The organism is Brachybacterium phenoliresistens, assembly GCF_039530785.1.
GTDB classification, from domain to species: domain Bacteria; phylum Actinomycetota; class Actinomycetes; order Actinomycetales; family Dermabacteraceae; genus Brachybacterium; species Brachybacterium phenoliresistens.
Genome location: NZ_BAAAOW010000008.1, coordinates 1 through 55733, shown reverse-complemented (window position 1 = coordinate 55733; position 55733 = coordinate 1). Strand labels below are relative to the sequence as shown.

Sequence of the window (55733 nt, the reverse complement as noted above, 5' to 3'; positions counted from 1 at the left end):
ACGGGCGCGAGCACGTCCACCGCCCCGCGCAGGTACGGCAGGGCGGTGAGCAGGCTGGCGCGCGAGGTGGGCGTCGCCGAGTCGACCGCGATCAGCAGCCGCGGCCCCTCTCCCCCGCGCGAGCGCAGCACATACCGCGGGCCGGAGGCCGCGCCGTCGTCCCCGCGCTGCCGGCGCAGCGCCCCCGTCAGCGTGTGCTTGAGCAGACGCCCCCGATGCCGCGTGCGCTCCCATTCCTCCCAGCGCTCGAGACTCGTCGCGTGGATCAGCCCCATAGTGAATCCGCCTCCGTGATGCGGTGGTCGAAGGTGTGCTCTGCCAGGGTGCGCCGCCTGCCGGCCTCGCGCATCCCGTTCCCCCAGGCGGGATCGGCGATCGCCCGGCGGGCCAGGTCCTCGAGCTCCTCGGGGCTGTGCCACACCGCGACCTCCGTCCCCACGTCGTAGAACTGGTCGACGTCGTCGCGGTCGACCAGCTGGACCCCGCCCATGCCGGGGATCTCGAAGGTCCGCATGGCATGGCCGTTCTGCAGGCCGTGGATGGCCACCGCGGCGGCCCCCTCGGCGTGGATCTGGTACGCCCGCTCCAGCGGCACGTCCCGCGAGGCGCGCACCGCCGGGCGGCGCCAGCTGAAGGTGCGCAGGCGGTCCACCGGGTGGCGGGAGAAGTCCCGGCCCCACGCGTGGACGGGCAGCCCGGACGCGGCCAGGCCCGCCAGCAGGCGCCGCCGGTTCTCGTACCCGGAGCCGATGAAGACGATCTCCCCGGTGCGCGCGCCGGTCGGCTCGACGCGGTGGGGGTCGAAGGCGTTGGGGATGAAGTGCGCGTCCACCCCCCGCCCGCGCAGCATCTCCGCCTCGGAGCGGGCGTAGGAGACCACCGGCCCGACCTGTGCGAGGAAGTCGTCCTCGTAGTCGTGGCGGTGCAGGTCGTCGTACAGCCAGAGGATCCGCGGCAGGTCGCCGAGCGCCTCCCAGAACCGTTCGTCCAGGCCGTCGCCCTTGATCACGACGACGCGGTCGGGGCGGAACTCGCGCATCCGGGCGATCACGCGCTCGGTGAGGCGTCGGTTCTCGGCCCGGCGCACGTCCCCGGGCAGGTGCAGGCGCTCGGGCAGCTCGACGGTCGTCTTCAGGCGCAGCTTCTCCGCCGTGGTGTCGTAGGCGTCGTAGCGCACCGTGCGCACGGTGCACCCGCGGCGGGCGAAGGCGTCGGCGATGCTCGACCAGTAGCCGTGGAAGGTCGGCGAGACCAGCAGCAGCCGCGGGGAGGTGGCCGGGCTCATCGCGGCAGCTCCCGTCCGGCGCGGTGGATCAGGTCCAGCTCCTCGCGGGCCACGGCCAGCGGGGCCACGTCCCGCCCGGCGGCGCGGCGCCCCGCGTTCCACAGGAGGTTCGCGCCGGTCGCGGCGGTCATCCCGGCGCGCAGCAGGTGCACGTGGCCGTGCTTGCGGGCGTAGCGCATGCGGGCGCCCACCAGCCAGCGGCGCCGCCGCTGCTCGCCGCCGGAGGATCCGCCGCCGACGTGCCGCACCTGCAGGTCCGCGTCCAGCAGGGACGGGATGCCCTCGCGGCGCAGGCGCAGCTGCAGGTCGACCTCCTCGGTGTACATGAAGTAGCCCTCGTCGAAGCCGCCGATGCGGCGCACCGCGTCCAGGGGCAGCAGCAGCACGGCGCCGGAGACCCAGTCCACCGCCGTCATGCCGTGCCCGCGCTCGGCGGCGAGGTCGTGGCCGACGGCGCGGTGCAGCAGGTCGCGGTGCCGCTGGGAGGCCAGCGGCACCAGCCACTCCACGACCTGGTGGCCGATGGTGGGGAAGCGCCGCGCGGCGTAGCCCGAGCGGCCCTCCTCGTCGACGCTGCGCACCCCGACCACGGCGGGCTGCCAGGGGGCGGCGTGGGCCAGCAGGTCGCGGGCGAAGCCCTCCGGCAGGCGCAGGTCGGAGTTCAGCACGAGCGCGAGATCGAGGCCGTCCTCGGCGGCGAGGGCCTCCAGTCCCGTGTTCACGGCGGCGCCGAAGCCGCCGTTGCGCGCGCGGCGCCGCAGGGCGACGCCTGCAGGCAGGCGCGATGCGTCGATCGGCTGCGGGGAGGCGTCGTCGACCAGGAGCACGCGCGCGAGCCGATGGGCCGCGGGCACGTGCTCCCCGACGAGGTCGTCCAGCAGCGGGAGCACCGGGTCGAGGGGCCCGTGGACGGGGACGACGACCCCGAGCCTCTCGAGGGTCATCCCCGGCCCTGGTCGTGTGCGGCGCGACGGCCGCGGGACCGCGTGTGGTGGACGCCGGAGGGCTTGGTGGACTGCACGGGACGCACGGTCTGCGCCGGGTCCTGCGCCCAGGCGGAGGGCTCGTCCTCGGCATCGGCCCCGGGAGCCGAGGCCGCGGGGGCCGACGTCGCGGGAGCCGAGGTCGCGGGGGCCGTGGTCGCGGAGGTCGCTGCGGCCGGGACGGCCCCGGAGCCGGCAGCGCCCGGGCGCGGCGCGAGGGGCTCGGGACCGCCGGCGGCCTCGACATCGACCGGCTCCGCATCGACGGGGGCGTCGCCGTAGCCGCCCTTGCCGGCGTAGCCGTAGCGCTCGTAGCCGCCGCCCCCGTAGCCGTACTCCGCATCGCCGTAGGCGAGGCGCGTGAAGCGGCTGGAGCTGATGCGGTTCAGGACGACGCCGTAGACCTTGCCGCCGATCGCGCGGATCGCCTCGACCGAGCGGTCCAGCCCGGCGGAGCGGGTGCGGCCGGAGACGGTCACCACGATGGCGCCGTCCACGTGCCGCGACAGCAGCTGGGCGTCGGTCACGGCGAGCACCGGCGGAGCGTCGACGATCACGAAGTACCGGCGGGAGAGCTCGTCGATCAGCTCGTGCATGCGGCGCGAGCCCAGCAGCTCCGAGGGGTTCGGGGGGACGTGCCCGGCCGGCAGCAGGGCGAGGCCGCGGGTGCCGGAGGCCTGCAGCGCGTCGTCCAGGGCCACCGCCCCGGCCAGGACCTGCGAGAGGCCCACCGCGCCGTCGATGCCGAACTCGTCGGCGACCATCGGCCGGCGCAGGTCCGCGTCGATCAGCAGGGTGGGCTGGCCGGCGCGCGCCATCACGCGGGCGAGGTTCGCCGAGACCGTCGACTTGCCCTCGCCCGGTGCGCTGGAGGTGACGACGATCGAGTGCGGCGGCGCGTCCACGTCGACGTAGCGCAGGTTGGTGCGCAGCTTGCGGATCGCCTCGCGCGAGGCGAAGCCGGAGGGATCGTGCAGGCGCCCGTCCTTCCCGCGGCCCAGGTCCTTGTCGTCCGGGAGGGTTCCCAGCAGCGGGGCGTCGGTCACCGCGGCGAGGTCGTCGGCCGTGCGGATGCGGGTGTCGTTGCGGTCGCGCAGCCAGGCGATGGCCAGGGCGATGAGCAGCCCTGCGGCCGCGACCGCGGCGATGTACAGCTTGCGGTCCGGGGACAGCGGGGCGCCGGGGACCAGGGCGTTCTGGTAGGGCACCAGGGTGACCGAGACGTTCGCGGAGGAGTTGCCACCGGACTCGAGCTCGAGGGCCTCCGCGGCGGTCGCGGTGACGGCGGAGTTCGCGATGTCGGAGGCCTGCTGCGGGGTGGAGGCGAAGGCGGTGACCGTGATGATGGGGGCGTTGGGGTCCAGGGTCGTCTGCAGGGAGCCGGCGACCTGGTCGGCGCTCTGGGGCAGCCCCAGCTCCTCGACCACGCGCTCGCCCACCGCGCGGGTGGTGAACAGCGGCAGGTAGGACTGCGCCTTGGCGTACTGGAAGTCCATGTTCCCGCTCGCCTGCGAGATCGGGTTGCCGTCCTCATCCATCTGCGAGCTCGCCGAGACGTAGCCGAGGGCGCTCGCCGAGTACACCGGGGTCCGCGTGAAGGAGATGCCCAGACCGGCGGCGGCGCCCAGCACCGTGACGAGGATCAGCAGCAGCGCGTTGCGCAGGAGCAGTCGGAGGAAATCTTCAATCGTCACTGCGACACCGATCTGGAGAGGGAGAGAGCGCGGACCCTCCCATCCTACGGTCGCCCCGCTCGTTACCTGCGGGTACGCGCCAGCGGGCGACCCGGCACCGGAAGTTCATCGCCGCAGGTCAGAGGGGGTAGACACTCACAGGGGCAGCGGGACTGCGCATCCGTGACCGGATCGCAACCTCCCGTAGCCGCCCCGCACCGCCCCCGATGCGCGCACACCCCCGGAACCGGGGATCACCGGTTCCGGGGGTGTGCATCGGCGGCGGCGGCGGAGGCCGCAGGCGCCGCCCGCGATCAGCGGGCGTTGAGGAACTGCTGGAGGGAGCGCACGGTCCCGGAGTCGTAGCGGAAGTCGCGCGAGCCGTCCTGGCTGGCGCCGATGGCGGCCTGCAGCTTGCGGGTGGTCTCCGGGCCGATCTTCCCGTCGACCTCCGCGCCGATCTTCTTCTGGAGGACCTTCACGTCCGCGGTGGACAGCGAGCCGTCCTGGCTCACGCCGATCCAGCCCTGCAGGGCGCCGGTGGTCTTCGGGCCGAACTTCCCGTCCACGACGAGATCCGCGGAGGAGCTCGAGCCGCCGGCGCTCGTCCCGCCGCCGACGATCCCGGTCGCCCCGGTGTTGAGGTAGGTCTGCAGGGACTTCACGGTGCCGGAGTCGTAGCGGAAGTCGCGCGAGCCGTCCTGGCTGGCGCCGATGGCGATCTGCAGCTTGCGGGTGGTCTCCGGGCCGATGTACCCGTCGACCTTCGCGCCGATCTTGCTCTGGAGGGCCTTCACGTCCGCGCGGGAGAGGGAGCCGTCCTGGCTCACGCCCACCCAGCCCTGCAGGGCGCGGGTGGTGGCCGGCCCGAACTTGCCGTCGACCACGAGCGCCGAGGAGCTCGAGCCGCCGGAGCCGGAGCCGGCGTCCGAGCCGCCCCCGGAGCCGGCGGGCTGCGCGTTCGGGTCCGCGCCGCCGTTGGCCTTGGTCAGGCCCGCGCGCTGGCCGCAGGTGGGCCAGGCGCCGGGGCCCTGGGTGTACAGGGTGCGCTGGGCGACGGCGATCTGCTCCGCCTTGGAGGCCTTGTCGGCGGTGGTCGCGTACTCGGTGCCGCCGAAGGCCTGCCAGGTCGAGCGGGAGAACTGCAGGCCGCCGTAGTAGCCGTTGCCGGTGTTGATGGACCAGTTGCCGCTGGACTCGCACTGGGCGACCTCGTCCCAGACGGTGCCCTCGGCGCTCGCGGAGGTCGTGCCGGCCACGCCGATGCCGGCGGCGACGACGGCGCCGCCGGTCATGGCGACGATCTTGGAGAAGAGGCGGGCGCCGCGGAACAGCACGGCTCCCCCTTCGGCGCGGTGGGAGTTGCGGGGCGCGGAGGCGCGACGGGTGGCGGTGGCCATGGGGACTCCTGGGTCGGGCGGGCGGGGAAGTGCGGGGAAGGACGGCGCGCGAGCGCACGTGCACCTGCCACGATGCCAAGGCCCGCGGCGCAGGTCACGCCGGGCGAGGAAGTCCGGGCACCCGCTTTGCCGAATCTTTACGAAATCCTGCGGCGTGTCGCGTTCTCATGGCGCGATCATGGCGCGTCGCCCGGTCCGGGGTCCGGGGCAGGTCATGCCACCTTGAAGCGGATCTCATGCCATCCGCTCGCGCCGTCCGGCACGGGATCGGCCCGCTCGGCCGTCTGCTCCTGCCCGTCGCCGTCCACGGCCCGGACGGTCACCGCATGCCTCCCGGCATCGGCCCCGTCCCAGCGCAGGGACCACTGCGTCCAGCAGTCCTCGCTCACGGAGGCGGCGAGCTCGGCATCGCGCCACGGCCCCTCGTCGATGCGCACCTGCACCGCCGAGATCCCCCGCTGCTGCGCCCAGGCGGTGCCGCCGAGCATCACCGCCCCCTGCGCGTCGCGCTCGAGCACCGCGAAGGCGCGCGGGACGTCGATCCGGGAGGCGATCTTGATCGGCCCCCGCTCGGACCACCCGCGATCGGTCCAGTAGGCGCGGTCGTCGGCGAAGCGCGTCACCGTCAGCTCCGTGAGCCACTTCGTGGCCGAGACGTAGCCGTACAGCCCCGGGACCACCATCCGCACCGGGAACCCGTGCTCCGGCGGCAGCGGGGCGCCGTTCATGCCCACGGCGATGAGGGCGTCGCGGCCGTCCCGCAGCGCCTCCAGCGGCGTGGAGGCGGTGAAGCCGTCGACCGAGCGGGAGAGGACCATGTCCGCGCCCTCGCGCACCCCGGCCATCTCCAGGATCGTGCTCACCGGCACGCCCAGCCAGGTGGCGTTGCCGGCGAGGTCCCCGCCCACCGGGTTGGAGACGCAGGTCAGCGTGATGTGCCGCTCGAGCATCGGCAGCGCGAGGAGCTGGGCGAGATCGAGCACCACCTCCCGGCGCACCAGCCCGCCCACGCGCAGGCGCCAGGTCTGCGGATCGACCCGCGGCACGGCCAGCGCGGTGTCGATCCGGTAGAACTCCGCGGTCGGCGTGAGGAACGGGGGCATCCCCGCGACCTGCGACTGCGCCTGCTCCGGGATGGCCGGCGCACTGCTGCGGGGAGAGGGCAGGGCGAAGGCGCGCGCCGCACGCCCGGCCGCATCGCGCGAGGCGTGCAGCGCCCGCGCCCCGACGCCGAGCGCCCCGAAGACCAGGCCCGCCCCCGCCGTCACCAGCAGCGGACGGCGGCGCACACCCGCCGCCTCGGGCCCGGCCCCGGGCGCGGCCGGCGCGGGACGCATCATCCGGCCGAGCGCCCGCAGCACCACGATCCCCGCGGCGGTGCCCAGCAGGACCGGCAGCGCATCGGCCGGTCCTGTGCCCGCCCGGGTGAGCACGATCCCCGCCGCCGCGACGCCCAGGCCGCCCACCCCGAGCATCGCGGCCCGCGGCCGATGCGCCCCGAGGATCCCGAGCAGAGCCATCACGGCCCCGTAGACGGCGAGCATCGACGCGAACAGCGCGGCCTTGTCGTAGGTGCCGAACAGGGCGATCGCCGCGTCCTTCACCCACGGCGGGATGACGTCGATGAACGCGCCGCCGATCGCCACCAGGGGCGCCGAGGCGGCGCTCAGCGGCAGCGAGGCGAGCTCCGCCACGGCGAGCAGCGCGGCCCCCGCGACGAGGCCGATCAGCGCCGACCCCCAGGGCAGCCGCCGCAGCCTCGCGCCGGACGGCGAGCGCCGCAGGCCCCGGCCCGACGGCGCCCGCCGCGCGGCCGGGCCGGACGGCGAGCGCCCCGGGGTCGGGCCCGCCGGCGAGCGCCGCGGGCCTTCGCCGTCGGAGCTCACAGCTGCCCCTGGGCGACGATCGCGTCCGGCGTCGGCGAGACCGAGCCGCCGGCGGGCTCCACGGAGATGGCGAGCGTGGTCACGCCCTCCATACCCCGGGTGAGCACCAGCGTCGAGTCGTCGGCGGACATGGTCGCCACGCTCTCGGGGCGCTGCGGATCCTCGATCAGCCACATCTGGTACTCCTTGCCCTCCGGGAGCGCCGGCAGGCCGGAGGTGGTGACCACCATGGCGCCGTCCTCGACGGAGTAGAGCAGGTCGAGGGCGCCGCCGCCGTCGACCGGCACGGAGGTGCTCGCCGTGTCATCGGCCGCGAGGATCGTCGAGACGACCGCCTGCTGGCGCGCCGTCTCCGCCTGCGTGGATTCCAGCGCCTCGATCCGCATCTCGGCATCGCGCTGCTGGGACCTCTCGGCCGTCCACAGCGCCGCGCCGCCGATGCTCGTGGCCAGCAGCCCGACCGCTGCCACCGCGAGCCAGCGCGAGCGCCGCACGCTCGCCCGGTAGCGGTCCAGCGGCACGACCTGCCCGGGCCGCTCCTCCCGGTGCGGGGTGCTCTCCGGCATCGGGCCTGCCCGGTGCCGACCGCCGTCGCTGCGGACGCTGTCGCCTCGGGTGCCGTCGCCGCGGACGCTGTCGCCCGTCGCGGGGCCGCGGCCGGTGCCGTCCCGGCCGTCCGGGGTGCCGGCGTCGTCCGGCGCCGTGCCTGCGGCCGGAGCCTGCGGCGCATCGGCCGCATCCTCGGGGGGCAGCTGGCGGGTCCGGGCGATCCGCGAGAGCACATCGTCCTTGAGTCCGGGAGGCGGGGCGATGGGATCCAGGGAGAGGGCCAGGGCCGCGGCGGTCTCCCGGAAGGAGCGCGCCTCCGCCGCCGCCTCGGGGTCGCTCTCGAGGTACTCCTCGATGTCGGCCCGCTCCGTGTCGTCGACGGCGTCCAGCGCCCAGGCGCCCGTGAGCTGATGCCTGTTCTCGGTCACGAGGTCACCCCCAATCTGTCCCGCAGGACGATCATGCCGTCCCGGATGCGTGTCTTGGCCGTTCCCACCGGGATCCCCAGCAGGTTCGCCACCTCCCGATGGCTGTAGCCGCCGAAGTAGGCCAGGCCGATGGCGTCACGCTGCAGCTGCGTCAGCGACCGCATGGCCTGCTCGACGCGCCGCACCTCGACGCGGCGGACCCCTTCCTCCTGCACGTCGACCACCGTCTCCTCGACCCGGTGCAGCCCCTCGGCGGAGTCCCGCCGGCGGGACGCCTCCTGCGAGCGCACCGCGTCGACGGCCCGCCGATGGGCGATCGTGGACAGCCACCCGCTGGCCGAGCCGCGCGCCGCATCGAAGCGGGTCGCCTGGCGCCACACCTCCACGAAGACCTCCTGGAGGACCTCCTCGCTCATCGGCACGTCCCGCACCACCCGTCGCACCAGGGCGAACAGGCGCGGGCTCACCGCGTCGTAGAGCGCGGAGAACGCGGCCTCGTCCCCGAGCGCGGTGCGGCGCACCAGCTCGACGAGACGGGCCTCGGGATCCTCCTCCGCGCGCGGCAGCGGCCGCGGGCGGTCGGTGGGACCCCGCTCGGACGAGTTCACGGACATGCCCCCTCCTTCATCGGACCGAGGGCGGACGGGCCCGCAGGCTCCGTCCGTCCCCGGCGGTCGGCCATCGGTCCGTCAGCTCGCGTCCGCCATCGACGGCGGCATCAGCACCGTGTCGACGAGGTAGACGGTAGCGTTCTGCGTCTTCACGCCGCCGCAGATCACCGCGGCGCCGCCGACCATGAGCTCGTCGCCGCCGCCGGTCACCTCGACGTCCTCGCCCTGGACCGTGGTGTGCGTGCCGACGATCTCGTCAGGGGAGATCTGCCCGGGGACCACGTGGTACGTGAGCACCGTGGTGAGGGCGTCGGAGTCCCCGGCGAGCGCCGTGAGGTCCGCCTCGGGGACGGCCTCGAAGGCGGTGTCCACCGGGGCGAAGACGGTGAACTCGTCGCTGTCCAGGGTGCTGGCCAGGTTCACGTCGGGGTTCAGCTCGCCGGAGACGGCCGCGGTCAGCGTCGTCAGCAGCGGGTTGTTGGACGCGGCGACGCTCACCGGGTCCAGCGCCATCCCGGCCACCGACCCGGCTCCGTCGGGGACCTGCGCGGCGTAGTCCGCACAGCCCGGGCCGACGAGATCCGCCGCCGGGTCCGCCATGTCGGAGCCGCCGTCGGAGGCGGCCATGCCCTCGCCCGACTCCTCCTGCGTCGTCTCCTCCTGCGCCGCGGGGGTCGCCTCCCCGTTCCCGGACTCCTCCATCGCACCGCCCGAGCAGGCGGTGAAGACCACCATCGAGGCGGCGAGCATGCCGATCGCCGGCAGCAGCTTTCGCGTGTTCATCCCAGGCTCCTTCGTGACTCTTCCTCGGATCACGCCCGGGGACCGAGCGCGATGCCGCCCGTGCGGGCGGTGTCTCGCACGGAGTTCGGAGCCGAGGGCCGGATCGGATGGGTCGAATTCCGCCCGATCCGGCCCCGCCGGCGATGCCGCAGGTCAGCGCGGGATGTTGCGCAGGTTCGAGGCGGCCATGTCGAGCATCCGGCCCACTCCCCCGGCGAGCACGACCTTCGTGGAGGCCGTGGCGAAGCCGCGGATCTGCTGGGCGGTGATCTTCGGCGGCATCGACAGGGCGTCGGGGTCGGTGACCACGTCGATCAGCATCGGCCCCGAGGACTCCAGTGCCGCCTGCAGCTGCGCACGCAGGCGCTTGGGGTCGGTGATGCGCACCGAGGGGATGCCGGCGCCCTGGGCGATCGCGGCGTAGTCGACCGGGGCATGATCGGTCTCGTGGTCGGGGATTCCCTCGACCAGCATCTCCAGCTTCACCATGCCGAGGCTCGAGTTGTTGAACACGACGATCTTCGTGTTCAGGTCGTGCAGGCGCACCGTGAGCAGCTCGCCCATCAGCATGCCCAGCCCGCCGTCCCCGGACAGGGAGATCACCTGGCGGCCCGGGTGCGAGGCCGAGGCCCCGATCGCCTGCGGCAGGGCGTTGGCCATCGTGCCGTGGTGCCAGGAGCCGAACACGCGGCGCTTCCCGTTGGGCGTGATGTAGCGGGCCGCCCACACGTTGCACATGCCGGTGTCCACGGTGAAGACGGCGTCCTCGGCGGCGAGGTCGTCGAGCGTCGCGGCGACGAACTCCGGGTGGATCGGCTTCATGCGCTCCACCTTCTTCGTGTACGCGGAGACCACGCCGCTCAGCGCCTTGTGGTGGGCCTTCAGCATGCGGGTCAGGAAGCGGTTGTCCTTCTTCGCCGAGATCTGCGGCAGCAGGGCGCGCAGCGTGAGCGCGGTGTCGCCGTGCACGGCGAGGTCCAGCGGCACGCGCCGTCCCAGGCGCGAGGCGTCGGCATCGATCTGGACGACCTTCGCGTCCCGGCCGCTGGGCAGGAACTCGCTGTAGGGGAAGTCGGTGCCCAGCAGGATCACCAGATCCGCCTCGTGCATCGCCTCGTAGCAGGCGCCGTAGCCCAGCAGCCCGCTCATCCCCACGTCGAAGGGGTTGTCGTACTGGATCCACTCCTTGCCGCCGAAGGCATGGCCGATGGGGGCCTTGATCTTCTCCGCGAGCGCGAGCGTCTCCTCCCGGGCGCCGGCCACCCCGGCGCCCGCGAACAGCGTCACCGTGCGGGCGGCGTCGATGAGCCCGGCGAGCTCGCGCACGGGCCCGTCGGCCGGCTGGACCGCGCCCAGCTCCGTGGCGAGGGCCTTGGTCAGCGGCCCGTCGACCTCCTCGTCGGCGATGTCGCCGGGCAGCACCATCACCGAGACGCCCCGCTTCGCGATCGCCGTCTGGATCGCGATGTGCAGCAGCGTCGCCCCGTGCTCGCCGGAGGTCACCAGCTCGCAGAAGTGGGAGCACTCCTGGAACAGCGCCTCGGGATGGGTCTCCTGGAAGAACCCGGTGCCGATCTTCCCGCTGGGGATGTGGCTGGCGATCGCCAGCACCGGGGCGCCGTCCCGATGCGCGTCGTACAGCCCCTGGATCAGGTGCGTGTTCCCCGGCCCGCAGGAGCCCGCGCACACGGCGAGCTTCCCGGTCAGGCGGGCCTCGGCGCCGGCGGCGAACGCCGCGGCCTCCTCGTTGCGCACGTGCACCCACTCGATGCCCTCGGTGGTCCGCACCGCATCGACCACGGGGTTCAGCGAATCGCCGACCAGGCCGTAGATGCGCTCCACCCCCATGTCCCGCAGCTGGGTGACGAGCAGTCTCGCGAAGGTGTTCTGGGCCATGGATCTCTCCTCGAACGCAGATGTCGACGCGCACCCCTCGGGCGCAGCGCCCGTGCATGCCTCCACGCTATGCCTGCTCGCAGCGCTCCGGGGAGTCCCCGCCCCACCTGCGATGCACCAGACACCGGCGGGGCGGCGGGGGCGGGAGGATGCCCCGGGGCGGCGGGGCGCGGGACCACGAGGGGCTGGGGCGCATCGGCGGCGAGCACGAACGGCGGTCTCAGGGCCGCGAGCCTGTCAATCGCCTGGCTCGCGGCCCTCAGACCGCCGTTCATGTCCGGCCGGCGCCCCGACTCCGCGCCCTGGCGGGGTCAGAGCTGGGGGACGACGTGGCGCCACAGGGCGCGGAGGATCTCCTGGCTGGGGCTGCCCTCGTGGCGGGAGGTGACGGTGATGACGGCCTCCTGCTGCGGGAGGACGACGATGAACTGGCCGTAGGCGCCGTCCGCGCGCCAGGCGCCCCCGGGGGTGCAGCGCCAGACCCCGAAGCCGTACCGGACGTTCTCGGGGTCCGCGTCGCCGGTCTCGACCCAGGCATGGTCGCTGTGGAGGGCATCGATCCAGGCCTCGGGCACGAGCTGCGGGAAGTCCGCGGAGGCGGCATCGGCCGAGGCCACGGCGGAGGCGTCCGAGTCGGAGGAGGCCGGCTCGGCGTCGACGCGACGGATGTCGGCGGCGCCGGTCCATCGGCCGCGGTCCAGGAGGAGGCGGCCGATGCGGGCGACCTCGCCGCTGCGCAGGTTCAGGCCGGTCGCCGCCCAGGTGCTGCCGCCGCGGTCGGTGAACCACTGCGGGTTGAGGATGCCCAGCGGCTCGAACAGGCGCGGCATGAGGTAGTCGCGCAGGCTGATGCCGGCGCGGGCGGCGACGACGCGGCCCAGCATGTAGACGCCGCCGTTGGAGTACTCGAACTGCGCGCCGGGCTCGCGGACGAGATCGGTGCCGAGGTAGAGGGCCGCGGGGTCGGGGTCCATCCGCTCGGCCTCCTCGAACATGAGCACGGGGCTGCCGGAGGTCATGGTGATCAGGTGGCGCAGGCGGATCCGCTCGACGCCCTCGCCGAGCGCCTCGCGCGGCAGGTCGCTGATCCCCTCGAGGTGGTCGACCAGCAGGTCGTCGAGGTCCAGCAGCCCCTCGGCGCGGGCGATGCCGACGGCGAGCGCGGTGACGGTCTTGGAGATCGAGTAGACCTGCTCGATGGTGTCCTCGACGCGGCGGTGGACGACGTCCTCGGCCTCGCGGGTGCCGGCACGGTGCACGTGGACGGCCCGCACCCCCAGGCGCTCCTCCTCGATGGCGCTGAGCAGGGGCGCGAGGTCGATGTCGGGGGTCCGGGCGGTCGTCGACGATCCGTTCATGTCCATCAGACTATGGGCGGATGCCGCGCCGCACATCCCCCGGATAGGGTCTGATCGGCCCGTGGGGGGATTCTCGGGCTTCGCAAGCCGCCGCGCCCGTCCCTCCTGCGGGCGCCGATGAAGGGGTCCCATGGAATCCGTCCGACGCTACGTCTTCCCCCTGGTGTGGATGGTGATCTTCGCGATCATCGCCCTCGCGCTGGCCAAGCTGGCCTTCTTCCCCGCCGGCGCGGGCACGGGCGAGGACCCGGGGGCCGATGTCATCCCGGGCGTCTCGTACGACGAGTACGCCGTCGTCCCCGCCCAGCTGGGCGACATCTCCTCGGTGCTGGAGCTGAGCGCGACCGTGGAGGCCGATGCCTCCGAGCCCGTCACCGCCGATCGCGCCGGGGAGATCACCGCGATCTGGGTGAAGGACGGCGATCGAATCGAGAAGGGCGCCCGGATCCTCGAGGTCCGCGTCGAGCAGCAGCCCGAGCCGGCCGCCCCGGCGGTCCCCGCCGTCGACGAGAACGGCCAGCCGGTCGAGGCGCCCGCCCCGCAGGAGCGGGACGAGGAGCCCACCTACCGCTACTACACCCTCGAGGCCGAGCACACCGGCTACGTGCGCAACCTCGCCGTCGAGAAGTGGGACGACATCGCCGAGGACGCGCAGATCCTGGACCTGTCCCCGGGGACGTACTCCGTGGTCGCGCCGCTCACCCCGGAGCAGCAGCTGGACCTGATGGACGCGCCGGTCGCGGCCACCATGACCCTGCCCACCAGCCCCGATCCGATCACCTGCGAGGACTCCGCGATCGAGGAGTCCGATCCCTCCGAGGGCGGCTCCGGAGGGTCCGGCGGCGGCGAGGTCGGCGGCGGGGCCGTCGACCCGATGACCGGCGAGCCGCTGGAGATCCCCGGCTCCGGCGGGGGCTCCGGCACCTCGCAGGCGGAGCTGCGCTGCGCGGTCCCGGCCGATGCGAAGGTCGTCCCCGGCCTGGCCGTGGACGTGCACGTGGACCTCGGCTCGGCCACCGGCGTGGTCACCGTCCCCACCACCGCGGTCGAGGGGGAGCTGGCCGACGGCGCGGTGTACGTCCTGGACGAGGCCACCGGCGAGCCGGTGCGCCAGGAGGTCACCCTGGGCCTGCGCGGCGACGGCATCGTCGAGATCACCGGCGGGCTCTCCGAGGGCGACGAGATCCTCGAGTTCGTGCCCGGCGTGGACAACCCCGAGGACGGCATGTTCATGGAGGGGGAGGTCTGGTGACGGGCCGACCGCCGATGCTCGAGCTGCGCGGCGTCACCCGCACCGTCCGCCTCCCCAGCCGCGAGGACCTGCACATCCTGCAGGGCGTGGACCTCACCGTCGACGTCGGCGAGCACGTCGCCGTGGTGGGCCGCTCCGGCTCCGGCAAGTCGACGCTGCTGAACCTGCTGGGCCTGATCGACCGCCAGACCTCCGGCGAGCTGCTGTTCGACGGGCGCGAGACGATCCGCCTGTCCGACCGCCGGCGGGCCCGGCTGCGCGGCTCCTCCATCGGCTTCGTGTTCCAGCAGTTCAACCTGCTGGAGCGGCGCACCGCGCTGGAGAACGTGATGATGCCGCTGCTGTACGGCACCGCCGGGCAGTTCTGGAAGCGGGAGCGGACCGCGCTGGAGATGCTGGACCGGGTGGGGCTGGCGGATCGGGCGCACCAGACGCCCGGCCGTCTCTCCGGCGGCGAGCAGCAGCGCGTCGCGGTGGCCCGAGCCCTGGTGCGCCGGCCCCGCCTGATCCTGGCCGATGAGCCCACCGGAGCCCTGGACGTCACCACCGGCGAGGCGGTGATGGGCCTGCTCGACGAGATCGCGCTGGACTCCGAGGCCGCGCTGGTGACCATCACCCACGACCTGCAGGTCGCGGCCCTGTCCCAGCGCGCCTACCTGCTGGACGGCGGCACCCTGCACGACGTCGACTCCGCCCATGCCCGCGAGGCGCTGCTGGCCACCAGCGGGATCCGCGCCGGCCGGGAGGCCGTCGCCGGCTCCGGCCCCGCGGCCGATGCCCCCGGGCGTCGTACCGCATCGGACGCAGGAGCCCGCGCATGACCGGGCTGGTCGCCTCGATCGTCGAGGCCTACGGGGAGCTGCGCGTCAACAAGGGCCGCATCATGCTCTCGCTGATCGGCGTGGCCTTCAGCGTCTTCGCCCTCACCGCGACGCTGGGCGCCGGCGGCATGCTCTCCAGCGCCCTCGAGCAGTCCGTCGAGACGTTCTCGGGCCGCCCGACGGTCCTCACCGTGATGCAGTCCGAGCCCCCGACCGGCGAGATCACCCCGGAGCAGCGGGACGAGGTCGTGCTGCGCGAGATCGACCGCCTCGGCATCGACCAGCGCACCCGCTACAGCCCGCTCTCGCTGCGCTACCAGACGGGATCCGGGGTGCGCACCGCCCAGGTCACGGCCGTCGACCCGGCGTATGCGGACATGTTCCGCCTGCGCCCGGAGCAGGGCCGGTGGCTCGCGGACTCCGATGCGCGGCGCCTGGCCCCGGCGGTCGTGGTGAACGCCGAGATGTGGGAGCTGATGGGCCGGCCCGAGGTGGGCCGCGACACCGTCACCCTCTACGCGATCGACGAGCAGACCTCCGGCCAGGCGCTCCTGGTGGGCGTGCTGCCGAAGGACCCGGCGAACGCCGGGATGGGCGCGATGGCCTACACGCCGATGGCCTCGGTCCAGGAGCTGCCCGGCGTCGAGGACACCGACCTCTCCTACGGCGAGTACCGGGTGTGGGTCCCGCCGGAGGAGGCCGATGCGGTCACCGCCCGGCTGAGCTCCGCGCTGCGGGAGACGGACGCGGGCCGCTTCGAGGCCTTCAACCAGGGCTTCTCCTTCGAGGATTCGGGCTTCGGGACGCTGCGCACGGCGATCATCGTCATCGCGGTGGTGATCCTGCTGCTGGGCGCCCTGGGGCTGGTGAACATCTCGCTGGTCACGGTGCGCTACCGGGTACGGGAGATCGGGATCCGCCGGTCCTACGGGGCGACGGGCGGGCGCATCTTCACGGGCGTGATGATGGAGTCCGTGGTCGCGACGGTGCTGTCCGGGGCGGTGGGTGTCGCGGGGGCGGTGGCGCTGGTGCGCGCGCCGTTCACCCAGAACGCCTTCCGGGACATGGGCCTGGTGGACCTGCCGCCGTTCCCCGTCTCCGCGGTGCTGATCGGTCTGCTCGCGGCGACCGCCGTGGGCGTCCTGGCCGGCGCCCTGCCGGCGCTGATCGCCACCCGCATCAAGGTCATCGACGCGATCCGCTCCTGACCCCGACCGACCGGTCCGAAAGGCTGACCCCGACCGACCGGTCCGAAAGGCGAGGTCGGGGCCGGGGTGGGCTTGCGGGGCCGATGCGCGCTCGTTAGCGTGCTGAGCAGTTGGTGCATTCCGTTCCGCCGGCCGCACCGACGCCCATCGGGGCGTCGCGGCCGGCACGACGAAGGAGGAGACCCATGAATGAGTCCGTCACCGTCCCGGAGCCCTCGGGCGCCGCGACCACCCGTCCGGAGAACGCCGAGTCCGGTTTCCTCGCCAGCGACGCCCTGGCCAAGAACCTGCAGGCCGTGCTCGCGGATCTCACGGCGCTGCAGCTGGTGGGCAAGCAGGCCCACTGGAACATCGTCGGCCCGAACTTCCGCGACCTGCACCTGAACCTGGACGAGGTGGTGGACATCGCCCGCGCCAGCGGCGACGACGTGGCCGAGCGCATGCGCGCCCTGCACGCCACCCCCGACGGCCGGCCCGCGGTCGTCGCCGAGCAGTCCTCGCTGGCCGAGTTCCCCGAGGGCGAGATCCTCACGCACGACGCCATCGACCTGATGACCGCGGCGATCGAGGCCACCGTCGGCACCATGCGCAGCGTCCACGACGAGGTCGACGAGGCCGATCCGACTTCCGCCGACATCCTCCACGGCATCATCGAGAAGCTCGAGCAGCAGGCCTGGTTCATCAGCGCCGAGACGCGCACTCCGCAGCGCTGATCCGGTTCCCGGGGCGCTCGCCGGGGGAACGGGGCATCCGCCTCGGGCTCCCTGCGGGCGCCCTGTCCTGTGGGTGCCTGGTCCTGCGGGCGCCTGGTCCTGCGGGCGCCCTGTCCTGCGGGCGTCCCGTCCTGCGGGCGCCCGCTCAGCCTGTCGCGCCGCGCGGGAAGATCAGCTCCGCGCCGCGCAGCCGATAGCCGGCGACCAGGTCCTCCCAGGAGACCTGCGGCGGTCGGCGCAGCCGCGGGTGCTCGCGCAGGATGCGCTCGAGCAGCATGGCGGTCTCCGCGATGGCCAGGTGCTCGCCGGGGCAGCGATGCTCTCCCGCGCCGAAGCTGAGGCCGGCCGGCCCCACCCCGCGCGGCAGCTCCCGGCCCGGCCGCAGCGCCCGCGGGTCCTCCCCCGCGATGCGCGGATCCGTGTTCGCCTCCTGCACGCACACGTCCACCAGGTCCCCGGGGGCGAGATCCGGGGCACCGGGCACCTCGAGCGGCGTGTGCACGCGCCGGTAGAGATGCCCGACGACGGGCTCGAGGCGGATGATCTCGTGCAGGATCGCGAAGCGCTCGGCCCGCTCCCCGGCCAGGAACCGCTCGGCGAGCATCGGCCGATCCAGCAGGTGCCACAGGGCCATGACGATGAACTCCCGCGTCGTGATCATCCCGGCCGTCGCGTAGGTGACGCACTCGACGAGGATGTCCGGCACGGTGTACCCCTCCGCCAGCAGGTGGCTGACCAGGTCGCCGCGGGGCCGGCGCCGCCGTGCCCGCACGGCCGGCAGCACGTCGCGCAGGTGGAAGCCCAGCAGCGGGCCGAGGCCGCGGGCCGCGGCGAGCGCCCACTGCCGGCGGCTGCGTCCCAGACCCGGCCGGGACAGGTCGAAGGGCGGCTGGCGCATGAACCTCTCCAGGCGGCGGGCCATCTGCCCCAGCGGGGCGTGGGTGAGGCCCACGGCCTCGCGCGTCACGCCCACCGCATAGAGCAGGGCGAGATGGTCCGGCGCGCAGGAGCCCTCGCGCACGGCGGCGCCGACCAGGCGATCCGCCAGCGCCACCATGGTGCCGGTGTACTCGGCGTCCACGAACGCCGGGGCGAAGCGGCGGCCCGCGGCGCGGCGCTGCTCGTCGTGCTGCGGACCGTCGGACAGCAGGATCGGATGGTGCTGGAGGGCTCCGCGGGGGATCGCCTCGGCGGTGAAACCGGCCTGGGTGGTCGCCCCGCGGGCCCGCAGCACGGCGCGGGCCGCGTCGTAGCCGCCCACGTGCCGCAGCCCCGGCGGGGCGTCCTCGCCCGCCCACGGGCAGGCTCCGGGCCGCCGGGCGCGGCGCTCGTCCTCGCTCATGCCGTCCTCCCTCGCTGCCGGGTGCGTCCTCGTCCCACCGGGCCCGTCCTCCCCGTCCGCCGGATGCGTCGCCCCGTCACCGGGTGCGGCCCTCCAGTCTCCGCATCTGCTGCTCGATGACCTCGACGACGGCCGCGGGGATCCGAGCGGGGCCGTCGTGCAGGATGCGCCGGGCCTCGTCCAGCAGCGCCTCGATCTCCTCCGCGACCCGGTCCCGGGCCCCGCAGTCCACGAGCAGCCCCCGCAGGCGCAGCCCCTGCGCATCGGTGAGGTCGCTCCGCCCGAGCAGCTCGGCGACGGCCGGCCACGAGGCCGTCGACCGTGCCGCGTCCATGATGCGGGTCTGCTTGCCCTCGCGGAAGTCGGACCACGGGTCCTTCCCGTGGTGGTGCTCGGCGCCGAAGGCGGAGAGGGCGTCGTCCTGCAGCTGGAAGGCGATGCCGATGCAGCGCCCGGCGTCCTCGAGGGCGGCGCGGACCTCCGCCCCGGCGCCGGCCAGCACGCAGGCCATCCCCAGCGGCAGCTCGACGCTGTAGACGGCGGTCTTGGACCGGGTCATGGTGTCGATCTCGCGGCGGGCGGGCGGGATCATCCCATCGGCCAGGCCGACGTCCAGGAACTCGCCCGCGGCCGATTCGGTGACCGCGTGGTCCAGCAGGTCCAGCAGCTCGGCCCGCATCGGGGCGGGGACGTCGACGCGGGCGAGGAGCTGGTGGGCGCGCGAAAGCAGCAGGTCCCCCATGAGGATCCCGGCGCTGCGCGCCCAGTGCAGGCTCGCCCCGTCGTCGCCGCCGGCGCGGCCGTGCCGGTGCAGGGCGCCGACGAGGTTGTCGTCCCCGCGCCGGACGAGGTCGTGATCGATCACGTCGTCGTGCAGCAGGAAGGCGTAGTGCAGGATCTCCAGCGCCGCCGCGCAGCACAGCGCGACGGCATCGCCCGCCCCGGACCCAGGGTCCGACCCGTGTGCAGCGTCCGACCAGCGTGCAGCGTCCGACCCGCGCGAAGCATCGGACCCGGCCGGGCCTGCCGAGCCCTCGGCCCGGAAGGCGTCGAGGACCTCGAGCAGGAGCATCGGCCGCATGAGCTTCCCGCCGCCGATGTGCTGCGCCGTCCGGCGCCACAGGTCCTGCACGTGCGGGCCGTGCCGCTGCGCCCGCAGGGTCTCCCCCTCCAGCACCTCGTGCAGCTCGGCCAGCACGGATGCCCTGGCACGGTCCAGCCGGCACATCTCATCGATCTCCGCCACGACCCCTCCGTTCCTCGACATCCGGTCCCGTGCGGCGGTCCCGCCACGGCCCCACATTTCGCCTTGCTCGGAAAGAATATAGCCGAGCGAGTATCAAGCCGGGTACAGTGCTCGCATGCACGACGCGACCGAACACCGGCAGGCCCCGCCGTGGACGGCGTTCGACATCGATTCGAATGACCCCCACGGCGAGCTCGTGGACCGATCCGCCCTCACCCCGGAGGACGTCGCCCAGATCGACGCGGTGATGGCGGCGCTGGTGGCCCTGCGCCGCGTGGAGGAGGAGCTCTCGCGCGCCTCGCAGGAGTACATGCGGCTGAACTCGACCGACATGCGCGCCCTCCACTTCCTCATCATCTGCGCCCACCGCGGGGCGATCGCGACCGCCGGCGCCCTCGGCGCCCACCTCGGGCTCTCCTCGGGCGCGACGACCAAGATGCTGGACCGCCTCGCGGCGGCCGGTCACGTCGAGCGGCACCCCCACCCCCATGACCGGCGCAGCGTCTGCCTCACCGTGGACCCGGCGACCCGGGACGCCGCCATGTCCACCATGGGCCGCCAGCAGGCGGGGCGGTTCCGCGCCGCCGCCCGCCTGACCCCCCAGGAGCGCGAGATCGTCGAGCGCTTCCTGACCGACATGGCCCGCGAGATCTCCCCCGAGGGCCTGGAATGGGTCGGATCCCGGAGCGACGATGCCCGCTGAGTACCTGATCGTGCTGGGCCTGTGCCTGCTCATCACGCTTCCTCTCGAATTCGTGCTCGGGGCGCGCGTGTACCGCCGCCCGCGGCGCCTGCTGCGCGCCCTCGCCCCGGTGGTCGTCGTGTTCGTCGCCTGGGACCTGCTGGGGATCCACCGCGGCCACTGGTGGTACGCGCCCGACAAGATCACCGGCATCATGCTCCCGGGGCGCCTCCCCCTCGAGGAGCTGCTGTTCTTCCTGGTCATCCCCCTCTGCGGCCTGCTCACCCTCGAGGGTGTGCGCGCCGTGCTCACCCGGGCGGCGGCCCTCCGCGCCGGCCTCCGCGAGCGCGCCGGGACGAGAACCGACCCCACGGAGGGCGACGATGCCTGAGTACACCGTCCTCACCGTCGCCTCGATCGTGCTGGTCGTCCTCCTCGAGCTGTGCGTGCTGCGCACGGGGATCTTCCGCAGCGGCGTGTACTGGATCTCGATGGGGATCGTCATGGGCTTCCAGGTCCTCGTGGACGGCTGGCTGACCAAGCTCTCCGATCCGATCGTGCTGTACGAGGCGTCGATGACCACCGGCCTCCGCGTCCCGTGGGACATCCCCGTCGAGGACTTCGGCTTCGGCTTCTCGATGGTGACCCTGACGATGATGCTGTGGCTGCGCGCTCGCCCCCGCCCCGGGGACCGGTCCCCGCAGGAGGAGCCGTGATCGTCCGCCCGGGCCGGGACCGCCGCGCCGTGCTGCACCGCGGGCCGTCCGGCGCCTCGCGCGCCCCGGGCCGCGAGGTGATTGTGATCGGCGGCGGCATCGCCGGGCTCAGCGCCGCCCTCTGCCTCGCCGAGCGGGGCGTGTCCGTGAGGCTGCTCGAGCGCGAGCGGACCTGGGGCGGGCGCGCCCGCTCCTGGGACCTGGGCGAGGGACGCTCCATGAGCCGCGGGTTCCACGCCTTCTTCCGCCAGTACTACACGCTGCGCTCCCTGCTGCGCCGGACCGACCCCGCGCTGGGGATGCTCGAGGACATCGGCGACTACCCGCTGCAGCGGGCCGGAGGAGCCCGCGACAGCTTCCGCGGGATCCCCCGCACGCCGCCGTGGAGCGTGGCGGCCTTCGCGCTGCGCAGCGAGAGCTTCCCGCTGCGCGAGCTCGCCGGGGTGGACGTGCCGGCGGCCCTGGCGCTGCTGCGCGCCGAGTTCCCGGCGTCCTTCTCCGCGCACGACGGCGAGGACGCCGCGTCCTTCCTGGACCGCCTGCGCTTCCCCGACCAGGCGCGGCACCTCGCCCTGGAGGTGTTCGCGCGGTCCTTCTTCGCCGATCCCTCGCAGTTCTCCGCCGGCGAGCTGGTGGGCATGTTCCACACCTACTTCATGGGCTCCGCGGAGGGCCTGATCTTCGACGTCCCCTCCGATTCCTACTCCCCCACGCTGTGGGACCCGCTGGTGCGGGCCCTGCGCTCGCACGGCGGCGAGGCCCGCACCGGCACCGCCGTGGACGGCGTGCACGAGGCCGGGGACGGCCGCCTGCTGGTGCGCACGGCATCGGAGGAGCTCACGGCCGATGCGGTCGTGGTCGCCGCCGATCCGCGGACCGCGCGCCGGCTCGTCGCGGGGATGGACCGCCCCCGCCGGGCGGCGGGCCCGGAGGACGGCTGGGCGGCATCGGTCGCCGCGCAGCGCAACGCCCCGCCCTTCGCCGTCCAGCGCCTGTGGTGGGACCGGCCCGTCGCGGCCGAGGCCCCGGCCTTCCTCGGCACCAGCGGCTTCGGCCCGCTGGACAACGTCACCGTCCTGGACCGCTTCGAGGGGACCGCGCGGCGCTGGTCCGCCGCTCACGGCGGCAGCGTCGTCGAGCTGCACGCCTACGCGCTGACCGGCCACACCCCGGCGCAGGACGACGCCGTGCGCCGGGAGCTGCGCGCCCAGCTCGAGCGGCTGCACCCCGAGCTGCGCGGCGCCGTCCCCGTGCACGAGGAATGGCTCGTGCAGGAGGACTGCCCGCTGATCGGCACGGGCGAGTGGGCGCGGCGCCCCACCGTCACCACCCCGGACCGTCGCGTGGTGCTGGCCGGGGACTGGCTGCGCACCGACGAGCCCGTCGCCCTCATGGAGCGCGCGGCGCTCACCGGGCTGCAGGCCGCCAACGCGCTGCTCGAGGGCTGGGGCGCTGCCGGTCATGACTGGTGGTCCGTGCCCATGTCCGGGGTCCTCAGGTCCCCGGCACGGGCAGCGGCCCGTCGGACCGGTCGCCGCGCACGAGCTTGAGCACGTTCTCCGCGCTGATCAGGCACATCGGCAGGCCGACCCCGGGCACGGTGCTGCCGCCGGCGTAGTACAGGCCCTCCACGCGCCGGCTGCGCTGGGAGCCGCGCAGGAAGGCGGACTGCCGCAGCGTGTGCGCGGGCCCGAGGGCGTTGCCGCGCCAGGAGTGCAGGTCCCGGGCGAAGTCGCCGGGGCCCACGGTGCGGCGCACCGTGATCCGTGCGGCGAGGTCTTCGATCCCGGCCCACGCGGCGATCTGCGCGATCGCCCGATCCGCCGCCTCCTCCACGGGGGCGTCGCCGCCGCCGTCGAGGCCGCCGCGGCCCAGCCCTGTGCCGTCCGGGGCGTCGGGGGGCACGGGGATGAGCACGAACAGGTTCTCGTGCCCGGGCGGGGCGACCGACGGGTCGGTGGCCGAGGGCCGGCACACGTACAGGCTCGCCGGGTCCGGCGCCTGCGGCGGGCCGTCGAGGATGTGCGCGAAGTTGGCGTCCCAGTCCTCGGTGAACAGCAGGGTGTGGTGGGCCAGCTGGGGCAGTCCGCCGCGCACCCCGAGCAGGGCGAGCACGGCGCCGGGGCCCGAGGTGCGGCGGTCCCAATACGGCTGCGGGTAGGTCTGCGCCTCCGCGGGGAGCAGGGCGGTCTCGGTGTGGTGGAGGTCCGCGGCGGAGACCACGAGGTCCGCGGGGAGGACCTCCTCGGGGCCGGCCGGGGCGTCGGCATCGGCCGGGACCGCGCGGACGGTGAGCCCGGTGACCTGCAGCCGGCGGCGGCCGGGCACCCGGCCGGGGCGCGGCGCGGTGCGGATCGCGGTGACCTCGGTTCCGGTGCGCAGCACCACCCCGCGCTCGAGGGCGAGGCGCCGCAGCGCCTGGACCAGCCGGGAGAAGCCGCCGAGGGGGTAGCGCACCCCGTCCTCGAGGTCCATCGCGCTCATCAGGTGGTAGATGCTGGGGGCGGTGCGCGGGGTCGCCCCGAGGAACACCGCCGGGTACCCCAGGACCTGCCGCAGCCGTGTGTCCGTCACCGTCCGCGCGACGCGGTCGTGGAGGCTCTCGAGCAGCAGCCGCGCCAGGGTGCCCGCCCGCGGCAGCACCGAGGCGACGGTGCGGGCGGAGACGCGCGAGAAGGTGGTGTAGAGGAAGGAGTCCGTGGCCAGGTCATAGGCCTCGCGGGCGGAGTCCAGGTAGGCGGCCAGCGCCGCCCCCGCGCCCGGCTCCTCCCGCTCGAACGCGGCGATCGAGTCGGCGCGGCTGCCGCGCAGGTCCAGCGGCGCCGGGTACCGCTCACCGAGGACCCGGTACCCGGGGTCCAGCCGCACCAGGTCGACGTGGTCCTCCAGGCGCTCCCCGAGCAGGGCGAAGAAGTGCTCGAAGCATTCGGGCATCAGCCACCAGGACGGCCCCGTGTCGAAGGTGAACCCCTCGCTCTCCCATCGGCCGGCCCTCCCGCCGAGCTCCTCGGACCGTTCGACGACGGTCACGGCGTGGCCGTCGGCCGCGAGCAGGGCGGCGCTGGCCAGACCCGCCACGCCCCCGCCGATGATCGCGATGCGCCGGGGCTCCGGGGCGGGGGTACGCGGGGCGTGCGCACCGCTCCGAGGTCGGTGCCCGGGCGTCGGGGTCGGGGGCATCAGGCCCCCTCCCGCCGCGCGAGGGCGACGGCGCGGACCGCGATGCACGCCTTGCGCAGGTCCGGCACGCGGACGCGCCGGGTGCGCAGGCGTGCGGCCGGGGTGGCGCGCAGCCGCGCGGAGAGCTCCGCGAAGAGGTCGTGGGCGGCGAGCACGGCGGCGCGGCTGGAGGCGGGCAGATGCACGATGGCCGCCCGCGCGGCGGCGAGATCGGCGTCGACGTCGTCCAGAAGGAGGTCGCGCTGCGCATCGGTGAGCCCCGCCGGGTCGATGCCGGGGAAGTAGGCGCGCCCGCGGGAGTCGGCATCGGCGTGCAGGTCGCGCAGGAAGTTCACCTTCTGGAACGCGGCGCCGAGCCGTCGGGCGCCCTCGACCAGCCGTGCATCGGGCTCCACCGGGGCCGGGGACCGGTCGGTGGCGAACACGCGGAGGCACATCAGGCCCACGACCTCCGCGGAGCCGTGCACGTAGCGGGCGAAGGTCTCCGGGGTGTGGTCGCTGCGCTCGAGGTCCATCCGCATCGAGGCGAAGAAGGGAGCCGTCAGCTCGGGGCCGATCCCGGTCTCCCGGGCGGTGCGGGCGAAGGCATGGATCACCAGGTCGGTGCTGAACCCCGTCTCCCGGGCCGCCTCGACGGCGGCCTCGTAGGCGTCCAGGCTCGCCGCGATCTGGTCGGCGACCAGTCCGCTGCCGCGGGCCGCGCCGTCGACGATCTCGTCCGCGACCCGGACCAGGGCGTAGATGCACCGCACCCGGGTGCGGACCGGCTCGTGGAGCAGCCGGGCCGACAGCCCGAAGGAGGTCGAGTAGCGGCCGATGACCGCGGCGGCCGCCGCGCTGGCGGCGGAGCGGTAGGCGGCCGCGGCCTGCGCGTCCAGCGGGGAGATCATCGCTCGCCCTCGCCGGCGGCGTCGTGGTTCAGGCGCCGCAGGAAGCCGGTGACGACCTCCCGCTCCTGCGGGCTCAGGGCACGGGCGATCGCGAACATCCGCTCGTGCATGTCGGCCAGCGTGGCGCGCACCTCCTCGTCCCCGTGGCGGGTGGGGACCACGGCGATGGAGCGCCGATCCTCCGGGTGGGGCATCCGTTCGGCGTGCCCGTCGCGGACCAGGCGGTCCACGAGGGCGCTGGCCGAGGCGGGGCGGATGTCGAGCATCCGGGCGAGGTCCCGCTGGCGCAGCACCCGGCCCTCCGCCTGCGCCTCGAGCAGGGCTCGCAGGGCCAGGAGGTCCTTCTCCCCCATGTCCATGTCGTCGCCCACGCGCGATCGCATGCGGGTGTTGGAGGAGCGGTACCGCCGCAGCTCGTTGAGCAGCTCCACGGTCGAGGCGGTCTCGGGCTCGTCGGGCGGGAACCAGTAGCCGCTCGAGGGCTGGGGCTCTGCGGGCAGATCTGCCATCGGACTCTCCGGGATCTGGTGCGCTGGACAGGGCCCGCACACACATGTAGCGTCTCTAACTGTTCGAAATTCTAACTCAATGGCGCGCCGGTCGCCAGACCGGACCGCCCCGGAGGACCCATGACCGCATCGTCCGCCCCCGCCGATCTCTGCGCCCCGCTCGAGGAGTCGACCGTCTCCTCGCCCCGCGAGCGGCGCGCCCTGCCCCGACCCTACGACGCGATCCTGCTCGCCTCCTTCGGCGGGCCCGAGTCCGAGGAGGACGTCCTGCCGTTCCTGCGCAACGTCACCCGCGGCCGCGGGATCCCCGACGAGCGCCTCGAGGAGGTCGGGGCGCACTATCGGGCCCTGGGCGGGCGCTCCCCCATCAACGACCAGAACCGCGCCCTGATCCGGGCGCTGCGGGCGGAGCTCGACGGGCGCGGCATCGACCTGCCGATCCACTGGGGCAACCGCAACTGGCAGCCGACCATGGCCGAGGCGGTCCGCGGGCTGCACGCCGACGGGCACCGTGAGGTCCTCGCCATCGCCACCAGCGCGTACTCCTCCTATTCCTCGTGCCGGCAGTACCGCGAGGACTTCGGGCGGGCGCTCGTGGAGACCGGCTTGCTGGGCACGGTGCGCCTCGACAAGGTGCGCCCGTACTTCTCGCACCCCGGCTTCCTCGCGCCGATGGCCGACGGGATCCTCGATGCGCTCGCGCAGCTGCGGGAGGAGGGCCACGACGGCGCGCGGGTCCGGATCCTGTTCTCCACCCACTCGATCCCGACCGCGATGGCCGACGCCTCCGGCCCGGCCGAGGAGCGCACCGGCGGCCCCGCGCACTGGTACGTCCGCCAGCACGAGGCGGCGTGCCGGTACCTCATGGACGCCGTCGCGCAGCGGCGCGCGGCCGAGGGCGCCGGGACGGAGCTGCCCGGCTGGGAGCTGGTCTACCAGTCCCGCTCCGGCGCCCCGCACACCCCGTGGCTCGAGCCGGACGTCAACGACGTGATCGCCCGGATCGCCGAGGAGGGCGCGCACGACGCGGTGGTGGTGGTCCCCGTGGGCTTCGTCAGCGATCATGTGGAGGTGATCTGGGACCTGGACACCGAGGCGCGCGAGAGCGCCGAGCAGCATTCCCTCGCCTTCCGCCGCGTGGCCACCCCGGGCACGAACCCGCGCTTCGTGGCGGCGCTCGCGGACCTCGTCGAGGAGCGGATCCGGCCCGATGCCCCGCGCCGCGCGGTCACCGAGTTCGGCCCCACCGCGGACGTCTGCGGCACCGCCTGCTGCGTCTCCGGGTCGCCGCGGGCCCGCATCGTGCCGACCACCTCGGCGCTGGACTCCGGGGAGGACCTGCGCGCCTCCCGCAGGGAGGCCGCCGGGGACGAGGGCGGGAGCACCCGCCCTGCGGACGCCGGCACCACCGGGGAGGCGGGCGGCCGATGAGCGCGCAGCCCGCACCGCAGCCCCCGCACGTGCTGGTCACGGGCGCGACCGGCTACGTCGGCGGGCGCCTGGTGCCGCAGCTGGCCGACCGCGGCGCCCGGGTGCGCGTGTGCGGTCGCAGCCGCGAGCGGCTCGAGGCCCAGCCGTGGGCCGACCGGGTGGAGGCCGTCCCCGCCGATCTGGCGGACCGGATGGCGGTGCGCCGCGCCCTCGAGGGCATCGAGGTGGTGGTGTTCCTGGTCCATGCGATGGCCGGCGGCTCCGGGTTCGAGGAGCGGGAGGCCCGGATGGCGCGGATCATGGCGGAGGAGGCCGAGCGCGCCCAGGTCCGGCGCATCGTCTACCTCTCCGGACTGCATCCGCAGTCCGGGGAGCTCAGCGCCCACATGGCCTCGCGCCGCCGGGTCGGGGAGATCCTGCGCGAGGGCCCCGTGCCGACGACGATCCTGGAGGCGGCCACGGTGATCGGCGCCGGGTCGGCGAGCTTCGAGATCATCCGCCATCTCGCCGAACGGCTGCCGGTGATGCCCGCCCCGCGCTGGGTGCGCAACCGGATCGAGCCGGTCGCGGTGCGCGACGTGCTCCACTATCTCACCGCGGCGGTGCTCGCCCCCGGGGACGTCTCGGGCACCTACGGGGTGGGCAGCGGCGAGTCCGATCTGCGCTTCGCCGACCTGCTCACCGGTTACGCGGAGGTCGCCGGCCTGCCGCGGCGCCGCGTGCTGGGCCTGCCGATCCCGGCGCCGCGCCTGTCGGGGCTGTGGATCGGCGTGGTCACGCCGGTGCCGCTGTCCATCGCGCGGCCGCTGGCGGAGTCGATGCAGCACGACGCCGTGACCCGCGCGCCGCTGGCGCAGGAGGTGCTGCCCGCGCCCGCGGACGGGCCGATGCGCTACCGCGACGCCGTGCGGGCCGCGCTCGCCGCCCAGCGGCGCGGCGATCTCGCCTCGCGCTGGGACGACGACGCCTCGCTGCACCGCGCTCCCGAGGAGCCCCTGCCGGAGGACCCGGACTGGGCCGGCCACACCCTGCACACCGACGAGCGGGAGCTCACCGCGGCCGATGTCGACCCCGCTGCGGTGTGGCGGGTCATCGAGGGCATCGGCGGCTCCGCGGGCTGGTACTCGACGCCTCTGCTGTGGGCGCTCCGCGGCGCCGTGGACCTCGTGGTCGGCGGTCCGGGCCTGCGGCGCGGACGCCGCGACCCGCAGGCGCTGCGGGTGGGCGATGCGGTGGACTGGTGGCGCGTCGAGCGGATCGACCCGGGGCGCTGCCTGACCCTGCGGGCGGAGATGCGCACGGGCGGCCGCGCCTGGCTGCAGCTCTCGGTCGAGCCGGCCGAGGGCGGCGGCAGCTGCTACCGCCAGCGGGCCGTGTTCCTCCCAGACGGGCTGCTGGGCCGCCTGTACTGGCGGGCGATCTCCCCGTTCCACGCCCTCGTCTTCCCGGCGATGGCCCGGAACATCCTGGACGCCGCCCGCCGCTGAGCGCTGCCCCATCCGGCCGTGCTGCGCGGGGAGCCGTGGCGCGCAGGCCGCTGTGGTGCACGGGAAGCCGTGGCCCGGGGAGCCATGCCGCGCGCGGAGTGGTGGCGCGTGGGGGTCAGTTCAGCAGCGCGATCCCCAGGTTCAGGGCTCCGGCGTAGCTGACCCAGGCGAGGTAGGGCACCAGCAGCAGCGCCGCCATCGGCCGCCGGGCGCGGAAGGCGACCAGGCAGGCGAGGATGGCGACCCACAGCAGCACGATCTCGGCGAAGGCGAGCCAGTACAGGTCCGCGCCGAAGAACAGCGGGGTCCAGAGGGCGTTGAGCACGAGCTGGGCGCACCACAGGGCGAGGGCGCGGTCCGCCCCGGCGCGGCGCCACACGAGCCAGCCGGCCACGGCGATCAGCACGTACAGCACGGTCCACGCGGGGCCGAACAGCCAGGCCGGCGGGGCGAAGGCCGGCAGCCGCAGCGCGGCGTAGGTCTCCTGCGATCCGGCGGCCGCCATCCCGCCGATGCCGGCGGCGATCGCCGTCGCCCCGAGGAAGGCCAGCAGCATGAGCAGCGAGCGGCCGCGGGACGGCCCGTCGGCAGCGCGGGACGGCCCGTCGGCCAGGCGGGACGGCCCGCCGGCAGCGCGCGGCGGCGTCCCGGGCGCGGGGCGGCGGGGGTCAGCGGGCGGGTGCGGCATCGGAGGCGTCCTTCCGGTGGGTGGGGGCGGCGCGGCGGCCCCGGGAGATCGCGGCGGGCCACCAGATGCGGTCGCCGATCGCCACGGCGAGCGCGGGGACCAGGAACGTCCGCACGACCAGGGCGTCCATCAGCACGCCGAGGGCGACGATGATCGCCAGCTGCAGCAGGAACTGGATGGGGATCACCAGCAGCGCCGCGAAGGTCGCCGCGAGGACGACGCCGGCGCTGGTGATGACGCCGCCGGTGATCGACAGTCCCCGCAGCGTGCCCTCGCGGGTGCCGTGGACCAGGGCCTCCTCCCGCACCCGGGTCATGAGGAAGATGTTGTAGTCGATGCCCAGCGCCACGAGGAACACGAAGGCGTACAGCGGCACCGAGGGATCCGATCGGGGCTGGTCGATGAGGCGGAAGATCACCGCGCTCACCCCGAGGGCCGTGCCGAAGCTCAGCACCGTCGTCGCCAGCAGCACCAGCGGCGCCAGCAGGGAGCGCAGCAGCAGCGCCAGCATGATCGTGATCGCGACCAGGACCAGGGGGATGATCAGCGTGCGGTCGTGGGCGGAGGTCTCGTTGGTGTCGAGGTCCACCGCGGTCGAGCCGCCGACGGCCGCATCCAGCGGGCCGACCGCCTCGCGCAGCGCCCTCACCGTCTGCTCGGCCTCGAGGGAGTCGGCGGGGTCCTCGAGGGTCACCGAGAACAGCAGCTGCCCGTCGACCTCGGTGGGCCGGGCGTCCGCGAACGGCCCGGCCGATGCCTCGGCCGCCACCTCGCCGGAGGCGTCCACCGGCAGGCTCCCGGACGGGGAGTCCTGGGAGACCAGGGCGAGGCCCTCCACCCCGTCGGCCCCGGCGACGGCCGCGGCGACCTCGGCGCGCTGATCGGCCGGGGCGAGCACGTAGGTCGGGGTGCCGGAGCCGCCGGGGAAGTGGCGGTCCAGCGCCGCCTGGCCGTCGCGGGCCTGGCTGGCCCCGAGCACGAACTCGCTCTGCGGGACGCCGTCGGCCTGGAGCAGCGTGAGCCCGCCGCATCCGGCGACCAGCAGCACGACCACCGTGGCGGCCACGCGCTTGGGGGCGGCGGCGACGAGCCGGCCCACCCGCGCCCACGGGCCGGTCGCATCGGCCCCGGTCAGCGCGACCGGAGCGGAGCCGCGGCGCGGGGCGCGCGGCCAGAACGCCGCCCGGCCGACGAGGGCGAGCATCGCCGGCAGGAAGGTGAGGGAGGTGAGCATCGCGCAGACGATGCCGACCGCGGCGACGGGGCCCAGCGCAGCGGTGGAGCCGAGGTCGGAGAGCATGAGGCACAGCAGCCCGACGATCACCGTGCCGCCCGAGGCCAGGATCGGCTCGAGCACCCCGCGCAGCGCGAGCCATGCCGCGCGCGCCGGGGCCACGTCCTCGCGCAGCTGGTCGCGGCAGCGTGCGATGTACAGCAGGGAGTAGTCGGTGGCCGCGCCGATCACGAGGATGAACAGGATCCCCTGCACCTGCCCGTTGATGGTGACCAGCCCCGCCTGGGCGAGGCTGACGTTCACGAGGATCGCCGCGCACAGCGCCGTCATGGAGCTGAGCAGGACCAGCAGGGGAAGCACCGGGGAGCGGTAGACGACCACGAGGATCACCAGCACCACGGCGAGGGCCACCAGCAGCAGGATCCCGTCGATCCCCGCGAAGGCGGCCTGGAGGTCCGCGGTGAACCCGGCCGGTCCGCTGACCCAGCTGTCCAGATCCGCCGGGAGGGTCCCATCGGCCTCTTCCTCGAGCAGGGCGACGACCTCCCCGGCGTCCGCGTCCCCCGGGATGGAGATGACGAGCTGGGCGGCCTCCCCGTCCTCCGCGGGGATCACCGGGGAGGCGGTGGCGCCGTCCGCCAGGTCCGGGGCCGATGCCGCGAGCGCGTCGAGCGCGGCGAGGTCGTCCTCGGTCAGGCCGCCGGAGCGTTCGGCGACGATGATCGCGGGGATCGCCTCGGAGCCGGTGAACTCGCTGATCCGGTCCTGCACGCGGGTCGACTCGGCGCTCGCGGGGAGGAAGCCGGCCCGGTCCTCGGTGGCGACGTCGCTGATCCGTCCGAAGCTCATCCCGCCGATCCCGAACACGCCGATCCACACGAGGACCAGCAGGGCCGGGACGAGGATGCGCAGCACGGTGGAACGGCCGGAGGCAGGGCGGGCGGCCCGGCGGGAAGATGCAGACATGCGGATAGCATCTCACCTAGTAAGTAAAATGTGAAGCGAGAGATCTGCCCGGTAGGGCTGCGACGCTTCGGACCGGCGCGTGCGCCACGCATCGGATGAGGATTCGCACCCATCCACCCCCCACCTCGGCTCCGAACACCCCGAGCACGCAGAACGGCGGCACCCGGCCGCCCGGTGCTCGACGAAGGAGTGATGCACGATGCGCACGACGAAGACGAGGACGGTCCCCCTGCTCGCCGCGACAGCGATGCTCGCGCTGCTGAGCGCGCCCGGCGCAGCCATGGCGGAGGGCCACGGCGGACACGGCGATGACGAGGGGACCCACGGCAGCGCGACCGCCTCGGCGACCCTCGAGGCCCACCTGATCGAGCTCAACGATTCCGGCGCCTCGGGCACCGCCTGGGTCGCCGTCGACGGCAACGAGGTCTCCGTGACCCTCGAGACCGCCGGGCTCCTCGACGGCGCCCCGCACGCCCAGCACATCCACGTGGGCGGGAAGAACCAGTGCCCGGACCCGGACAAGCAGGGCAACGGCGCCGACGGCGCCCTCCAGGTCTCCGACGCGCACGAGGACTACGGCGACATCGTGTCCTCGCTGACCACCGACGGCGACACCAGCCCGGACAGCGGTCTCGCGGTCGAGCGCTTCCCCGTCGGCAGCGGCACCTACGAGCGGACGTTCGAGGTGAGCGATCAGGTCGCCGCCGACATCGTGGACGGGAAGGGTGTGGTCGTCGTCCACGGCGTCGACCACGACGGCAGCGGCACGTACGACGGCGACGTCGCCTCCGACCTCGATCCGAACCTGCCGTCCGAGGCCACGGACCCCGCCGCCTGCGGTGAGCTCGTGGCGAGCCAGATGGACGCGATGCCCCAGGGCGGCGTGGAGACGGGCGACGGCAGCACCTCGGGCCTCGAGCACGCCGGTGCCATCGCCCTCGGCGCGGGTCTGATGGCCGCGGCGGGCGCCGGAGCGTTCGCCCTGCGCCGACGTCCGGCGCAGAAGTGAGATGACTGCTGGGGGATCACCCCGCCGGAGCGGCGGCCGTCTCGCGGCCGCCGCTCTCGGCGCGGTCGCCGTGGTGGGCGCCGGGCTCGTCGCCGTCAGCCTGATGCAGCAGGTGGGCGACCCGCCTCAGCCGGCGCTCGGCTCCGGCACCTCCTCCGAGGCGCCGGAGGAGGCCGAGCCCGTCGCCGGGAGCGGCGACGCCGATCCCGAGGGTCCCGTGAGGACCGCGGATCCGTCCGGCGCCTCCGACATGACCCCATCGGCCGCACCGACCGCACCGGAGTCGAGTGCGGAGGCCGAGAGGCCCATGACCGCCTCGGAGCCCGTCGCCCTCAGCATCGATGCGATCGATCTGCAGGAGGACGTCTTCCCCATCGGATTGGGGACCGACGGCGAGCTCCTCGCTCCGAGCGGGGATCGCGCGGACCTCCCTGCCTGGTACGACGGGTCTCCGACCCCCGGCGAGACGGGCCCGTCCGTGATCGAAGGGCACGTGACCTGGGGCGGTCGCCCGTCGGTCTTCTTCGACCTCGGCGCACTGGCCCCGGGCGATCGGGTCGGCGTCCTGCGCGCCGATGGATCGATCGCCGAGTTCGAGGTCTATGACGCGGCGCGCTACCCGAAGGACAGCTTCCCCACCCTGGAGGTCTACGGCCGCACGGAGGGCCCCGAGCTGCGTCTCATCACCTGCGGCGGAGACCTCGACGCAGACGGCCACCACCTCGACAACACCGTCGTCTTCGCCCGGCTCGTCCCGAGCTGACGACCCGGCCATGGGATCGGCACGCACGGGCCGGCGAGGGTGCAGGATGGGCGCATGAGAATCGCAGTGACAGGTGGCTCGGGCAAGCTCGGACGAACGGTGGTCCGCGACCTCCGCGATCACGGGCATCAGGTGGTCAACCTCGACCGCGCCGGCGAGCGCGGGCCGGGATTCGTGCAGATCGACCTGCGCGACGCAGGGCAAGTGCTCGACGCCCTCACCGGCATCGACGAGCAGGCCCCAGACGGCTTCGACGCCGTCGTGCACCTCAGCGCCATCCCGGCGCCCGGCCTGGCGAGCAACACCGCGACCTTCCAGAACAACATGATCAGCACCCACAACGTGCTCACCGGCGCGATCAAGGCCGGCATCACCAACATCGTCACCGCCTCCAGCGAGACGGTGCTGGGCCTGCCCTTCGACACCCCGCCGCCCTACATCCCCGTGGACGAGGAGTACGCCGCCCGGCCCGAGTCGACGTACTCGCTGTCCAAGCACCTCGAGGAGCAGATGGCGATCGAGCTGACCCGCTGGCACCCGGAGCTCAAGATCATCGCGCTGCGCTTCTCGAACGTCATGGACGAGGAGGACTACGCACGCTTCCCCGACTTCGACGCCGATGCGACGCTGCGCAAGTGGAACCTGTGGGGCTACGTCGACGGCCGCGACGGCGCCCAGGCCGTGCGCAGGGCCCTCGAGCACCCGGCTCCGGGCTTCGACCGCTTCATCGTCGCCGCGGCGGACACCGTCATGTCCCGGGACAACACCGAGCTCGTCGCCGAGGTCTTCCCGGACGTCGAGGTGCGCGGGGACATCTCCGGCACCGGGACCCTGCTCTCGATCGAGAAGGCGCGGGCCGTCCTCGGCTACTCGCCCGAGCACAGCTGGCGCTGACGCCCGCGTCGCGGCAGCGTGCGGGGAGCGACCGGGGTAGCGTGCACCGGATGGACAGGATCCTGCTGGTGCGGCATGCCGAGGCGCAGGGGCATGACGGCGACGACCCCGGCCTCAGCCCTCTCGGCGTGCATCAGGCGAGCCTGCTCGCCGAACGGCTCGCGGGGCAGGACGTCGCCGAGGTCCTCCACGGCCCCCGGCGACGTGCCCGGCAGACCGCGCACCAGGTCGCGCAGCGCCTCGGATGCCCCCTCCATCAGACGCACCTGCTGGAGGATCGCACTCCGTACCCCTCGGCCGGGCGCTGGGGCGACTACCCGCAGCACCGCCACGCGCTCCTGCACGGCGTGCCGGAGCAGGAGCGGGACGAGGACGGCGTCGCGCTCGCCGCGGCGTGGACGCGCCTCAGCGTTCCGGGGAGCAGCGGTGTCCTCGTCGCGATCACGCACGCCTTCGTGGTGGGCTCGTTCGTCCGCGAGGTGCTGGGCGCACCACCGGCCGCCTGGATGCAGCTGCCCATCGCGAACGCGAGCATCACGGACCTGCGTGCGCGGGAGAACGGCGAATGGTCCGTGGCCGGGGTGAGCGACGTCGGGCACCTGCGCGGCCTCTGAGATCCCCGTCCGGCGCGGATCTCGCCGACCTCGCGGCGTTCCCGCAGGAACGTCACCGTGTCCGCCGGGGCCCCGGGGCGTTCCCGCGGAAACGCCGCCGGCGCCTCCAGAACGTTCCCGCGGGAACGTCCGGGACCGCACTGCCGCACATCGGCCCTGGTCAGACGGCGACGGGCTGCGGGGCAGGAGCATCGGCCGAGCGGCGCACCGGCTCGGCGGCGGCGAGCTGCTCGCGCCGGCCGATCCATCGGCCCAGCAGAGCGGCGATGATCAGGGCCAGCAGGCCGATGCCGATCGCGCCGGGCACCGTGGCGGAGGCGACGCCGGGGATGCTGGCGGCCCCGGTGGCCGTGCGCCCCAGCTGCTCGGCCGCCAGGGACGCGCCGGAGGCAGGTTCCGCCGCTCCGAGCGCGACGCTGCCGGCGACGATCCTCAGGAGGACCGCGACGATGCCCCCGCCGGCCGTGAGCGAGGCCGTGAGAAGGATCGGCAGCTCGAGGCCTCCCGAGCGCCAGGCAAGATACCCGCAGGCCACCCCCATCGCGGCGGCGATCACGAGGCCGGGTGCGGAATAGCTGGCGGCAGCCAGGGAGACGAGCGCGGCAAGGCCGATGGTCAGCACCGGGGAGCGCAGCCAGGTGCCGATCGCCTGCAGCAGCATGCCGCGCAGCGCGAGCTCCGCCCCGACGGCCTTGGCGATCCCGAGGACCGCCGCGAGGATGCCGGCGAGGATCGCCGGGCCGATGGCGGCGGGCTCCGCGGCGACACCCCCGCCGAGCCCGGCGACCAGCAGCGCGACGAGGACCGTCCCCAGCACGGACGCGGCGACCACCGGCACCGCCGCGGATCGCACCAGATCCCATCGGAAGGACCCGACGACGCCGAGGAGCCAGCGGACGGGACGCCAGCCGCCGAAGCGCACCCCGATCAGCGCCGCGGGGATCCACAGGGCTCCCATCGCCAGGGTCACGAGGACGGCGAGCGGGCTCGCCGGATCGCCGAGGCGGGTGCCCAGCTCCTGCGGCGACCCGGGCGCCAGGGCGAGGACCGTGACGACGGCGACCAGCAGGATCGAGGCGAGCACGACGTAGGCGATGATCGCGACGAGGGCGGTGAGCACGGGCCGGGCCGGCCGGGCCCAGGCCTCGCGCAGGTGCGCGAGGCGGTGGTAGGGCGTTCCCGCGGGAACGCCTGCGGGACGGCCGGCGAGGGGATCGGCGGCGCCGTCGGTGGGGCCGTCGGCGGGGCGATCGTCGGGGGCGGGCGTGCTCATGCGGAGATCTCCTGCGCGGAATCGGGGGTCGCGGCGCCGGCCGCGCGGGCCGCCGCGATGCGGGCGCGGCGCTCGGCGAGGGCACGGTCCTGGGCGGCGTGCATCTGGGAGGTCGCGGCGCTGAGGTTGAGGTCCTCCAGGTGCAGAGGGTGGGCGAGCCGCGGGAACGGCGTCTCGCGGCGCACCCTGCCGTCCTCGCCGATGCTCAGCAGCTCGCCCGGCTCCAGAAGGCGCCAGGCGGGGTCCTCGTCCATCGGCTCGCTCGCGATGACGACGGAGTCGACCTCGCCGAGATCCTCGCTGCGGGCATGGAGGGTGTCCGAGCTCTGGTCCAGCGGCCCGCGCCGCGGGGTGTCGGGGCGTTCGAGGACCCACAGCTCGTTGGTCTCCGGCAGGCGCAGCGCGTACAGCTCCTCCTCGCGGGCGGCGATGAGGTTGAGCGAGTAGACCGGGACGTTGCGCACCACCCAGCCGATGGCGGCGACCAGCCCGGCGTGGAGGTCCCCGGCGTGCGCCGCGGACTCCCCCGCGACCAGCGCCGCGAGCCATTCGCTGTCGGTCGAGCCATGCACATGCCGGGCCGCCCCCAGCTCCTCGACCCGGTGACGCATCGCCTGGGTGACCTCGAGGACGCCGTTGTGCGCGAGGAGGATCCCGTCCATGAGGAAGGGGTGGGTGTTCTGGGCGGTGTGCCGGGTCCCGCTGGACAGGCGCAGGTGGGCGATGATGGTGCGCGCCCGCACCGTCTGCGCCGCATGCGTGAATGCCGAGGAGGCGTGCGCGGCCACCGGCCGTTTGCGCACCTGGGAGATCCCGGACTCGTCGACGTAGCCGATCCCCGTGCCGTCGGCGTTGTAGCGCGACTGCGAGCGCAGGGAGTACGGGGCGTCCAGGAGCCAGAACTTCGCGGTGACGGGCTGGTCGGCGTGGAGGGCGAAGAGGCGGCACATGATCCGACGATTCTAGGGCGCGGGTCTGCACGACGGGGACCCGAAGGCGTCCCGGCGCCGGGCCGGGCTCAGCCCGAGGCCGCCGCACACTCTACCGCCGCCCTGATCACAGAGAGCGTCGGGCTCATAACTCGGAGCCGTCACGGACGCAGCGGTCCCCGTGTAGGCCACGGCGGACCAACAGCCCCTTCGTTCGACGCCTCACTAGCGGTAGGCATGAAAATGCCACCGGCCAGCTTCTCTTCGTTGCCGCGCTAAGTTCGATACAGCCGCATTCGCTAGGTCCACACGCGGGTTCATCGGACGGCGTCTGCAGGTCCGAACTTGCAAGCCCTCCCAGAACGGAAAGCCCGAACTCTATATGCGGATCCTAGCTCAATCATGCTCCTCTACCCGGCCCTGCGAGCCTGAGCAGCAGTCACGCGAAACGCAAACATAGTTCCCGCTAGAACCATAATTCAGGCACCTAAATAGATTCAGTAGGAGAATACATCGCCACAGCCTCGAAGGTCGGTGGAGAAGCGAGTCGGAATGTACGCGAAGGAGTCCCGAACCGTAGCTTCTAAATGCCGTCTATCTGCGCTCGCAAGCAGGCCGTCTAGCAACGGTGCGAGGTAGGCTACATCCTCGATTGCATACTCGAGCTGCCTCGCTGAAAGCCTACTTGTGGACCAATCACTTGTTTGCACATCCTTGCTAATGCGCACGCCCAAGAAGCGATCCAGTAAGGATTGGAGCGAATGTCGCTGTCGCGGTAAGTCAGGGTAAATAACCTTCGCCGCCAGCTTAGTGCAAGACGTGTTGGCGGGAACGAAGTCATCGATTTGAGTCATGAACCTAAGATCAAAAAGCGCGTGATGGAAAATCTTTTCGGCCTCAGGGCTCCGCAGTAGAGTCATAAGGTTCGGCGCGCGCTCGCCCGCGTTCACTCTAACAATTGAACATTCATTGACCTCGGGGATGTAAAGCTGGACAGTTTCCAGCCTATCGTTCCGCCAATCCAGACCTGTGGTCTCGCAATCGATCGCAACCCTCCCGACGCTCGTCGCCTGCTGCGCAAAAGCAGAACTGATATCCGTTTCGCGGAGGTCTAGCTTCCCAATCACACGTTCACCCCATCCTTAGAGTCGGAATTTTGGGCTGAACGCAGAGAATCTAGTTCTTTCTTGAAAAATCTCCCCATCGAACCTTGAAGATCGAAGGTCATGACAGGAAATGCTTCATGCTTGCCTCCCCGGCCGTAGAGGGTAACAAGAATCATGTCATCAAACCGGTAGAGAGCGAAGTCCAACGGACGCTTGTACCGAATAATATCGGGTTCAACCACAGTATCCCGCGCCGCTTGCTTTATCCTAAGCTCCGTCAGCGAAGAACTTTGCTCTATCTGCTCCGCCTCCCGGGACGGGAACCTTGAAACCATTTGCGCAACAGTTTCGGAGTCCGTTCGATCTGCTATGAAGCATGTAAAACTGTTTCCCGGCGAGGCGAGGAATCCCCTGAAAGCGTTCTCGTGTGAAGTAAACCAAGTGCCGCTGTACGCGATTGCCACCTCGATCGTGGATGCAGATTCAATCGTGCGATCCCAATCGATTATGGTCTGCCAATCGCCACCAACACCGAGCAGGCCCGAGGACCTGATGTCCTGCTTGAGATTGTATCGGCGGTCAAGTTCGTCCGCGAAAGCACGGCGCGACGCCAACTCCCAGCCGAGTGAAATCAATCCCGTCGTGAGCAGTGCCCCCGAAATGGGCGATAGGATTCTAGACCAAACGCCGTCCGGCTCTAGCCATAGCCCGATGGCAACGAAAGCGAGCACCCCAATACCAGTGAGAGCTATTCCTATTATCCAAGTAATAGCATTCGTTCTCATTTTCTGAAAAGCTGATGCTATGTCGTGCTTCTTCACGGCCGGCACGCCTCTCTCTCTTGTTTGGGCAGGAGCTCGATCTTTCACGCACAACTACCACGAGACTGTAGTGGCAACTACGGCCGAATAGGAGCATCCGGCCGTGCTCGCGTCGCAGGCGCAGAGGGCGAGCCCGCGATGACCCACAAGGATGCAGCACGGACGGCGCCGTGCTACATCATGCGACGGCCGAGGGGATCGTGCGGTTGCTGTGCTCATGCAACGCGCACAGGAACGGCCCCTGTGCGGCTCCTACGCCTCGTCCGGAGGTGGTTCCTTTGCGCCCAGATCCGTGCACGCCGATGCCGACCATAGCTTGCGGCCGACGGCCCCCTCCTCCGGCAGTGCGCGCTCAGCGCACGGGACGCTGGGGGTTGTCGATGCTCGGCCCGTCGATGCGGACGCCGTCGTCGTCGATGCGCACCTTCGACAGCCACACCAGGCGGCCCGGGTCCTGGCCGATGTGCTCGGGGTCCCAGGCGTGGTAGACGTACCACAGGCCCGTCCTCGTGCGCACGGGCATGCCGTGCCCGGGGCCGGCGGCGACGTCGTTCGCGGCGAGGACCGGCGTGTCCGAGAGCTTGCGCCAGGGCCCGGCGACCGAGTCCGCGACCGCGACGCCCACGCCGTAGCTCTCGTTCCAGTACTCCCCGGCGGAGTAGAACAGGTAGTAGCGGCCGCGGTGGGAGATCACCGCGGGGCCCTCGATGGTGTAGATCTCCCAGGGCTGGTCGCGCTCGAGCACGCGGATCCGCTCGCCGACCAGCTCGAAGCCGTCCTCGGACAGGCGCTGGGCGTACAGATAGGAGGGCAGGCCCGCGGCGTTGCCGTCGTTCTTCCACAGCAGCCACAGCTGCCCGTCCTCGTCGCGGAAGGGCGAGGGGTCGATGGCCCCGCCCTCCTCGGCCTGGACCAGCAGCGCCGCGTCGCGGTCGTCGACGAAGGGGCCCTCCGGGTGGTCCGCGACCGCGACGCCGACGGCCTGACGGCCCGAGGCCGTGTCGCGTGCGGTGTAGTAGGCGTGGAACTGCTCGCCGTGCGCGATGACCTCCGGTGCCCAATGCCGGCCGGCGGTGCTCCACGCGGCGATGACCGGCATGGCGTTCCCGCGCTCCTCCCAGCTGATCAGGTCGCGCGAGCGGAGCACCGGCATGTGGCCCATGCTCCCCGCGGTCGAGTACAGGTAGAACCAGTCCCCCGTCGCGAGGATCCCAGGGTCCGGATGGTTGCTGGCGATGACGGGGTTGGTGAACCCGGCGCGTCCGGGGCCGGCGTGGGCGGGGCCCGCGTGGGCGGGGCCGGCACCGATGCCGGCGGCGGCCAGGACGGCGGCGCCCGTGGTGGCGCCGCGGAGGACGGCGCGTCGGGAGGTGGGTGCAGGGGACATGGATCTTCCTCTCATCGAGCCGGGCGGCGGTGCCCGGACGTGTTCTCAGGCGAGCGAATCGCCTCGATCGGCGAGCGCCTTCTCCAGCTCGTCGCGGATCCGGTCGCCGCCGTCGGCCTTCCAGGCCCTCACACCCTCCGGCCAGGCGGAGACGGGCTTGCGGCCCTGAAGGATGTCGTTGGTGAGGTCGTTGATCCGCCCGTCGATGCTGCCCCCGGTGGTGGACTTGGTCTCCGAGTACAGACCCAGGGTCGGGTCGGCGCTGCCCTGGCCGACCGCGATCTTCTGGCCGTCGTACCAGTTCTGGGTGGACCGACGGTTGCCGGGGACGTAGATCGGCCACGGCGAATCGGCGAGGTAGCGGAAGCCGAGCTGGGTCTCGCTGGCGCCGCGGTCGGTGAGCACCGGGTCCGTGCCGGAGAGCTCGTAGTGGACGCCCGCGGCGCCGTAGATCCGGAACAGGTACTCCTCGGTCCCGAACGGGGCGGCGAGGTAGTTCAGGACGTTCAGGATCGCCTCGGCCCGGTCCCCGGCGTCCTGCCGGATCGCGGAGATGCCGTAGGTGGGGTTGCCCAGCCAGGACACGGCCGTTCCCGACGATCCGTCGTAGCCGGGGGTGCGCAGCATGGCCATCGAGAAGTCCTCGCCGGAGGTCTGCTCCCGGATGAACTGCGGCCACGCGGAGAAGGTGTCGAACGTGAAGTAGCTGCGCCCGGAGCCGAACCAGTTCTTCACGTCGTTGCCCTGGGCCGCGAAGGTGTCGGGGTTCAGGACTTCGGCTTCGACGAGGCGGCGCGCCGCCTCGAGCGCCTCGACCTGCTCGTCGAGCTCGAGGTTGCGCGTCAGGGACCCGTCCTTCTCGACCCAGCCGTTGGGGATGCCGAGCATCTGGCGGATGAGGTCGAGCGGCACCGAGCCCAGCGCGAAGACGTTCTCCCTCGGGACCGTGAGCTCCTGGCACAGGGCGAGGAACTCCTCGAAGCTCGTCGGGTCCTCGGTGATGCCCTTCGCCGCGAGCAGGTCCTCCCTCTTGTACAGGAAGTTCGTGCTCATGACGCCGCGCGGGATCGGCACGCCCATGATCTTCCCGTTCAGGGCCGTCGGGCCCCAGGTCTCCGGCGGGATGTTCGCCAGGAACGGGTAGTCCGCGATGCGGTCGCCGGCGAGGTACGGGGTGAGGTCCAGCGCGGCGGCGTCCATGAACTGCGGCAGCTGGGGCATCCCGCCGTCCACGCAGAACACCTCGGGCAGCACGTCCCCGGCGACGGTGGTGGCGAACTTCTGCCCCCAGTCGGGCCCCGGGACGATGTTGATCTCGAGCTCGGAGCCCAGCCGGGAGTTCAGCTCCTGCCAGAAGGCGTTGCGCGAGACGTCCGGCGGAACCGGGGAGTCCGTTCGCACCAGGGTCTCGACGACCTTCCCGTCCCCGGGCGCGCCGGAGGTCGCGACCAGCGGCTCCGCGGGGTACTGGAAGTAGGCGTCCATCAGGCCGGTGGCCGGATCGCCGGGCAGGTCGGGCTCGAGCCCTGGGAACGGGATGTGCCGCGGCATCTCGACGGGGGCGTTGACGAACTCGGCCGGGGCACCGCCCCGTCCCTCGTTGCTGCAGGCCGCGAGGACGGCGGCGGCGCCGGCAGCGCCGGCGGCGAGCACGGTTCGGCGGGCGGGGCGGGGCATCACGGGACCTCCACGGGGGCAGGGGGCGCGCAGGGGGCGCTGCGGGCGGGGCACGGTGCGGGACAGGCGGGGCACCGTGCGGGGCGGGGAGCTCGCCGGGGTGCGGCACCGGTCGCGCTCATCCCTTCACCGCCCCGGTCAGGACGCCCTTGGCGAAGTGCCGCTGCAGGAACGGGTAGACGATGACGATCGGGATGATGGAGATGACGAGGATCGCCATCTGGATCGTGGTCTGCTGCGGGGCGTGCTCGACCACGGTCCCCATCTCGGAGGCGCCCATCTCGGTGCCGTTGACGACGTAGGTGCGCAGCACCATCTGGAGGGGCCACTTCGCCGCATCGTTGATGTAGAGCAGCGCGTTGAAGAAGGCGTTCCAGTAGCCGACGCCGTAGAACAGGCCCACCACGGCCAGCACGGCGCGGGACAGCGGCAGCGCGATCCGGCGGAAGATCTGCCATTCGGTGGCGCCGTCGATGCGGGCGGCGTCGATGAGCTCCTCGGGGAGGTTCGCGAAGAACGCGCGCACCACGATGACGTTGAAGGCGCTCACGGCGGTGGGGATGATCAGCGCCCAGAGGCTGTCGATCAGCCCGAACTGGCGCACCACGAGGTAGGTGGGGATCATGCCCGGGGAGAACAGCAGGCTGACCAGGACCAGCAGCAGCATCGCCCGGTTGCCGACGGTGCCGCGGCGCGAGAGCGCCCACGCGAGCATCGCGGTGAGCACGAGGCTCAGGGCGGTGCCGACGCCGGTGACGAGGATGCTGATCAGCAGGGCACGGGAGACGACGCCGCCGGAGAGGATCGAGCGGTAGGCGGTGAGGTCGATCTCCCGCGGCAGCAGCACGAAGCCGCCGGCGTTCGTGACCTGGTCGGCCGGGGCCACGCTGGTGGACACGATCCCGAGGAAGGGGATGATGACCAGCGCGCAGGCGACGGTGAGGACGATGGCCTTGAAGGCCTTCTCGAGGGGGCCGGCGGTGTCGGAGAGCCTCCCGCGGGGGCGGGGGCGGGCCGATGCGGGACGGTTCTGCGTGTGCGTCGAGGCGGTCATGCCTTGTACACCCCCTGCTCGCCGAAGGCGTGCGCGATCTTGTTGGCGGTCAGCACGAGGATCAGGCCGACGACGCTCTTGGCGAGGCCGACGGCGGCGGCCGTGCCCCACTGGCCTCCGGCGATGCCCTCGTTGTAGACGTAGGTGTCCAGCACCTCGCTGGCGTCCACGCCGACGGCGGCCTGCTGCAGGATGATCTGCTCGAAGCCGACCGTGAGCGAGCTGCCCAGCTGGAGGATGAACAGCAGGATGATGATCGGTCGCATGCCCGGCAGCGTCACGTGGAGCATCTGCCGGAAGCGGCTCGCGCCGTCGACGGAGGCCGCCTCGTACAGGGCCTTGTCGATGCCGGCGAGCACGGCGAGGAAGAGGATCGTCGCCCAGCCGGTGTCCTTCCAGATCACCTGGCTGGTGAGCAGGGCGCGGAAGAGCTCCGCATTGCCGATGATGTCCAGCGTCGCCATGCCGTGCGAGCGCAGGAAGCTGTTGACCAGGCCGGACCCGCCCAGCATCTGCTGGAACACCGCCACCACGATCACCCAGGACAGGAAGTGGGGCAGGTAGAGGATCGACTGCACGATCTGGCGCATCCGGTTCGACATGAGGCTGTTGAGGATGAGCGCCAGGACGATCGGCAGCGGGAAGACCAGCACCGCCTGGATGAGCGTGAGGATCAGCGTGTTCCTCAGCGCGTTGAGGAACGCCGGGTCGTTGCTGATCAGGATCGAGAAGTTGCGGAACCCGCTCCAGAGGCTCTCGTCGATGCCCAGGTAGGGCTGGAAGTCCTGGAAGGCGATGACGTTGCCCAGCAGCGGGTAGTACTGGAAGGCGATGAGCACCAGCATGCCGGGCAGCGCGAACAGCAGCACCGTCCGGTCTCGGAGGATCCGCACCAGCAGCGGGGCCTGCCGGCGGGGTCCGGGTGGCGCGGAGGCCCTGCGGGTCTCGGGCGCGGTGTCTTCGATGACAGCCATGGGAGGAGGGTCCTCATTCGGAGTGGGGGGACGCAGGGAAATTGTCGACGTGAGAATTCGGGAGGCGAACACGCTGCGCCGTGTCCGTGCAGTCCAGGCAGCGATGCCGAACACAGGAATTCCTACGTGAGAATCCTGCCGCCCCGGGCGTGTTGCCGCCAGTTGCCATGGCCGGCGAGCCGAGGTCGAGGACACGAGAAGCCCCCGGACGTCAACGTTGCACCCCCGCGCCGCGAGCCCCATAGTGGGCGAGGATCGAGAGGCGGGGTGCGTGGACGAGCGGACGAGCACAGCAGGTCAGCGGCGGGCGATGGAGGGAGCAGGACGGGCGCCGGCCGGGCCCGGGGACGCGCAGCCGACGCCGCCTGCGCCGGGCGGCGACCTGGAGCGGCGCGAGCAGGCCTCGCTCGAGCAGCGCGCCCTCGACGTGCTGTTCGCGCACCTGGACACGGACCTCGCGGCCCGGACGGCGGCGCGCGACCGGCTCCTGGCGACCCCGGCGGACGGCCCGGCGGAGGCCTATGCCCGGGATCTCGAGTTCCATCGGCTCGAGAGCCGGATCCGGCAGCTGCGCGCGGCGGAGCATTCGCTGTGCTTCGGGCGCCTGGACCGGGCCGAGGACGGCGGGAGCCTGCGCATCGGCCGGATGGGCATGCGCGCCGAGACCGGCGAGGTGCTGCTGGTGGACTGGCGCGCGGACGCCGCCCGGCCGTTCTACGCCGCGACGATGGCGAGCCCGATGGGCCTGCGCCGGCGCCGCCATCTGCGGATCCGCGACCGTCGCGTGGTCGACGTCAGCGATGAGCTGTTGGACGGCGGGCCGCCGCGCCCCGGCGACCTCGTCGGCGACGGTCCGCTCGTGGCGGCGCTGGGCGGGGCGCGCACGGGCCGCATGCGCGAGGCGGCCTCGACCCTGCAGGCGGAGCAGGACGAGATCGTCCGCTCCGAGCACCGCGGGGTGATGGTGGTCGACGGCGGCCCCGGCACGGGCAAGACGATCGTCGCCCTGCATCGCGCCGCCTTCGTGCTGTACGCGTGGCCGCACCTCGCCGGCCGGGGCGTGCTGGTGCACGGCCCGAACCGGCGCTTCCTCGCCTACATCTCCGACGTGCTGCCCTCCCTCGGGGAGGAGGACGTGCAGCTGGCGACGCTGCCGGATCTCGTGGGGATCGAGGCGCCCCGGTCCGAGCCGGACCGTCTCGCCCGCCTGAAGGGCCGGGCCGAGCTGGCCGCGGTGCTCGCCCGGCAGGTGCGCGAGCGTCGGCCGCACGGGGTCCCCCTGGCCCTGAGCACGGCGCACGACGCCGTGGTCCTCGAGCCCGCGGTCGTCGATGCCGCGCGCCGCCACGCGCTCCAGGGAGGACGGGGGCACAATGCCGCCCGAGCGCTGTTCCTCGACGCCGTCGTCGACGACCTCGTCGCCGCGCTGGAGGACCGCGCCCTCGCGGAGGAGGCCGCCTTCGAGAGCGAGCTCGAGGCGCAGCTCGGGATCGATCTGGACCGGATCACCGGGAAGGACCTCGCCCGGATGGGCCCGGTCGATGCGCACGGCGGTGCCGACGACGCCGCGACGGACTGGGACCGGATCCGCGAGGAGCTGCGCGGGGACCCGGCCCTCGACCGCGCGATCGAGGGCGTCTGGCCGCGCCTGGACGCGGCGGACGTGGTCCGGGCCGCCCTGGCGGACGGCGCGGCGCTGGCCGCGGCGCTCCCGGACGCCCCCGCGGAGGACATCGCCCGCCTCGTCGAGGGCGCCGACGCCCCATGGACCGCGGCGGATCTCGCGCTCCTGGACGAGGCGCGGGCGCTCGTGGACGGGCCGCCCGCGACGGTCTTCGGGCACGTCGTGGTGGACGAGGCCCAGCAGATCTCGGCCATGCACTGGCGGGCGCTGATGCGCCGCTGCCCGGAGCGGTCGATGACCGTAGTCGGCGATCTCGCGCAGGCGGGGCCCGCCACGAGCATCCGCAGCTGGCAGGAGGCGCTCTCCCCGTTCGTGGAGGATCGATTCCTGCATCGGACGCTCACCGTCAACTACCGCACCACGGCGGAGATCCTCGAGGCGACGCGCCCCCTCCTGGCCCGGATCGCCCCGCAGCAGCGGATCTCCCGGTCGCTGCGCCACGGCGAGGAGCCCCGCATCGCACCGTGCGGGCCCGGGGACCGGCTGCCGGCGCTGCGCTCCCTGATCGCGGAGGCCAGGGCCGCGCGCCCGGCCGAGCTGATCGGCGTCGTCGCGACGGCCGATGCGGCACCGGAGCTGGAGGCCGCGCTCGGCGCGGACGGCGTCGCGGTGATCGGCGCCCCCGAGGCACGAGGGCTGGAGTTCGACACGGTGATCATCGTCGACCCCGACGCGATCGCGGCGGCCGGCGAGGCCGGGCCCCGGGATCTGTACGTCGCGCAGACCCGGGCGACGCAGCGCCTGATCTCCCTTGTCCCGCAGCCGGCCGTGCCCGCGGGGCAGGTCGAGGGAGCGACGGCCCCGTCCGCCTGACGTCGGCCCTGGCCGGCTGACCGGCGGTGCCGGGGGTCGTCTGCGGGTCAGGGGCGCCGGTCGCCCTCGGCGTCCTCGTCGTCCTCGTGCGGGTGCAGGTCGCGCGCGAATCCCTCGGCCATGGCCGGCGGCAGCGGGCGGCCGCTCGGGGACGGCCAGGGGCCCAGCACGGTCGGCCACTCCCCCGCCAGGTACTCGGCATCCAGGCGCTTGCGCTCGCGCACCTCGGCACGCCGCTCGGGCCCGGCCCGCAGGGCGAATCCCAGCTGGCAGTTCTCCAGGAGCTCCTGCTCGGTGGGGAACAGGGCGACGATGTGGTCGGTGATCTCCTCGAGCAGGTCGATCGCCGTCTCCCGGTCGAGGTAGCCGGCGCTCTCGGACTGCCGGACGATGACCGCGGTGCGCACCAGGTCCCAGCCCCACAGCAGCTGCGGCGGGCGGCCTTCGTGCGCGCTGCCGATCTCCAGCAGGCGGGTGGTGGGCATGTCGGCGAGCGCGGCCAGCGAGTCCAGGGCGTCCGGGTCCCCGTGGTGGATGGCCATGGCGAAGCCGTGGGAATGCACGCCCACGTTCAGATATTCGGAGAGCGTGGCACGGGCATGCTGGGCGTGGAGGATCCCCCAGTCCGAGGCGAGCCCGTCGCGGTTCTCCTCCGCCGACATCAGCGGCAGGGTGCGGAAGGACCGCGCCTGCCGCGGCGTCATCCCCTCCGAGCTGGGATGCACCTCGAGGGTCAGCGGCCAGATGCTCTTGAGGTGCGACCAGCCGGCGCTCGTGCGCAGCGCCCGGCGCAGCCGCTCGTCCGGGGCCTCCAGACCGCGCAGCGCGTAGTAGCGGCGCTGCTCGCGCAGGGGCCTGCGCAGCGCGGAGAGGTACAGGCTCACCGCGAGGGCCAGGCAGCCGGCCGCGAACACGCCGCCGATGATCCAGAACCCGATCTGCCCGCGCGCCGCAGGCCCCCCGGAGACCGGCGCCCTGCGGTGGACGTGGACGCGGGGCGGGCCGGAGACTTCCGTCCCCGGGGCGTCGCGCGGTTCCCGTGGCGAGCAGCAGCGCGGGCCCCCGGCGGGCTCAGGCGCGGGGCGCCACTCTCAGCACGATCTCGGTGTCGTAGTCGGTATAGGTGCGGAACTCGCCGCGCAGCCAGGCGACGATCGACCGCTGCGGGTCGCCGGGGACGGCGATGGGGCGGAGGTTCATCGCCTCCGCCTCGACGGCAAGGGGCCGCCAGTCCCAGGTCAGCCCGTCATCCCGGGTGCGGCCATGGAACACGCCGTGCCGTGCCAGGGCAGAGCCGTCCCGCGGGTCGATCGGGGTGGAGAGGTACAGCGCGGACAGGTCGTCCGGGTCGATCGAGACCAGCCCGGTGTAGTCCTGCTCCGCGTAGTACAGCTCGGGCCCGGCCTCCGCCAGCGGACGGACGACCCACTCGGCGGCCCCCGGCGCGAGCACGCCGCGCAGGAAGCGGTGGGCGGTCAGGTCCTCGCCGCGCTCCCGGTAGTCCCGTCCGTAAGGGTCGTCGACGCGGGCGGAGAAGATCCCCACCACCGTGCCGTCCTCGCCGCGGCGCAGGTCGATCGTCCAGCAGTGCGTGAGCACGGCCCCCTCGTCGACCGCGCCGTGGGCGAGGACCTGCGTGAGGCCCTCCACCGCGGGGGTCGCCTCGGCGAGTCGCCGCCCCAGAGGGCCGACGACGGTCCCGTCGGTGCGGTGCAGCTGCCCGCCCGAGAGGTAGCCGTGCCAGATCGAGGTGGGGTGGACCCGGGGATGGCGCTCGGTGACGATGAGGTCGATCCTGTCGTCCTGGCCGAAGCGGTTCCCGGAGGCGTAGCGGACGTAGCTCTGGGCGATCGTGTCGCGGGTCAGCAGCCGACCGCCGAACTCCCAGCTCTCCCCGTCGTCGTGGGAGACGAGGACGCAGGGGTCCAGGTTGATGGATCGTACGAAGCAGTGCAGGACCCCGTCGAGCTCGTGGATGTTCTGGTAGGTCGCGCCGGTGCGGTTCGCGGCAGCGACCTCGGCATCGGCCGGGTGCGTGAGGTCCGTCGACCAGTCGAAGACGCGCTCCGGGCCCCAGACGGTCGGGTCCTCGGGTTCGCTGATCCGCCAGCGGGTGAGGGTGTCCGCCCCGTGCTTCGTGTAGACGGCCACCCATCTGCCGTCGGAGCGCTTCCACAGGGCGGGAACGTCATGGTCGTCGCTCTCCAGCCCCGCGTGCAGCGTGACGGTCCGCGCGGTCCCGGCCCCCAGGTCGACGACGCTCACGTTCACGTCGCCGCCGCGCCGCGCGCCCTCGGCCCCTCCGGAGGAGGCGACGCTCCCCAGCAGGACGATGCCTTGTGCGGCATCGGCCGCGGCGCGTTCATCCTGGTACCAGCACCACCCGCCGTTGTCGTCGACGGAGAGGACCCGGACATCGTCGGACGGAGGGGCGTCGCTGCGCTGCGAAGTGCTCACGACCAGAGCGTGCCATATCGGGAAAGCGATCGCCACGGGGATCGCTGGCACGTCGTCATGACCGGCGTCATGCGTCGTGGTCCACGCGGAAGACCACGCGGCCGGAGCCTCTCGGTGCGCCCGACCCGATCCATCGGGCCAGCTCCGTCCATGGCCGGCTGTCGATCGGCCCGATGTCCAGGCCGGCTGCGGCGAGGTACTGCATCTCGTCGCCCAGGTCCGGCTCGGTGGCGAGGAAGAAGCTGGTGATGGAGCGGTCCGCGGTGGCGAGGTCCGCCACGAATGCCCCGTAGGGGAAGCGCTCGTCGTCTCCTGCGGCATGACCGAGCGCGATGACGGTGCCGCCCGCCTCGAGGAGCGCGTACGCGTCGACGAGGTGCTGCCCTCCTATCAGGTCGATCGCTCCATGCACCCGGGAGGAGATCGATGCAGGACTCGTGTGGGTCTCGTGCGCGCCGAGGCGCCTGATCTCGCGGTGCCGGCTCTCGTCCCGGGCGACGGCGACCACCTGGGCGCCCGACCTCGCGGCGATCTGGACGGCAGCCCTGCCCACGGCGCTGCTCGCGCCGACGACGAGGACGCGCCGCCCCAGCACCGAGCCGAGCCTGCGGACCGCGCGCAGCGCACTGGTGGCCGGGACCGGCAGCGTGGCGAGCTCCTCCCACGAGACGCCGGCGGGCGCCGTGCCGAGGAACTGGCGCGACACCGCGCGCTTCTGCGCCCACCCTCCCGTGAGCCCGAGGAACAGGACGCGGTCCCCCGCCCGGGGCCCGGTTCCGTCGGCAGCGGGCTCCAGCACGACTCCGCTGCCGTCCCATCCGGGGACGGCGCCGGCCGGCGCACCGGGGAGCGCTGCGAGGTCGCCGGGGTTCGGGGCGAACGCCTCCACGCGCACGATGACCTCATGCGCCTGCGGGACGGGATCGGGGACCTCGCTCAGTGCGAGTCCGCTCGGTTCGTCGGGGGTGGTCGTCCATGCCAGCATGACCCCGGCGAGGATCATCGGCCGCTGGGCCCGGGAATGCGCGGCGCGCCACGCCTCGTCGCTCACCATGGTGCTGCGAAGGCGGATCCCGACGAGCGCGTTCCTCCCGATCCGGCCCGAAGCCGTCGCTCGGGCCGCCCAGTTCAGCAGGACACCGGCGGCCACCATGACCACCAGAAGTACCGCCCGTCCGAGCAGCTATCCGTCCATGCCGGCGGCCCGTCAGCAATCTCAGCCGCTCGGGGCGGTCAGGAACGGGCTCGAACTGCTCACGACCCGAGCGTGCCATATCGGGAAGGTGATCGCCACGGAGCTCGCCCTCGACGGCGCGCAGGTCCGAGCGAGGCATGCCCCCGGAACACGAACGTGCCCGGCAGTCCCATGACCTCCGAGGACATGGCGTCGAGCTCTGCGTGGGCCGCCCTGGTGCATACCTCCGGGCGGGGCGCGTCGGTTCGATGTCCCCGGACCCACGGTTCGCGCATCCCATCGCGTTCTGGCGCTCGCTGTACGAGAGAGGCTGGCTGGTCGCGGCCGAATCCATCACAAGCGACGACGGCGAGGGCATGACCGTCGTCCGCTACCCCGCGTCGATGGACATCGCCGATCTCGAAAGGCTCGCGCGAGCCGACGAAGCCGTCATCTCAGGGCTGCTGTCGGTCCGCGTCCGGCCCTGGCACGTCGTCATGACCGGCTCGTGAACCTCGCGAGACCTCTCGCTCACGCGGATGCGAGGACCGCCTTCGCCAAAGCGGCATCAACAACCACCGTGTCGACGACACCCGACCGCAGAACTCCACCGACTCCGGGAGCCTTCTCGGCCCCGGCGGCGACTCCAATGACATCCGGGATCTTGCGAAGGCTCTCGAAGTCCACAGCGACGATGCGGTCGGCCGACGGCGCCCCCAGAGAGTTCCCCTCTGCATCGACGAACCGCCCGCAGAGGTCCCCGACCGGCCCCTGAGCACGGAACTCGCGAGTCTCTTCAGGCGTCAGCCGCATGCCGGCCACCAGATGAGGGTTGGAGTGCAATCCGATGGATCCGATCCCCACCAGCGCCAGGTCCACCTTCGCGGCCTCATCCAGCACCCCCCGGATGCTGACTTCATCCATGAGAGCGGCATGCGCCAGGGGAGATCCGAGGACTGCAGGGGCGAACAGCGGCTCGGCGACAGCACCGATCTTCGAAGCAAGGACCCGCAGCACGCTGTCGCCGGACTCCAGCTGATCCAACGCACTGAGGCCCCCGACCAAAGGAAGCACCCGCGGAACGGGCCTGAGCGTGAGCGCGGGCAGTCGCTCGACCACGCTCTGCATCGTCTTCCCCCATGACACTCCGATGCTCGCGACGTTTCGGAGGCGCCCCGAGAGCACGTCGGCGGCAGCTCGGGATACCCGATCCAGATCCCCGGCGTGAGGACCCTTCACGACGATGGCGGCACTCATCCCGAAGCGCTCGAGCAGCGCCCCCTCGAGATCAGGGTCGCGGCGCGAAGAACCACCCGGATCGTGGATGCTGATCTCGACGATGCCGCGGTCACGGGCCTGCGCCAGGATGCGCGACACACTCGGGCGCGACAGGTGCAGCTTCTCCGCGACCGCCGCCTGAGACAGCTGCTCCTCGTAGTAGAGGCGGGCGACGAGGACGACCGTCGCGTCATCTCGTAGTGCGGGCACGGGCACTCCTTGCATCCGTAGAGGGTCCTACACACCCAGTATGCACCAATGTTCAACTCTGCGCGCAACAGTGTGCACATGGGTGGGCTTGCGGGCCCGAAAGCCCGATGGCACTATGAACGTACCAACGTGCAGACAGAGTGAACAGATGTGCAGATAGCCGCGAGTTGATCGGTAATCGCACTCAGGATCGAAGGAGATTCGCATGCAACCCCTCAGCCCAGCGACCGGTGGCGGAGGCGCCTGGATCCTCGCGGAACCGGCAGCACCCGCGGTCGGCGCAGACAACCCCGTGATGAAGGCGATCACGTGGTTCGCCGAGCACTTCATCGGGCTGTTCAATGCCTCGGCGTCGAGCTTCATGGATCTCGTCACCGGTGTCCTGCCGCTGCTGATCGTGCTGCTCACCGCGATGTACGCGGCGACGACGTGGATCGGCGAGGAGCGCGTGACCGGGGCCGTGCAGTGGTCCGGGAAGTACGCCCTCACGCGCTACACCCTGATGCCCGTGCTCGCGATCATCATGCTGACCAACCCCATGGCCTACACCTTCGGCCGCTTCCTGCCCGAACGGCACAAGCCCGCCTACTACGATGCGACCGCGTCGTTCCTCCACCCGGTCACGAGCTTCTTCCCCCACGCCAACGCTGGAGAGATCTTCGTGTGGACCGGCGTGAGCGCCGGTGTGCTCGCGGTGAACCCGGAGGCCTACACGAAGCTGGCCGTCATGTACTTCCTCGTCGGCCTGGTCGTGATCCTGATCCGGGGCTTGGTCACCCAGTGGATCACCGCGCTGCTGATCCGTCGCGATCCCGAGCACCGGAAGTCCTTCGCGGCCTTCGACGCGGACTACGCGGCCGGCCACCTCCAGGCAGGTGCGGCATGAGCGAACAGACCTATAGCACCGTCAACGTCACCAAGGGACGCGGCGGGTGGGGAGGCGATCTCAGCCTGACCCCCACCGCAGAGAAGAACGTCGTTCTCTCGGTGACCAGCGGAGGAATCCACCCCGTGGCAGCTCGCATCGCCGAGCTCACCGGCGGAACCGCTGTGGACGGCTTCACCAACCACGTCGAGGACGCCAAGGTCATGTGCGCCGTGATCAACTGCGGCGGCACCGCCCGCATCGGCGTCTACCCCAAGAAGCGCATCCCCACCGTCGACGTCTACCCTGGCGAGCCCGGGGGGCCGCTCGCGCAGTTCATCACCGAAGACATCTTCGTCTCGGCTGTGGCCCTCACCAACGTGACCCCGGTGGACGGCACCCACACGACCGAGCCCGTCACGTCCGAGGAACCTGCGGAAGCAGCAGACCCGGCTGTGGCGGAGACGGCCACGGACACCCCGTCCGGATCCCTTCCGAGCAAGCAGGAGCGGATGGCACAGACCGGAGCCGCGATGGCATCTGGTTCTGGCCTGCTCGCACGGTTCTCCGGAGTCGTGGTCGGCTTCGGCAGCGTCATCGGCCACATCATCAACACCCTGCTGTCCTCCGGCCGGCAGGCCATCCAGCTCTGCATCTCCACGATCATCCCGTTCATGGCGTACGTGTCGCTGCTCATCGGCATCGTCACCTACACCGGGATCTCCGAGGCGATCGCGTGGGGCGTCACCCCGCTGGTGCAGAACCCGCTCGGCCTTGTGCTGCTCGGCCTCATCACGGCCATCCCGATCCTCTCGCCGATCCTCGGCCCCGGCGCCGCGATCGCACAGGTCGTCGGCGTGCTGATGGGCACGCAGATCGGCCAGGGCAACCTGCCCGTGCAGTACGCGCTCCCCACCTTGTTCGCCATCAACGGTCAGGTGGGCTGCGACTTCGTGCCGGTGGGCCTCTCTCTGGCCGAGGCCAAGGCGGAGACCGTCTCGATCGGCGTGCCCGCGATCCTCTTCTCCCGCCTGATCACCTCACCGGTGGCCGTGCTCATCGCCTACTTCGCCGGCTTCCTCGTTCACTGAGCAACGACGCCACCGCCCCGAAAGGACCCCCTGTCATGTCTGATCTCTACACCTCCACGGTCACCAGCATCGGCGCCGATGCCCCGTCCATGTTCGAAGCCGGCGTGGTCATCCTCTTCGCCGAGCCCGTCCCGCCCGCTCTGGCCGACGTCAGCGTCGTGCACAGCCCCAGCGGCGAACTCGCCCGCGACATCCAGGCCGGGGACACGATCTCCATCGGCGTCGCCGAGTACACCGTCGTGCGCCTGGGAGACGTGGCCTCGAACAATCTCCGAGAGCTGGGGCACGTGGTCCTGTACGTCGATGCCGGCGACCAGAAGCTGCTTCCCGGCGCGATCCACGTCGACGGGCCCTCGCCGGCCCCGCAGTCCGGCGCCCGCATCACCGTCCGCGGCGCCTGACAAGGGGAGCATCATGGATTCCTTCGGCTTCGTCGCCATCCTCATCGGCGCGAGCCTGCTGTCCTTCCTGTTCAGCTGGATGCAGCACCGTGCGTACTCACGCACCGTCCGCGACGTCGCCCAGGCCAACGATCACCCCGGCGTCATCGTGGCCTCCGGCCGCGGCAAGGGCATGCTGCGGGGGTGCGTCGTCGTCCTCGCCGTCGACGCCGCGAACCGCCGTGTGCTCGACGCCCGGTCCATGACCGGATCCACGGTGCTCGCCCGTTTCCACAGCACCCCCGTACTGCTGGGGCCGCTGCGCTCGGCGCCCGAGCGCGCCGTCTCCCGCTGGATGACCGAAGCTGTTCAGCACGCAGCCCAGCAGTGCCACGACACGCGTCGCACGCGCGCAGCCGGTCGCCATCAGCCGGTGCGCATCGCCGCCTGACTCCCGCAGAACCTCTGCCAGCCCCACCTCTCGAAAGGCTCACGACCATGAACAACAGCACTCGACTTCTCGAGCGCGCCGCCCGCCTGGGCCGGCCCGTCCGCGTCGCGCTCCTCGGCGCCGGCCAGATGGGCCGCGGTCTCGTCGCCCAGATCCACCGCGCGCCCGGCATGGAGATCGTGGCCGTCGCTGACCTCGACGTCGACCGCGCCGAGCAGGCCCTGCGCGCGGCCGGGCGTGACGACGTCGTCCGCGCCGACTCCCTCGACGCAGCCGCGGCCGCCATCAAGGACGGCCGCTCGACGGTGCTCTCCGAGGGCCTGCGCCTGGCAGAGCTCCCCGTCGACATCGTCATGGAGGTCTCCGGCATCCCCGACGTCGCCGCGCAGGTCGCCATGTCCTGCCTGCTCGCCGGCAAGGATGTCGCCCTCATGACCGTCGAGGCGGACGTCACCGTCGGCCTGCTGCTGGGCCAGATCGCCCAGGCCGGGAATGCTGTCTACGCGATCTGCCGCGGAGATGAGCCCGCCGAGTGCCTCAAGCTCGTCGAGTACGCCGAGGACCTCGGCCTCGAGGTCGTCGTCGCGGGCAAGGGCAAGAACAATCCCATGCGCCCCACCGACACCCCGGCAGACGTCACGGAAGAGGCGGCACACAAGGGGATGAACCCCAAGATGCTGTGCTCCTTCACCGACGGCACGAAGACCCAGATCGAGATGGCTGCCCTGGCCAACGCCACCGGGTACCGTATCGAGACCTCTGGCATGCACGGCGCGGCCGTGGACCTCCCCGACCTCGCTAAGGTCCTGCGCCCCAAGAGCGAGGGCGGGATCCTTGAGGGCGACAAGCCCGTCGTGGAGTACGTGACCGGCGACGTCGCCCCCGGCGTGTTCGTCATCGCCCGCAGCGACAACGAGGTCGTCACCGAGGAGCTGCACTACCTGCGCCTGCCCGGGGAGGGGAACCACTTCCAGATCTACCGGCCTTACCACCTGGCCTCCGTCGAAGCCGTCCTCACGATCGGCGAAGCCGTCCTGGACCGCCAGTCCTCGTTCCGCTCGACGACGTGGAGCGCCGACGTCATCGCCACGGCGAAGTCGGACCTCGCTGGCGAGACCGTCCTCGAAGGCATCGGGGGCAACCACGTCCATGGCACCGCCTACGACGCCGACGACGCTCGCTCGGCGAACTTGCTGCCGATCGGGCTGGCCGCCGGCTCCCGCCTCGTCCGCGATGTTCCCGCTGGCCAGGCCCTCACCTACGATGATGTCGAGCTCGATGAGTCGCGACCGCTGGTCGCCATGCGGCGCCTGCAGGACGCCCTGATCGGCTCCGGCGTCCTGACCGCACACCCCGCCTGATCCACACTGCACCGCGGCGCCGTCGTCCCTTGCCATGGGCGACGGCGCCGCTTTCTGCGTCTTCCCCTGACTGCGAGTCTCTGACCGGCACCAGTCACGACGAAGCGCCCGCTCCTGCAGCGCTTGTACCGTGCTGCAGGAGCGGGCGCTTCGACCGGCTCAGTGGTGCAGCGTGAAGGAGTCCTCCAGCAGCTTCGCCCGCCCGGCCTCGAAGCGCGCCACCGGCACCCGGAACGGGGAGCAGGAGACGT

General features: G+C 72.7%; 51 protein-coding genes (1 of these 51 running past the window's edge). 21 read left to right on the top strand and 30 right to left on the bottom strand.

Translation table 11 applies throughout. From position 1 onward, the window contains the following. The 11 genes from ABD234_RS15260 to ABD234_RS15210 all read right to left on the bottom strand — a co-directional run. Window positions 1–275, bottom strand: partial view of a hypothetical protein gene (locus ABD234_RS15260; protein WP_344357996.1) — the beginning only. Its footprint begins 847 nt before the window's first position; only the first 275 of its 1122 coding nucleotides appear in the window; the start codon lies at window positions 273–275; its stop codon lies off the left edge, out of view. Beyond that, window positions 266–1285, bottom strand: a complete 1020-nt coding sequence (locus ABD234_RS15255) for a CgeB family protein (RefSeq protein WP_344357993.1) — start codon at window positions 1283–1285, stop codon at window positions 266–268. Before ABD234_RS15255 ends, ABD234_RS15260 begins: the two co-directional genes overlap by 10 nt. Further along, a complete protein-coding gene (locus ABD234_RS15250) occupies window positions 1282–2229 on the bottom strand; it encodes a glycosyltransferase family 2 protein (RefSeq protein WP_344357990.1) in 948 nt (315 codons plus the stop codon). Before ABD234_RS15250 ends, ABD234_RS15255 begins: the two co-directional genes overlap by 4 nt. Continuing rightward, the gene (locus ABD234_RS15245) at window positions 2226–3962 is read right to left on the bottom strand and encodes a tyrosine-protein kinase domain-containing protein (RefSeq protein WP_344357987.1); all 1737 of its coding nucleotides are present in this window, start codon (window positions 3960–3962) and stop codon (window positions 2226–2228) included. Before ABD234_RS15245 ends, ABD234_RS15250 begins: the two co-directional genes overlap by 4 nt. 293 nt (window positions 3963–4255) lie before the next feature. Continuing rightward, window positions 4256–5341 (bottom strand): transglycosylase family protein, encoded by a 1086-nt coding sequence (locus tag ABD234_RS15240; protein WP_038371600.1) that lies wholly within the window; start codon window positions 5339–5341, stop codon window positions 4256–4258. Window positions 5342–5553: 212 nt separating this feature from the next. Further along, a complete protein-coding gene (locus ABD234_RS15235) occupies window positions 5554–7227 on the bottom strand; it encodes a molybdopterin-dependent oxidoreductase (RefSeq protein WP_344357983.1) in 1674 nt (557 codons plus the stop codon). Continuing rightward, on the bottom strand, window positions 7224–8204 hold the full coding sequence (locus tag ABD234_RS15230; protein WP_344357980.1) for an anti-sigma factor: 981 nt from the start codon (window positions 8202–8204) through the stop codon (window positions 7224–7226). The genes ABD234_RS15235 and ABD234_RS15230 overlap by 4 nt, the downstream gene beginning before the upstream one ends. Further along, complete coding sequence (gene sigK, locus ABD234_RS15225) at window positions 8201–8818, bottom strand: ECF RNA polymerase sigma factor SigK (protein WP_084148337.1); 618 nt, start codon at window positions 8816–8818, stop codon at window positions 8201–8203. The genes ABD234_RS15230 and sigK overlap by 4 nt, the downstream gene beginning before the upstream one ends. Window positions 8819–8893: 75 nt before the next feature. Next, window positions 8894–9598: a fasciclin domain-containing protein gene (locus ABD234_RS15220; RefSeq protein WP_038371596.1), complete on the bottom strand. Its 705-nt coding sequence runs from the start codon at window positions 9596–9598 to the stop codon at window positions 8894–8896. A 153-nt stretch (window positions 9599–9751) separates the two neighbouring features. After that, window positions 9752–11494 carry a pyruvate dehydrogenase gene (locus tag ABD234_RS15215; RefSeq protein ID WP_344357976.1) on the bottom strand — a complete coding sequence of 581 codons (1743 nt, stop codon included), beginning with the start codon at window positions 11492–11494 and terminating at the stop codon, window positions 9752–9754. Between the two features lie 311 nt (window positions 11495–11805). Next, window positions 11806–12852, bottom strand: coding sequence for a serine hydrolase domain-containing protein (locus ABD234_RS15210; protein ID WP_344357973.1), 1047 nt, complete (start codon window positions 12850–12852; stop codon window positions 11806–11808). A gap of 130 nt (window positions 12853–12982) precedes the next feature. Here ABD234_RS15210 and ABD234_RS15205 point away from each other — a divergent pair, with 130 nt between their 5' ends. From ABD234_RS15205 to ABD234_RS15190, 4 genes are all read left to right on the top strand, one after another. After that, complete coding sequence (locus tag ABD234_RS15205) at window positions 12983–14104, top strand: efflux RND transporter periplasmic adaptor subunit (RefSeq protein WP_038371592.1); 1122 nt, start codon at window positions 12983–12985, stop codon at window positions 14102–14104. Between the two features lie 14 nt (window positions 14105–14118). Further along, on the top strand, window positions 14119–14925 hold the full coding sequence (locus ABD234_RS15200; RefSeq protein ID WP_425546799.1) for an ABC transporter ATP-binding protein: 807 nt from the start codon (window positions 14119–14121) through the stop codon (window positions 14923–14925). After that, a complete protein-coding gene (locus ABD234_RS15195) occupies window positions 14922–16133 on the top strand; it encodes an ABC transporter permease (protein ID WP_344357967.1) in 1212 nt (403 codons plus the stop codon). Before ABD234_RS15200 ends, ABD234_RS15195 begins: the two co-directional genes overlap by 4 nt. Window positions 16134–16318: 185 nt before the next feature. Continuing rightward, window positions 16319–16846: a Dps family protein gene (locus ABD234_RS15190; protein WP_038371590.1), complete on the top strand. Its 528-nt coding sequence runs from the start codon at window positions 16319–16321 to the stop codon at window positions 16844–16846. A gap of 145 nt (window positions 16847–16991) precedes the next feature. Here the strand turns inward: ABD234_RS15190 and ABD234_RS15185 are convergent, their stop codons facing one another. Further along, on the bottom strand, window positions 16992–18188 hold the full coding sequence (locus tag ABD234_RS15185; RefSeq protein WP_344357964.1) for a cytochrome P450: 1197 nt from the start codon (window positions 18186–18188) through the stop codon (window positions 16992–16994). 76 nt (window positions 18189–18264) lie between these two features. Continuing rightward, complete coding sequence (locus ABD234_RS15180) at window positions 18265–19434, bottom strand: polyprenyl synthetase family protein (protein WP_344357962.1); 1170 nt, start codon at window positions 19432–19434, stop codon at window positions 18265–18267. 115 nt (window positions 19435–19549) lie between these two features. Here ABD234_RS15180 and ABD234_RS15175 point away from each other — a divergent pair, with 115 nt between their 5' ends. The 4 genes from ABD234_RS15175 to ABD234_RS15160 are packed head-to-tail and all read left to right on the top strand — an operon-like array spanning window position 19550 to window position 22382. Beyond that, on the top strand, window positions 19550–20137 hold the full coding sequence (locus ABD234_RS15175; RefSeq protein ID WP_344357959.1) for a MarR family winged helix-turn-helix transcriptional regulator: 588 nt from the start codon (window positions 19550–19552) through the stop codon (window positions 20135–20137). After that, on the top strand, window positions 20127–20507 hold the full coding sequence (locus ABD234_RS15170) for a lycopene cyclase domain-containing protein (protein WP_344357956.1): 381 nt from the start codon (window positions 20127–20129) through the stop codon (window positions 20505–20507). Before ABD234_RS15175 ends, ABD234_RS15170 begins: the two co-directional genes overlap by 11 nt. After that, window positions 20500–20832, top strand: a complete 333-nt coding sequence (locus ABD234_RS15165) for a lycopene cyclase domain-containing protein (RefSeq protein ID WP_038371586.1) — start codon at window positions 20500–20502, stop codon at window positions 20830–20832. Before ABD234_RS15170 ends, ABD234_RS15165 begins: the two co-directional genes overlap by 8 nt. After that, window positions 20829–22382: a hydroxysqualene dehydroxylase gene (locus ABD234_RS15160; protein ID WP_344357952.1), complete on the top strand. Its 1554-nt coding sequence runs from the start codon at window positions 20829–20831 to the stop codon at window positions 22380–22382. Before ABD234_RS15165 ends, ABD234_RS15160 begins: the two co-directional genes overlap by 4 nt. Here the strand turns inward: ABD234_RS15160 and crtI are convergent. From crtI to ABD234_RS15145, 3 genes are read right to left on the bottom strand one after another with little or no spacing between them, the layout of a single operon-like run. Next, complete coding sequence (gene crtI, locus ABD234_RS15155) at window positions 22327–24012, bottom strand: phytoene desaturase family protein (RefSeq protein WP_344357949.1); 1686 nt, start codon at window positions 24010–24012, stop codon at window positions 22327–22329. The two genes, ABD234_RS15160 and crtI, sit on opposite strands and share 56 nt — an antisense overlap. After that, the gene (locus ABD234_RS15150; RefSeq protein ID WP_344357947.1) at window positions 24012–24902 is read right to left on the bottom strand and encodes a phytoene/squalene synthase family protein; all 891 of its coding nucleotides are present in this window, start codon (window positions 24900–24902) and stop codon (window positions 24012–24014) included. The genes crtI and ABD234_RS15150 overlap by 1 nt, the downstream gene beginning before the upstream one ends. Beyond that, entirely contained in the window at window positions 24899–25411 is a 513-nt protein-coding gene (locus ABD234_RS15145; protein ID WP_344357944.1) for a MarR family winged helix-turn-helix transcriptional regulator, read from the bottom strand. The genes ABD234_RS15150 and ABD234_RS15145 overlap by 4 nt, the downstream gene beginning before the upstream one ends. Before the next feature lie 120 nt (window positions 25412–25531). Between ABD234_RS15145 and ABD234_RS15140 the strand changes: the two genes are divergently transcribed. Together ABD234_RS15140 and ABD234_RS15135 are read left to right on the top strand one after the other, a co-directional pair. Next, the gene (locus ABD234_RS15140) at window positions 25532–26842 is read left to right on the top strand and encodes a ferrochelatase (RefSeq protein ID WP_344357941.1); all 1311 of its coding nucleotides are present in this window, start codon (window positions 25532–25534) and stop codon (window positions 26840–26842) included. Continuing rightward, on the top strand, window positions 26839–28329 hold the full coding sequence (locus ABD234_RS15135; protein WP_344357938.1) for an SDR family oxidoreductase: 1491 nt from the start codon (window positions 26839–26841) through the stop codon (window positions 28327–28329). Before ABD234_RS15140 ends, ABD234_RS15135 begins: the two co-directional genes overlap by 4 nt. A 115-nt stretch (window positions 28330–28444) precedes the next feature. On the opposite strand, the gene ABD234_RS15130 is transcribed toward ABD234_RS15135, so the two are convergent. Further along, window positions 28445–29017, bottom strand: a complete 573-nt coding sequence (locus tag ABD234_RS15130) for a TspO/MBR family protein (protein WP_344357935.1) — start codon at window positions 29015–29017, stop codon at window positions 28445–28447. Next, window positions 28998–31217: an MMPL family transporter gene (locus ABD234_RS15125; RefSeq protein ID WP_344357932.1), complete on the bottom strand. Its 2220-nt coding sequence runs from the start codon at window positions 31215–31217 to the stop codon at window positions 28998–29000. The genes ABD234_RS15130 and ABD234_RS15125 overlap by 20 nt, the downstream gene beginning before the upstream one ends. 199 nt (window positions 31218–31416) lie before the next feature. Between ABD234_RS15125 and ABD234_RS15120 the strand changes: the two genes are divergently transcribed. The 4 genes from ABD234_RS15120 to ABD234_RS15105 are packed head-to-tail and all read left to right on the top strand — an operon-like array spanning window position 31417 to window position 34497. Continuing rightward, the gene (locus tag ABD234_RS15120) at window positions 31417–32226 is read left to right on the top strand and encodes a CHRD domain-containing protein (protein WP_344357929.1); all 810 of its coding nucleotides are present in this window, start codon (window positions 31417–31419) and stop codon (window positions 32224–32226) included. Between the two features lies 1 nt (window position 32227). After that, window positions 32228–32989, top strand: coding sequence for a class F sortase (locus ABD234_RS15115; protein WP_344357927.1), 762 nt, complete (start codon window positions 32228–32230; stop codon window positions 32987–32989). Between the two features lie 54 nt (window positions 32990–33043). Then, complete coding sequence (locus tag ABD234_RS15110; RefSeq protein WP_344357924.1) at window positions 33044–33883, top strand: NAD-dependent epimerase/dehydratase family protein; 840 nt, start codon at window positions 33044–33046, stop codon at window positions 33881–33883. 50 nt (window positions 33884–33933) lie between these two features. Next, window positions 33934–34497, top strand: a complete 564-nt coding sequence (locus ABD234_RS15105) for a histidine phosphatase family protein (protein ID WP_344357922.1) — start codon at window positions 33934–33936, stop codon at window positions 34495–34497. Window positions 34498–34657: 160 nt separating this feature from the next. Here ABD234_RS15105 and ABD234_RS15100 read toward each other — a convergent pair whose 3' ends face one another. The 8 genes from ABD234_RS15100 to ABD234_RS15070 all read right to left on the bottom strand — a co-directional run bounded on the left by ABD234_RS15100 (window position 34658) and on the right by ABD234_RS15070 (window position 43718). Further along, window positions 34658–35770, bottom strand: coding sequence for a CPBP family glutamic-type intramembrane protease (locus ABD234_RS15100; protein WP_344357918.1), 1113 nt, complete (start codon window positions 35768–35770; stop codon window positions 34658–34660). Continuing rightward, the gene (locus ABD234_RS15095; protein ID WP_344357915.1) at window positions 35767–36720 is read right to left on the bottom strand and encodes a class II glutamine amidotransferase; all 954 of its coding nucleotides are present in this window, start codon (window positions 36718–36720) and stop codon (window positions 35767–35769) included. The genes ABD234_RS15100 and ABD234_RS15095 overlap by 4 nt, the downstream gene beginning before the upstream one ends. Window positions 36721–37196: 476 nt before the next feature. Next, window positions 37197–37826 carry a 3'-5' exonuclease family protein gene (locus ABD234_RS19200; RefSeq protein ID WP_425546796.1) on the bottom strand — a complete coding sequence of 210 codons (630 nt, stop codon included), beginning with the start codon at window positions 37824–37826 and terminating at the stop codon, window positions 37197–37199. Next, on the bottom strand, window positions 37823–38626 hold the full coding sequence (locus tag ABD234_RS15090; protein ID WP_344357912.1) for a hypothetical protein: 804 nt from the start codon (window positions 38624–38626) through the stop codon (window positions 37823–37825). The genes ABD234_RS19200 and ABD234_RS15090 overlap by 4 nt, the downstream gene beginning before the upstream one ends. 352 nt (window positions 38627–38978) lie before the next feature. After that, window positions 38979–40013 carry a glycoside hydrolase family 43 protein gene (locus ABD234_RS15085; RefSeq protein WP_344357909.1) on the bottom strand — a complete coding sequence of 345 codons (1035 nt, stop codon included), beginning with the start codon at window positions 40011–40013 and terminating at the stop codon, window positions 38979–38981. A 45-nt stretch (window positions 40014–40058) separates the two neighbouring features. Continuing rightward, window positions 40059–41690 (bottom strand): extracellular solute-binding protein, encoded by a 1632-nt coding sequence (locus ABD234_RS15080; RefSeq protein ID WP_344357907.1) that lies wholly within the window; start codon window positions 41688–41690, stop codon window positions 40059–40061. Between the two features lie 118 nt (window positions 41691–41808). After that, window positions 41809–42744, bottom strand: a complete 936-nt coding sequence (locus ABD234_RS15075; RefSeq protein ID WP_344357905.1) for a carbohydrate ABC transporter permease — start codon at window positions 42742–42744, stop codon at window positions 41809–41811. Continuing rightward, window positions 42741–43718: an ABC transporter permease gene (locus ABD234_RS15070; protein WP_344357903.1), complete on the bottom strand. Its 978-nt coding sequence runs from the start codon at window positions 43716–43718 to the stop codon at window positions 42741–42743. Before ABD234_RS15070 ends, ABD234_RS15075 begins: the two co-directional genes overlap by 4 nt. A 271-nt stretch (window positions 43719–43989) precedes the next feature. Here ABD234_RS15070 and ABD234_RS15065 point away from each other — a divergent pair, with 271 nt between their 5' ends. After that, on the top strand, window positions 43990–46215 hold the full coding sequence (locus ABD234_RS15065) for a HelD family protein (protein ID WP_344357900.1): 2226 nt from the start codon (window positions 43990–43992) through the stop codon (window positions 46213–46215). A 47-nt stretch (window positions 46216–46262) separates the two neighbouring features. Here ABD234_RS15065 and ABD234_RS15060 read toward each other — a convergent pair whose 3' ends face one another. The 3 genes from ABD234_RS15060 to ABD234_RS15050 all read right to left on the bottom strand — a co-directional run bounded on the left by ABD234_RS15060 (window position 46263) and on the right by ABD234_RS15050 (window position 49825). After that, entirely contained in the window at window positions 46263–47129 is an 867-nt protein-coding gene (locus tag ABD234_RS15060) for a DUF1266 domain-containing protein (protein ID WP_344357897.1), read from the bottom strand. A 157-nt stretch (window positions 47130–47286) separates the two neighbouring features. After that, the gene (locus ABD234_RS15055; protein WP_344357894.1) at window positions 47287–48672 is read right to left on the bottom strand and encodes a BNR-4 repeat-containing protein; all 1386 of its coding nucleotides are present in this window, start codon (window positions 48670–48672) and stop codon (window positions 47287–47289) included. A 67-nt stretch (window positions 48673–48739) separates the two neighbouring features. Then, on the bottom strand, window positions 48740–49825 hold the full coding sequence (locus ABD234_RS15050; RefSeq protein ID WP_344357891.1) for a zinc-binding dehydrogenase: 1086 nt from the start codon (window positions 49823–49825) through the stop codon (window positions 48740–48742). Window positions 49826–50115: 290 nt separating this feature from the next. Here ABD234_RS15050 and ABD234_RS15045 point away from each other — a divergent pair, with 290 nt between their 5' ends. Next, complete coding sequence (locus ABD234_RS15045; protein ID WP_344357889.1) at window positions 50116–50358, top strand: YciI family protein; 243 nt, start codon at window positions 50116–50118, stop codon at window positions 50356–50358. Between the two features lie 19 nt (window positions 50359–50377). Here ABD234_RS15045 and ABD234_RS15040 read toward each other — a convergent pair whose 3' ends face one another. Then, complete coding sequence (locus tag ABD234_RS15040) at window positions 50378–51334, bottom strand: sugar-binding transcriptional regulator (RefSeq protein WP_344357886.1); 957 nt, start codon at window positions 51332–51334, stop codon at window positions 50378–50380. A 295-nt stretch (window positions 51335–51629) separates the two neighbouring features. Here ABD234_RS15040 and srlA point away from each other — a divergent pair, with 295 nt between their 5' ends. From srlA to ABD234_RS15015, 5 genes are read left to right on the top strand one after another with little or no spacing between them, the layout of a single operon-like run. Next, window positions 51630–52220 carry a PTS glucitol/sorbitol transporter subunit IIC gene (srlA, locus tag ABD234_RS15035; RefSeq protein ID WP_344357884.1) on the top strand — a complete coding sequence of 197 codons (591 nt, stop codon included), beginning with the start codon at window positions 51630–51632 and terminating at the stop codon, window positions 52218–52220. Continuing rightward, window positions 52217–53290 carry a PTS glucitol/sorbitol transporter subunit IIB gene (srlE, locus tag ABD234_RS15030; protein ID WP_344357882.1) on the top strand — a complete coding sequence of 358 codons (1074 nt, stop codon included), beginning with the start codon at window positions 52217–52219 and terminating at the stop codon, window positions 53288–53290. Before srlA ends, srlE begins: the two co-directional genes overlap by 4 nt. A 35-nt stretch (window positions 53291–53325) precedes the next feature. Then, window positions 53326–53691: a PTS glucitol/sorbitol transporter subunit IIA gene (locus ABD234_RS15025; protein WP_344357879.1), complete on the top strand. Its 366-nt coding sequence runs from the start codon at window positions 53326–53328 to the stop codon at window positions 53689–53691. 13 nt (window positions 53692–53704) lie between these two features. Next, window positions 53705–54121 (top strand): transcriptional regulator GutM, encoded by a 417-nt coding sequence (locus ABD234_RS15020; RefSeq protein WP_344357876.1) that lies wholly within the window; start codon window positions 53705–53707, stop codon window positions 54119–54121. Between the two features lie 47 nt (window positions 54122–54168). Then, window positions 54169–55482 carry an NAD(P)H-dependent oxidoreductase gene (locus ABD234_RS15015; RefSeq protein WP_344357874.1) on the top strand — a complete coding sequence of 438 codons (1314 nt, stop codon included), beginning with the start codon at window positions 54169–54171 and terminating at the stop codon, window positions 55480–55482. Window positions 55483–55733: the final 251 nt, after the last annotated feature.

What these genes read in the sequence shown, in the direction of transcription:
- ABD234_RS15255 (WP_344357993.1), bottom strand. Translation starts at nt 1,285, where the DNA reads ATGAGCCCGGCCACCTCCCCGCGGCTGCTGCTGGTCTCGCCGACCTTC.
- ABD234_RS15250 (WP_344357990.1), bottom strand. Translation starts at nt 2,229, where the DNA reads ATGACCCTCGAGAGGCTCGGGGTCGTCGTCCCCGTCCACGGGCCCCTC.
- ABD234_RS15240 (WP_038371600.1), bottom strand. Translation starts at nt 5,341, where the DNA reads ATGGCCACCGCCACCCGTCGCGCCTCCGCGCCCCGCAACTCCCACCGC.
- sigK (WP_084148337.1), bottom strand. Translation starts at nt 8,818, where the DNA reads ATGTCCGTGAACTCGTCCGAGCGGGGTCCCACCGACCGCCCGCGGCCG.
- ABD234_RS15220 (WP_038371596.1), bottom strand. Translation starts at nt 9,598, where the DNA reads ATGAACACGCGAAAGCTGCTGCCGGCGATCGGCATGCTCGCCGCCTCG.
- ABD234_RS15215 (WP_344357976.1), bottom strand. Translation starts at nt 11,494, where the DNA reads ATGGCCCAGAACACCTTCGCGAGACTGCTCGTCACCCAGCTGCGGGAC.
- ABD234_RS15210 (WP_344357973.1), bottom strand. Translation starts at nt 12,852, where the DNA reads ATGAACGGATCGTCGACGACCGCCCGGACCCCCGACATCGACCTCGCG.
- ABD234_RS15205 (WP_038371592.1), top strand. Translation starts at nt 12,983, where the DNA reads ATGGAATCCGTCCGACGCTACGTCTTCCCCCTGGTGTGGATGGTGATC.
- ABD234_RS15200 (WP_425546799.1), top strand. Translation starts at nt 14,119, where the DNA reads ATGCTCGAGCTGCGCGGCGTCACCCGCACCGTCCGCCTCCCCAGCCGC.
- ABD234_RS15195 (WP_344357967.1), top strand. Translation starts at nt 14,922, where the DNA reads ATGACCGGGCTGGTCGCCTCGATCGTCGAGGCCTACGGGGAGCTGCGC.
- ABD234_RS15190 (WP_038371590.1), top strand. Translation starts at nt 16,319, where the DNA reads ATGAATGAGTCCGTCACCGTCCCGGAGCCCTCGGGCGCCGCGACCACC.
- ABD234_RS15185 (WP_344357964.1), bottom strand. Translation starts at nt 18,188, where the DNA reads ATGAGCGAGGACGAGCGCCGCGCCCGGCGGCCCGGAGCCTGCCCGTGG.
- ABD234_RS15175 (WP_344357959.1), top strand. Translation starts at nt 19,550, where the DNA reads ATGCACGACGCGACCGAACACCGGCAGGCCCCGCCGTGGACGGCGTTC.
- ABD234_RS15170 (WP_344357956.1), top strand. Translation starts at nt 20,127, where the DNA reads ATGCCCGCTGAGTACCTGATCGTGCTGGGCCTGTGCCTGCTCATCACG.
- ABD234_RS15165 (WP_038371586.1), top strand. Translation starts at nt 20,500, where the DNA reads ATGCCTGAGTACACCGTCCTCACCGTCGCCTCGATCGTGCTGGTCGTC.
- crtI (WP_344357949.1), bottom strand. Translation starts at nt 24,012, where the DNA reads ATGCCCCCGACCCCGACGCCCGGGCACCGACCTCGGAGCGGTGCGCAC.
- ABD234_RS15150 (WP_344357947.1), bottom strand. Translation starts at nt 24,902, where the DNA reads ATGATCTCCCCGCTGGACGCGCAGGCCGCGGCCGCCTACCGCTCCGCC.
- ABD234_RS15145 (WP_344357944.1), bottom strand. Translation starts at nt 25,411, where the DNA reads ATGGCAGATCTGCCCGCAGAGCCCCAGCCCTCGAGCGGCTACTGGTTC.
- ABD234_RS15140 (WP_344357941.1), top strand. Translation starts at nt 25,532, where the DNA reads ATGACCGCATCGTCCGCCCCCGCCGATCTCTGCGCCCCGCTCGAGGAG.
- ABD234_RS15135 (WP_344357938.1), top strand. Translation starts at nt 26,839, where the DNA reads ATGAGCGCGCAGCCCGCACCGCAGCCCCCGCACGTGCTGGTCACGGGC.
- ABD234_RS15130 (WP_344357935.1), bottom strand. Translation starts at nt 29,017, where the DNA reads ATGCCGCACCCGCCCGCTGACCCCCGCCGCCCCGCGCCCGGGACGCCG.
- ABD234_RS15125 (WP_344357932.1), bottom strand. Translation starts at nt 31,217, where the DNA reads ATGTCTGCATCTTCCCGCCGGGCCGCCCGCCCTGCCTCCGGCCGTTCC.
- ABD234_RS15120 (WP_344357929.1), top strand. Translation starts at nt 31,417, where the DNA reads ATGCGCACGACGAAGACGAGGACGGTCCCCCTGCTCGCCGCGACAGCG.
- ABD234_RS15115 (WP_344357927.1), top strand. Translation starts at nt 32,228, where the DNA reads ATGACTGCTGGGGGATCACCCCGCCGGAGCGGCGGCCGTCTCGCGGCC.
- ABD234_RS15110 (WP_344357924.1), top strand. Translation starts at nt 33,044, where the DNA reads ATGAGAATCGCAGTGACAGGTGGCTCGGGCAAGCTCGGACGAACGGTG.
- ABD234_RS15105 (WP_344357922.1), top strand. Translation starts at nt 33,934, where the DNA reads ATGGACAGGATCCTGCTGGTGCGGCATGCCGAGGCGCAGGGGCATGAC.
- ABD234_RS15100 (WP_344357918.1), bottom strand. Translation starts at nt 35,770, where the DNA reads ATGAGCACGCCCGCCCCCGACGATCGCCCCGCCGACGGCCCCACCGAC.
- ABD234_RS15095 (WP_344357915.1), bottom strand. Translation starts at nt 36,720, where the DNA reads ATGTGCCGCCTCTTCGCCCTCCACGCCGACCAGCCCGTCACCGCGAAG.
- ABD234_RS15085 (WP_344357909.1), bottom strand. Translation starts at nt 40,013, where the DNA reads ATGTCCCCTGCACCCACCTCCCGACGCGCCGTCCTCCGCGGCGCCACC.
- ABD234_RS15080 (WP_344357907.1), bottom strand. Translation starts at nt 41,690, where the DNA reads ATGCCCCGCCCCGCCCGCCGAACCGTGCTCGCCGCCGGCGCTGCCGGC.
- ABD234_RS15075 (WP_344357905.1), bottom strand. Translation starts at nt 42,744, where the DNA reads ATGACCGCCTCGACGCACACGCAGAACCGTCCCGCATCGGCCCGCCCC.
- ABD234_RS15070 (WP_344357903.1), bottom strand. Translation starts at nt 43,718, where the DNA reads ATGGCTGTCATCGAAGACACCGCGCCCGAGACCCGCAGGGCCTCCGCG.
- ABD234_RS15050 (WP_344357891.1), bottom strand. Translation starts at nt 49,825, where the DNA reads ATGGTGGCCGCCGGTGTCCTGCTGAACTGGGCGGCCCGAGCGACGGCT.
- ABD234_RS15045 (WP_344357889.1), top strand. Translation starts at nt 50,116, where the DNA reads ATGTCCCCGGACCCACGGTTCGCGCATCCCATCGCGTTCTGGCGCTCG.
- srlA (WP_344357884.1), top strand. Translation starts at nt 51,630, where the DNA reads ATGAAGGCGATCACGTGGTTCGCCGAGCACTTCATCGGGCTGTTCAAT.
- srlE (WP_344357882.1), top strand. Translation starts at nt 52,217, where the DNA reads ATGAGCGAACAGACCTATAGCACCGTCAACGTCACCAAGGGACGCGGC.
- ABD234_RS15025 (WP_344357879.1), top strand. Translation starts at nt 53,326, where the DNA reads ATGTCTGATCTCTACACCTCCACGGTCACCAGCATCGGCGCCGATGCC.
- ABD234_RS15020 (WP_344357876.1), top strand. Translation starts at nt 53,705, where the DNA reads ATGGATTCCTTCGGCTTCGTCGCCATCCTCATCGGCGCGAGCCTGCTG.
- ABD234_RS15015 (WP_344357874.1), top strand. Translation starts at nt 54,169, where the DNA reads ATGAACAACAGCACTCGACTTCTCGAGCGCGCCGCCCGCCTGGGCCGG.